45 protein-coding genes are annotated in these 51,505 nt (G+C 71.1%); 25 read left to right on the forward strand and 20 right to left on the reverse strand.

Annotated features, from left to right (window positions below; translation table 11 throughout):
• The first annotated feature begins 227 nt into the window (after positions 1-227).
• The 4 genes from AC1ROY_RS32920 to AC1ROY_RS32935 all read left to right on the forward strand — a co-directional run bounded on the left by AC1ROY_RS32920 (position 228) and on the right by AC1ROY_RS32935 (position 3,820).
• Positions 228-638: a Ros/MucR family transcriptional regulator gene (locus tag AC1ROY_RS32920; protein WP_493153186.1), complete on the forward strand. Its 411-nt coding sequence runs from the start codon at positions 228-230 to the stop codon at positions 636-638.
• Positions 639-1,039: 401 nt separating this feature from the next.
• The gene (locus tag AC1ROY_RS32925; RefSeq protein WP_493153187.1) at positions 1,040-1,876 is read left to right on the forward strand and encodes an NHL repeat-containing protein; all 837 of its coding nucleotides are present in this window, start codon (positions 1,040-1,042) and stop codon (positions 1,874-1,876) included.
• 103 nt (positions 1,877-1,979) lie between these two features.
• Entirely contained in the window at positions 1,980-2,987 is a 1,008-nt protein-coding gene (locus AC1ROY_RS32930; protein ID WP_493153188.1) for an aspartate-semialdehyde dehydrogenase, read from the forward strand.
• A 59-nt stretch (positions 2,988-3,046) separates the two neighbouring features.
• Positions 3,047-3,820, forward strand: coding sequence for a creatininase family protein (locus tag AC1ROY_RS32935; protein ID WP_493153189.1), 774 nt, complete (start codon positions 3,047-3,049; stop codon positions 3,818-3,820).
• A gap of 6 nt (positions 3,821-3,826) precedes the next feature.
• Here the strand turns inward: AC1ROY_RS32935 and AC1ROY_RS32940 are convergent, their stop codons facing one another.
• Both AC1ROY_RS32940 and AC1ROY_RS32945 read right to left on the reverse strand, forming a co-directional pair.
• On the reverse strand, positions 3,827-5,047 hold the full coding sequence (locus tag AC1ROY_RS32940) for a cupin domain-containing protein (protein WP_493153190.1): 1,221 nt from the start codon (positions 5,045-5,047) through the stop codon (positions 3,827-3,829).
• 317 nt (positions 5,048-5,364) lie between these two features.
• Positions 5,365-7,977 (reverse strand): hybrid sensor histidine kinase/response regulator, encoded by a 2,613-nt coding sequence (locus AC1ROY_RS32945; protein WP_493153191.1) that lies wholly within the window; start codon positions 7,975-7,977, stop codon positions 5,365-5,367.
• Between AC1ROY_RS32945 and AC1ROY_RS32950 the strand changes: the two genes are divergently transcribed.
• Positions 7,976-8,761, forward strand: coding sequence for a substrate-binding periplasmic protein (locus AC1ROY_RS32950; RefSeq protein ID WP_493153227.1), 786 nt, complete (start codon positions 7,976-7,978; stop codon positions 8,759-8,761). The genes AC1ROY_RS32945 and AC1ROY_RS32950 overlap by 2 nt on opposite strands.
• Positions 8,762-8,908: 147 nt before the next feature.
• Here AC1ROY_RS32950 and AC1ROY_RS32955 read toward each other — a convergent pair whose 3' ends face one another.
• Entirely contained in the window at positions 8,909-9,832 is a 924-nt protein-coding gene (locus tag AC1ROY_RS32955; RefSeq protein ID WP_493153192.1) for a serine/threonine dehydratase, read from the reverse strand.
• Between the two features lie 85 nt (positions 9,833-9,917).
• Here AC1ROY_RS32955 and AC1ROY_RS32960 point away from each other — a divergent pair, with 85 nt between their 5' ends.
• From AC1ROY_RS32960 to AC1ROY_RS32985, 6 genes are all read left to right on the forward strand, one after another.
• Positions 9,918-10,364 carry an HPr kinase/phosphorylase gene (locus tag AC1ROY_RS32960; protein ID WP_493153193.1) on the forward strand — a complete coding sequence of 149 codons (447 nt, stop codon included), beginning with the start codon at positions 9,918-9,920 and terminating at the stop codon, positions 10,362-10,364.
• Positions 10,361-11,368, forward strand: a complete 1,008-nt coding sequence (gene rapZ / locus AC1ROY_RS32965; RefSeq protein ID WP_493153194.1) for an RNase adapter RapZ — start codon at positions 10,361-10,363, stop codon at positions 11,366-11,368. Before AC1ROY_RS32960 ends, rapZ begins: the two co-directional genes overlap by 4 nt.
• The gene (locus tag AC1ROY_RS32970) at positions 11,365-11,814 is read left to right on the forward strand and encodes a PTS sugar transporter subunit IIA (protein WP_493153195.1); all 450 of its coding nucleotides are present in this window, start codon (positions 11,365-11,367) and stop codon (positions 11,812-11,814) included. Before rapZ ends, AC1ROY_RS32970 begins: the two co-directional genes overlap by 4 nt.
• A 71-nt stretch (positions 11,815-11,885) precedes the next feature.
• On the forward strand, positions 11,886-12,179 hold the full coding sequence (locus AC1ROY_RS32975; protein ID WP_493153228.1) for an HPr family phosphocarrier protein: 294 nt from the start codon (positions 11,886-11,888) through the stop codon (positions 12,177-12,179).
• Positions 12,169-14,010 (forward strand): phosphoenolpyruvate--protein phosphotransferase, encoded by a 1,842-nt coding sequence (ptsP, locus tag AC1ROY_RS32980; protein WP_493153196.1) that lies wholly within the window; start codon positions 12,169-12,171, stop codon positions 14,008-14,010. Before AC1ROY_RS32975 ends, ptsP begins: the two co-directional genes overlap by 11 nt.
• A 75-nt stretch (positions 14,011-14,085) precedes the next feature.
• Positions 14,086-15,657 carry an ABC transporter substrate-binding protein gene (locus AC1ROY_RS32985; RefSeq protein ID WP_493153197.1) on the forward strand — a complete coding sequence of 524 codons (1,572 nt, stop codon included), beginning with the start codon at positions 14,086-14,088 and terminating at the stop codon, positions 15,655-15,657.
• Here the strand turns inward: AC1ROY_RS32985 and AC1ROY_RS32990 are convergent.
• Entirely contained in the window at positions 15,635-16,417 is a 783-nt protein-coding gene (locus AC1ROY_RS32990; protein ID WP_493153198.1) for an IclR family transcriptional regulator, read from the reverse strand. The two genes, AC1ROY_RS32985 and AC1ROY_RS32990, sit on opposite strands and share 23 nt — an antisense overlap.
• 127 nt (positions 16,418-16,544) lie before the next feature.
• Between AC1ROY_RS32990 and AC1ROY_RS32995 the strand changes: the two genes are divergently transcribed.
• Together AC1ROY_RS32995 and AC1ROY_RS33000 are read left to right on the forward strand one after the other, a co-directional pair.
• Positions 16,545-17,873, forward strand: coding sequence for a Rieske 2Fe-2S domain-containing protein (locus AC1ROY_RS32995; protein ID WP_493153199.1), 1,329 nt, complete (start codon positions 16,545-16,547; stop codon positions 17,871-17,873).
• 87 nt (positions 17,874-17,960) lie between these two features.
• Entirely contained in the window at positions 17,961-18,977 is a 1,017-nt protein-coding gene (locus AC1ROY_RS33000) for a Bug family tripartite tricarboxylate transporter substrate binding protein (RefSeq protein WP_493153200.1), read from the forward strand.
• Between the two features lie 2 nt (positions 18,978-18,979).
• Here AC1ROY_RS33000 and AC1ROY_RS33005 read toward each other — a convergent pair whose 3' ends face one another.
• The 11 genes from AC1ROY_RS33005 to AC1ROY_RS33055 all read right to left on the reverse strand — a co-directional run bounded on the left by AC1ROY_RS33005 (position 18,980) and on the right by AC1ROY_RS33055 (position 29,912).
• Positions 18,980-19,738: an SDR family NAD(P)-dependent oxidoreductase gene (locus AC1ROY_RS33005; RefSeq protein WP_493153201.1), complete on the reverse strand. Its 759-nt coding sequence runs from the start codon at positions 19,736-19,738 to the stop codon at positions 18,980-18,982.
• A gap of 68 nt (positions 19,739-19,806) precedes the next feature.
• Positions 19,807-20,934, reverse strand: coding sequence for a YbfB/YjiJ family MFS transporter (locus AC1ROY_RS33010; RefSeq protein ID WP_493153202.1), 1,128 nt, complete (start codon positions 20,932-20,934; stop codon positions 19,807-19,809).
• 126 nt (positions 20,935-21,060) lie between these two features.
• Positions 21,061-21,327: a hypothetical protein gene (locus AC1ROY_RS33015; RefSeq protein WP_493153203.1), complete on the reverse strand. Its 267-nt coding sequence runs from the start codon at positions 21,325-21,327 to the stop codon at positions 21,061-21,063.
• Between the two features lie 70 nt (positions 21,328-21,397).
• Positions 21,398-22,819: a sensor histidine kinase gene (locus AC1ROY_RS33020; RefSeq protein WP_493153204.1), complete on the reverse strand. Its 1,422-nt coding sequence runs from the start codon at positions 22,817-22,819 to the stop codon at positions 21,398-21,400.
• 58 nt (positions 22,820-22,877) lie between these two features.
• Entirely contained in the window at positions 22,878-23,558 is a 681-nt protein-coding gene (locus AC1ROY_RS33025) for a winged helix-turn-helix domain-containing protein (RefSeq protein WP_493153229.1), read from the reverse strand.
• A 38-nt stretch (positions 23,559-23,596) separates the two neighbouring features.
• The gene (locus AC1ROY_RS33030) at positions 23,597-24,673 is read right to left on the reverse strand and encodes a trypsin-like peptidase domain-containing protein (RefSeq protein ID WP_493153230.1); all 1,077 of its coding nucleotides are present in this window, start codon (positions 24,671-24,673) and stop codon (positions 23,597-23,599) included.
• A gap of 111 nt (positions 24,674-24,784) precedes the next feature.
• Positions 24,785-25,318 carry a transporter suffix domain-containing protein gene (locus tag AC1ROY_RS33035; protein WP_493153205.1) on the reverse strand — a complete coding sequence of 178 codons (534 nt, stop codon included), beginning with the start codon at positions 25,316-25,318 and terminating at the stop codon, positions 24,785-24,787.
• Between the two features lie 11 nt (positions 25,319-25,329).
• The gene (locus tag AC1ROY_RS33040; protein ID WP_493153206.1) at positions 25,330-26,355 is read right to left on the reverse strand and encodes a hypothetical protein; all 1,026 of its coding nucleotides are present in this window, start codon (positions 26,353-26,355) and stop codon (positions 25,330-25,332) included.
• Positions 26,345-27,445 (reverse strand): HlyD family secretion protein, encoded by a 1,101-nt coding sequence (locus AC1ROY_RS33045; RefSeq protein WP_493153207.1) that lies wholly within the window; start codon positions 27,443-27,445, stop codon positions 26,345-26,347. Before AC1ROY_RS33045 ends, AC1ROY_RS33040 begins: the two co-directional genes overlap by 11 nt.
• Positions 27,446-27,559: 114 nt before the next feature.
• Positions 27,560-28,735: an enolase C-terminal domain-like protein gene (locus tag AC1ROY_RS33050; protein WP_493153208.1), complete on the reverse strand. Its 1,176-nt coding sequence runs from the start codon at positions 28,733-28,735 to the stop codon at positions 27,560-27,562.
• A gap of 4 nt (positions 28,736-28,739) precedes the next feature.
• A complete protein-coding gene (locus AC1ROY_RS33055) occupies positions 28,740-29,912 on the reverse strand; it encodes a CaiB/BaiF CoA transferase family protein (RefSeq protein WP_493153209.1) in 1,173 nt (390 codons plus the stop codon).
• Positions 29,913-29,992: 80 nt separating this feature from the next.
• On the opposite strand from AC1ROY_RS33055, the gene AC1ROY_RS33060 reads away from it, so the two are divergent.
• On the forward strand, positions 29,993-30,772 hold the full coding sequence (locus tag AC1ROY_RS33060) for an enoyl-CoA hydratase (RefSeq protein ID WP_493153210.1): 780 nt from the start codon (positions 29,993-29,995) through the stop codon (positions 30,770-30,772).
• A gap of 58 nt (positions 30,773-30,830) precedes the next feature.
• Here AC1ROY_RS33060 and AC1ROY_RS33065 read toward each other — a convergent pair whose 3' ends face one another.
• The 3 genes from AC1ROY_RS33065 to AC1ROY_RS33075 all read right to left on the reverse strand — a co-directional run bounded on the left by AC1ROY_RS33065 (position 30,831) and on the right by AC1ROY_RS33075 (position 34,894).
• Entirely contained in the window at positions 30,831-33,248 is a 2,418-nt protein-coding gene (locus AC1ROY_RS33065) for a TonB-dependent siderophore receptor (RefSeq protein WP_493153211.1), read from the reverse strand.
• Positions 33,249-33,356: 108 nt separating this feature from the next.
• Complete coding sequence (locus tag AC1ROY_RS33070) at positions 33,357-34,346, reverse strand: FecR family protein (RefSeq protein ID WP_493153212.1); 990 nt, start codon at positions 34,344-34,346, stop codon at positions 33,357-33,359.
• A gap of 41 nt (positions 34,347-34,387) precedes the next feature.
• Complete coding sequence (locus AC1ROY_RS33075; RefSeq protein WP_493153213.1) at positions 34,388-34,894, reverse strand: RNA polymerase sigma factor; 507 nt, start codon at positions 34,892-34,894, stop codon at positions 34,388-34,390.
• Positions 34,895-35,095: 201 nt separating this feature from the next.
• On the opposite strand from AC1ROY_RS33075, the gene AC1ROY_RS33080 reads away from it, so the two are divergent.
• The gene (locus AC1ROY_RS33080; protein WP_493153214.1) at positions 35,096-36,064 is read left to right on the forward strand and encodes a Bug family tripartite tricarboxylate transporter substrate binding protein; all 969 of its coding nucleotides are present in this window, start codon (positions 35,096-35,098) and stop codon (positions 36,062-36,064) included.
• Between the two features lie 12 nt (positions 36,065-36,076).
• Here the strand turns inward: AC1ROY_RS33080 and AC1ROY_RS33085 are convergent, their stop codons facing one another.
• Positions 36,077-37,006, reverse strand: a complete 930-nt coding sequence (locus AC1ROY_RS33085; protein ID WP_493153215.1) for a LysR family transcriptional regulator — start codon at positions 37,004-37,006, stop codon at positions 36,077-36,079.
• Between the two features lie 99 nt (positions 37,007-37,105).
• Between AC1ROY_RS33085 and AC1ROY_RS33090 the strand changes: the two genes are divergently transcribed.
• Positions 37,106-37,729 carry a pyridoxamine 5'-phosphate oxidase family protein gene (locus AC1ROY_RS33090; RefSeq protein ID WP_493153216.1) on the forward strand — a complete coding sequence of 208 codons (624 nt, stop codon included), beginning with the start codon at positions 37,106-37,108 and terminating at the stop codon, positions 37,727-37,729.
• On the opposite strand, the gene AC1ROY_RS33095 is transcribed toward AC1ROY_RS33090, so the two are convergent.
• Positions 37,677-39,287 (reverse strand): ABC transporter substrate-binding protein, encoded by a 1,611-nt coding sequence (locus AC1ROY_RS33095; RefSeq protein WP_493153217.1) that lies wholly within the window; start codon positions 39,285-39,287, stop codon positions 37,677-37,679. The genes AC1ROY_RS33090 and AC1ROY_RS33095 overlap by 53 nt on opposite strands.
• A 124-nt stretch (positions 39,288-39,411) precedes the next feature.
• Here AC1ROY_RS33095 and AC1ROY_RS33100 point away from each other — a divergent pair, with 124 nt between their 5' ends.
• The 9 genes from AC1ROY_RS33100 to AC1ROY_RS33140 all read left to right on the forward strand — a co-directional run bounded on the left by AC1ROY_RS33100 (position 39,412) and on the right by AC1ROY_RS33140 (position 51,379).
• Complete coding sequence (locus tag AC1ROY_RS33100) at positions 39,412-40,533, forward strand: FAD-dependent oxidoreductase (RefSeq protein ID WP_493153218.1); 1,122 nt, start codon at positions 39,412-39,414, stop codon at positions 40,531-40,533.
• Complete coding sequence (locus AC1ROY_RS33105) at positions 40,530-42,134, forward strand: acyl-CoA dehydrogenase family protein (protein ID WP_493153219.1); 1,605 nt, start codon at positions 40,530-40,532, stop codon at positions 42,132-42,134. Before AC1ROY_RS33100 ends, AC1ROY_RS33105 begins: the two co-directional genes overlap by 4 nt.
• Positions 42,135-42,202: 68 nt before the next feature.
• Positions 42,203-43,747, forward strand: coding sequence for a phytoene desaturase family protein (crtI, locus tag AC1ROY_RS33110; protein WP_493153220.1), 1,545 nt, complete (start codon positions 42,203-42,205; stop codon positions 43,745-43,747).
• A complete protein-coding gene (locus AC1ROY_RS33115) occupies positions 43,744-45,324 on the forward strand; it encodes a phytoene desaturase family protein (RefSeq protein WP_493153221.1) in 1,581 nt (526 codons plus the stop codon). The genes crtI and AC1ROY_RS33115 overlap by 4 nt, the downstream gene beginning before the upstream one ends.
• Positions 45,321-46,064 carry a lysophospholipid acyltransferase family protein gene (locus tag AC1ROY_RS33120; RefSeq protein ID WP_493153222.1) on the forward strand — a complete coding sequence of 248 codons (744 nt, stop codon included), beginning with the start codon at positions 45,321-45,323 and terminating at the stop codon, positions 46,062-46,064. Before AC1ROY_RS33115 ends, AC1ROY_RS33120 begins: the two co-directional genes overlap by 4 nt.
• A 2-nt stretch (positions 46,065-46,066) precedes the next feature.
• Positions 46,067-47,140, forward strand: coding sequence for a glycosyltransferase family 2 protein (locus tag AC1ROY_RS33125; RefSeq protein WP_493153223.1), 1,074 nt, complete (start codon positions 46,067-46,069; stop codon positions 47,138-47,140).
• A complete protein-coding gene (locus AC1ROY_RS33130) occupies positions 47,137-48,762 on the forward strand; it encodes a squalene/phytoene synthase family protein (protein WP_493153224.1) in 1,626 nt (541 codons plus the stop codon). The genes AC1ROY_RS33125 and AC1ROY_RS33130 overlap by 4 nt, the downstream gene beginning before the upstream one ends.
• A gap of 32 nt (positions 48,763-48,794) precedes the next feature.
• Positions 48,795-50,060: a hydroxysqualene dehydroxylase gene (locus tag AC1ROY_RS33135; protein ID WP_493153225.1), complete on the forward strand. Its 1,266-nt coding sequence runs from the start codon at positions 48,795-48,797 to the stop codon at positions 50,058-50,060.
• Positions 50,057-51,379: an aldehyde dehydrogenase family protein gene (locus AC1ROY_RS33140; protein WP_493153226.1), complete on the forward strand. Its 1,323-nt coding sequence runs from the start codon at positions 50,057-50,059 to the stop codon at positions 51,377-51,379. Before AC1ROY_RS33135 ends, AC1ROY_RS33140 begins: the two co-directional genes overlap by 4 nt.
• The last annotated feature ends 126 nt before the right edge of the window (positions 51,380-51,505 follow it).

Here is a 51,505-nt window from a genome sequence, read left to right on the forward strand (position 1 = left end):
GTGGGGCCGAAGCCATGTGAGACGGAAGAGGAATGGCTGGCCGCAAATAGTGCGGGAGGCGGCCGAGGCCAGTAAAGAGGTCCGGCAGGGGCTGCGGCAGTGGTGGTGACAGCAAGGGGCAGCGGGCGCCTAATTCATCGTGAGGGCTATCCTGATTCTAGTGGATCCTACTTTAATATCCATGCTAGATATCTATATATATTCTCCCGATGCAATGGAGAATATTAATGTCCGAAAACACAAATGCTGACGATCTGCTGGGCGTCACTGCGGAGATCGTCTCGGCGCACGTGTCCAACAACCCAGTTTCCGTGAATGATCTGCCGGGGCTCATCACTGAGGTGCACCGTACCCTCGCCGGCCTCGGCTCTTCCGTCGCCCCCATCGCTGCTCCCGTCACCAAGGAGCCGGCTGTGCCGGTCAAGAAGTCCGTCAAGCCCGATTACGTGATCTGCCTGGAGGACGGGAAGAAGCTGAAGATGCTCAAGCGGCACCTGCAGACGTCCTATGGCCTGACGCCCGATCAGTACCGTGCGAAGTGGGGCTTGGCGTCAGACTACCCCATGGTCGCGCCGAATTACGCCAAGCGTCGTTCCGCGCTGGCCAAGGAAATTGGCCTCGGCCGAAAGGCGGCGTAGCGTCCCGCCGAGGATCTGAGCATCCGCTACCGCGGCAGGTACTGTTTCCGGCCCGGGCTGGTGAAATAATAGACCCCGCCGCGGGGCCCCACGCACGGGCTGGTGCGGGTGCGCGCCCGGGTCGTGGACGAGGCCGATCAATAGCGGACAAGGCGGCAATGTGGGCCGTCGAACTCCTCCTAACCGTTGGTTCAGCAGACCACGATTTGGCGCTCGCGGTGATCGGCATTTGAGTGGTGTGTCCGGTCAATGTCCGGTCAGCACGCCGGTACTAGCCGCCGATGGAATTATATATAATTGAAAAAGTTACTATCTTTTCGGATATGCATTCTCTGACCTGCTGATGTCGAATCATGCGCGGGACGGTGGCCGCCTTTCGCAACGCATGGCAAGCTCGTCACATGCTCCTCCACGTCACGCTCGGCGCGCGCCGCTACCGCATCCAACGCCCCTGGGGCGACGTGCCTGCCGGTCCCGGCCGCGTGACCGACGTGGCGGTGGACGCGGACGGCCGAATCTTCGTGCTGCTGCGGGCGGATCCCTACGACGGCGTGCCGGCCCCGACCGTCGCGGTGCTCGGCGCCGACGGCATGCGGCTGGACCTCTGGGGCGAGGGCGTGATGGACGGCCACATGCTCGCCACCGCGCCGGACGGCAGCGTCCATGTCGTGGACCGCGATGCGCACGAGATCACCCGCTTCGCCTCCGATGGGCTGAAGCTCGGCGCGCTGGGCACGCGCCACATGGCCGGCGAGCCCTTCAACAGCCCCTGCGACATCTGCTTCGCGCCCGACGGCAGCGCCTTCGTGGGCGACGGCTACGCCGCCTCGCGCGTGCATCGCTTCAAGCCCGACGGCACGCCCGACGGCGGCTGGGGCGAGCCGGGCCGCGGTCCCGGCCAGTTCTGCACGCCGCATGCCGTCTGGATGAACGTCGCCGGCGAGGTGGCGGTGTGCGACCGCGACAACAGCCGGGTCCAGATCTTTTCCGCCTCCGGTGCCTTCCTCCGCGAGATCACCGACGTCCACAAGCCGATGGACGTGATCTCGGACGCCGAGGGGAACTGGTGGGTGACGGACCAGGTGCCGCGCCTCTCCATCTTCTCCCGCGACGGCGCGCTGATGGGCCGGGCGCGGGCCGTGCTGAACGGCGCGCATGGGATCGCGCTGCATCCGGACGGCAGCGTGCTCCTGGCGGAGATCAATCCGTCACGGCTGACGCGGTTGGAGCCGATCTAGGCGCCACCTCACCTTCGCATGACCGGAACGCCCTGAAGGCATTGGCCTTCCCGCGCGCGCCGCGCTAAACGACGCCGTTTCTTAACTCGAAGGGATCCTGCACATGCGGGTCGGCGTGATCGGCGCCACGGGCGCGGTCGGTAAGGAAATTGTGGAAGTGCTCGCGAAGCGGCGCTTTCCGGTGACGGAGCTCAAGCTCTTCGCCTCCACGCGCAGTGCCGGCACGAAAACGAAAACGCCCTTCGGCGAGATCACCATCGAGGAATACAGCCTCGAGGCGGCCCGCCATCTCGACCTCGCGCTGCTCGCCGTCTCGGGCGACTTCGCCAAGGCCCATGCGCGCGCTCTGGCGGCCGAGGGCGTGGCCGTGGTCGACAACTCCTCCGCCTTCCGCCTGGAGGCCGACGTGCCGCTGGTGGTGCCGGAGGTGAACGCCGACGTGATCGGCGACCACCGCCTCATCGCCAATCCGAACTGCACCACGGCGATCCTGGTGGTCGCGCTCGAGCCGCTGCGGCAGGCTTTCGGCCTCAAGCGCGTCATCGTCTCGACCTACCAGGCCGCGAGCGGCGCGGGAGCCGAGGGCATGGCGGAGCTGGAGCGCGAGACGCGCCGCGTCCTCATCGAGGGCCAGCCGGCGCAGCATGAGGTGTTTTCCCACCCGCTGGCCTTCAACGTCATCCCGCAGATCGATACGTTCCAGCCGAACGCCTACACGCGCGAGGAGATGAAGGTCGCCTGGGAGAGCCGGAAGATCATGGGCATGCCCGATCTCCTGATCTCCTGCACGGCGGTCCGCATCCCGACCTACCGCGTCCATGCCGAGGCGGTGACGATCGAGACGGAGCGCTCCGTGACGCCGGAAGGGGCCCGCGCGGTGCTGGCCAAGGCCGCCGGCGTGAAGGTGATCGACGATCCCGCGAAGCAGCAGTACCCGATGCCGATCACGGCCACGGGGCAGGACGATGTCGAGGCCGGGCGCATCCGCGCGAACCCGGTCTTCGGCGAGTTCGGCCTGGACCTGTTCCTCTGCGGCGACCAGCTGCTCAAGGGCGCGGCCCTGAACGCGGTGCAGATCGCCGAGAAGATGAAGGTCGGCGTCCCGGCCTGAGCCGGGTTGCGTCGCTTCCGGAACGAGGCATGCTCCCGCCCATCAAAGGAGCATGCCTCATGGAAGTCCGTTGGGAACGTCATACCGGCCCTGAGCTGAAGGCCCTGGCCGAGCGGGGCGCGCTGCCCGTGCTGCCCATCGGCAGCCTGGAGCAGCACGGCCCGCATCTGCCCGTCTGGACCGACAGCTTCATCGCCCATGCGATGGCCGTGGCCGCCGCGAAGCTCGCCACCGACATCCCCGCCATCGTCCTGCCGCCGCTCTGGACGGGGCTCTCCGAGCACCACCTGCCCTTCGGCGGCACCATCACCATCGACCACGCGACCCTGCATGCCCTTCTGCGTTGCATCGCCCGCAGCCTGCAGGCCCAGGGATTTTCTCGACTCCTGATCGTCAACGGCCATGGCGGCAACGTCGATCCGCTGGCCGTCTCGGTGCGCGAGCTCGCGCATGAGTTCGGCATGGCGATCGTCACCACGACCTGGCCGAGCGTCGCGCCCGTCGAGATCGCGAAGACCCTGACCACCCAGCCCGGCGTCATGCACGCCTGCGAGGGCGAGACGGCGGTCTGGCTCGCGCTGGACGACGGTCAGGTGCGGAAGGGCAAGATCGACGAGGCCGCCGGCGGCAATGCCGGCACGCAGGTCCGCCCCGGCTATTCGCGCTTCTACAGCTTCGCCGAGCGCGCGCCCCGCACGGGCGTGAAGGGCGACCCGCGCGCGGCCACGGCGGAGAAGGGCCAGGCGATCCTCGACGCTGTCGCGAAGAACCTCGCCGAGGCGATGAAGGATCCCGTGCTCTGGACCAGGCCGGAGCAGGTCTGGAAGGTCTGAGCGGACTCACCCCACGACCGGCGTCTTCTCCTTGCGCAGGGCCTGCATCACCGTGTCGCTGAAGCCGGTATGGCCCTGCACGAGCTCCGGCGGCGTCAGGGCCAGCCACTGGTCCAGTGAGACGTCCGCGTAATAGCTGCTCTTGAACATCTCCAGGAAGCGCAGCGGGGTGTCGCCGGTGTTCTCGACATAGTGCCCCATGGCGAAGGGCACGTAGCCGACGTCGCCCGCCGAGAAGTCGAAGGTGCGCGACTGGCCGTGCGCGGCGAAGACGCCCATCCGTCCCTTGCCCTCGATCCAGTACTGCCACTCGTCGGTGTTCGGATGCCAGTGCAGCTCGCGCAGCCCGCCGGGCTCGATCTCGACCAGGGCGGCCGCGATCGACTGCGAGATCGGGAAGACGGAGCTGTCGGTGATCCAGACCTTGCCCCCACGCGAGGCGACCGGCGCCTGGGCGGTCATGTGGTGGCTGAAGACCTGCGGCACCTGCGTGGCGCCGGCGATCCGGTCGGCAGCGAGGGCGCCGGGGACGGGGATCGGGAAGATGTAGCGGCTGGACGGGTCCGGCAGCTGGCGGAAGTTCTCGGCGCCGACGCCGAAGTTCTTGGCGAGCACGTCCGGCGGGACATGCTTGAACCAGTCGCTCAGGAGGAAGGTGCTGTCCTCGTCGAACTCGCCGTCGTCGAAAACCAGCAGGAACTCGCAGCCGTCGGCGGCCAGGCCCTGGATGGAATGCGGGATGCCCGCCGGGAAGTACCAGAGGTCGCCGGGGCCGACATCGTCGACGAAGTTGCGGCCCTTCTCGTCCACCGCCGAGATTCGCGCGGTGCCGTAGAGCATGAAGGCCCATTCGGCCTGCTTGTGCCAATGCAGCTCCCGCACGCCGCCGGCATTCAGCCGCATGTTCACCCCGGCGATCGGCTTGGAGATGCCGAGCTCGCGGGCGGTCACCTGCCGCGTCCAGCCGCCCGTGTACTGCTTCATCGGCGCGTCGGAGAAGGAGAACCGCAGGTTCGGGATCGTTCCGCTGTCGGTGGAGGGCGGGTTCAGCAGGCTGGGATGCGCCGTGTCGAGCGCGATGTTGCGGGGGCCGGGATCGGTGCCGCCGAAGCCGGGCCCCCGGCTCGGCTGCGGAACATCGGCCGCCTGCGCCTGGGCGAGTGTGGCGGCGGCGGCGCCGCCGGCCGTCATGGCCAGCAGGGCATCGCGGCGGTTGAACATGGTCATGGGCTGCATCCTCCAGCTTTCCGGAGCGGCGTCCGGGTCATCGAGGCTGCGGGCGGGACAGGACATCCCGATCGGTCGCAACGTCGCTGCCCACCAGACTCCGCCTGTTCGGGGAGGGATGTCAGTCATACGCAGGTATGAGCCGCGTGAATTCCGTTCAGAAAATTGATCGGAATTCACGATTCAAAGGGCGGTATTTCGAAAGCGTAGAGGCTGAGACATATCGGCGGGGGATCCCTGCCCCTACCCATACGGGCGATAGTTCATGAATCGCTGCCGATGCCTGTATCCGAAGCAATTCGGCCCCTTGGGCGCCGTCAGGCCAGGGTCAGGCCCAGCCGCTCCAGCAGCGCCGCCCGCTGGACGGGCTTGCTGAGGTAGTCGTCCATCCCCGCCGCCCGGCACTGCGCCTCGAAGACCGGGCCCACGGCCGCCGTCAGGCCGATGATCCGCGTGCGGCGATTGGGATTGGCCGTCCCGCGGATCTGCCGCGTGGCCTCCAGCCCGTCCATGACCGGCATCTGCAGGTCCATCAGGATCACGTCGTAGACCTGCCCATGCGCCATGGTCACGGCGACCGAGCCATCGGGCGCCACGTCCACCTGGCAATTGGCGCGGCCCAGGATGGTCTTCATCACGAGCTGGTTGGTCGCATTGTCCTCGACCAGCAGGATCTTGCGGCGCGGCCCGTCCTCCACCGGCGGGGCGGCGGCGGGTGCCAGCGGCGCGGCGGGCGGCGCCACGGCCATGAGCAGCCCCTCACGCAGCCGCGCCGGCAGGATGGGTTTCAGCAGCATGGCATCCACCAGCCCGTCCTCGGGCTGCTCGCGCCCGAGCGCCGCGCCGGAGGAGCAGAGCAGGATCGGTGCGCGCGGCACTTCCGTCAGCGCGCGGATCTGCCGGGCCACGTCGATCCCGCGCACCTGCGCGAGCTGCCCGTCCAGCAGGACCACGCGCACCGGGCGTCCGGCGCCGGCGCTCTTCTGCAGCGTCGCGAGCGCCGTCGGCCCGTCGGGCGCCAGCAGCGCCTCCGCCCCCATGCCGGCGAGCTGCCGGGACATGATCTCGCGGTTGAGGGCGAGGTCGTCCACCACCAGCACGCGCAGGCCCGCGAGCGCCTCGGCCGGCGGCAGGTCGACGGGGCCCGGAACCTGGCCGAGCTGGGCGGTGAAGGTGAAGCGGCTGCCGCCGCCGCGCGGCCGCGTCGGGTCGCGCTGCGCCGCCTCCAGCCCGCCGCCCATCTCCTCGGCGAGGCGCACGCAGATGGCGAGGCCGAGGCCGGTGCCGCCGTACTTGCGCCGGATCGAGGCGTCAGCCTGGGTGAAGCGCTCGAAGAGGAGCGGGATCTGCGCGGGGTCGAGGCCGATGCCGGTGTCCATCACGTCGCAGCGCAGCCGCCAGCCGCGCCGCGGCCCGAGGCTCTCGGCCGAGAGCTCCAGCTCGATCCAGCCGCTGTCGGTGAACTTCACGGCATTGCCGATGAGGTTGAACAGCACCTGCCGGAACCGCCCGGGATCGCCGACCACAAGGCGCGGCAGCTCGGGCGGCATGGCGACCACCAGCTCCACGCCCTTGCTCGCCGCACGGGGGGCGAAGAGCTCGACGATGGTGCCGATCTCCTTCTCCAGGTCGAAGGGCACGCGCTCCAGCTCGACGGCGCCGGCCTCCAGCTTGGAGAAGTCCAGGATGTCGTTGAGCACCATCAGCAGGTGCTCGGCCGAGTTCTGGATGGTCTCGGCGTAGCGCCGCTGCAGCGTGTCGAGCTTGGTGTCGAGCAGGAGCCCGGTCATGCCGATCACGCCGTTCATCGGCGTGCGGATCTCGTGGCTCATGCTCGCGAGGAAGTCCTCCTTGGCGCGCGAGCCGGCGCGCGCCGCGGCCTCGGAGAGGGCGAGCTGGTTGCCCTGGGCCCGCAGCCGGTGCGCCTGCCGCACCATCAGCCAGAGCGCCAGCAGGATGAACAGCCCCGCGCCGCCCACGCCGAGACCCAGCAGCAGGCCGAGCGACTGGTTGCCCGCCAGCGCGTCGCTGCGGCTGCGCGCCACCTCGACCACGAAGAAGCCCTGCCGGGTGACGGCGAAGCTGGCCATCACGTCCACGCCGTCCTGGTCGATGCCGACGAAGGTGCCGCTCTCGCGCCGGGGCAGGAAGTTGCGGAAGGGCCAGGCGCCGGGATGGATCTGCCCGATCCCCGCCCGGCTGCCGTCGGAGCGCGCGAGCAGCGCGCCGTTGAAGGAGTGCAGGCGGATGCTGACGCCGAAGGCCTCGGCGTAGCGGCGCGAGATGGTGACGAGGTATTCCGGGTTCAGCAGCGCCACCACGGCGCCGTCGAACTCGCCGCGCCCGTTGCGGATGGCGCGGGCGAGCGGGATGGACCAGAGGCCGGTCTCGCTGATCGGCCGCGCATTCGGCGCGGCGATGAAGCGGCCGCTCTCCGGCGTGCCGAGCCGGAGCTGCTGGCCGCCGAAGCGCAGCACGCGGAACCATTCGCGATCGCCCAGGCTGAGGCCGGCCAGCCCCTCGGCGGTGGATTCCAGGATGGTGCCGCTCGCATCCGTCAGCACGATGCCGCGCAACTGCGAGATGTCGCGCAGCAGGTTGGATCGCTGACCGGTGAAGGCCTCCGCGTTGCCGTCGGTCGAGCGCTCGGCCAGGTCGAGCAGCACGAGGTCGACGGTCTGCATGGCGCGGGTGAGCTGGTCGGCCAGCGCCTCCGACACGGATTGCGTGAGCCGCTCGGCCGCGGCGATGGCCTCGACCCGGCCGCGGTACATGACAATCCCGTAGACCGCGAGCAGGCAGAAGATGACGAGTCCCGCCACGACCGCGTAAAGACGGCTGGGCCGAGGTGCGGCCTGGGTCGGCCCCGGCTCGGTGGTGGCGGGTGCGAAGGAGCGTCGGATGCTGTCGCGGATCGCTTTAAAGCGCATGGCTTTGGCTGTTATTGCAGGACTCGTCCCAATTTGCGAGGCATGGGCGCAAATTTCTCTCCCTCCCCGGTTGGACGCGATCCGGTCCCGCGGCGAATTGCGAGTCTGCATCTGGCCTGACTATTTTGCCATCTCCTATCGCAACTCGCGCAACAGCGAACTCGAAGGCATGGACATCGATCTCGCACGGGCATTGGCCGGGCGTCTATCGGTCCGCCTCGGCTTCGTCGAGACCAACTTCATGTCCTTCATGGACCGGATCGAGGCGGGGGATTGCGACATCGCCATGATGGCCGTCGGCATCACGCCGGCCCGGGCGCTGCGCGTCGCCTTCAGCCGGCCCTACCTGGCCAGCCCGATCTTCGCGGTGACCACGCGGGACAACACCCGCATCCGGAACTGGGCGGACATCGACACGCCGGGCACGGTGGTGGCGGTGGCGGCCGGGACGATCATGGAGCCGCTCATGGGCCGGACGCTGCGGCGGGCGGACATGCTGGTGGTGGCGCCGCCGCGCTCGCGCGAGGCGGAGATCCAGTCCGGCCGGGCGGACGTCTTCATGAGCGACTTCGCCTACACGCGGCGGATGCTGCTGATGCACGACTGGGCGCGGGTGATCGAGCCGCCGGACCGCTTTGGGGAGACACTCTATGGTTGGGCGCTGCCGCTGAACGATCCGGCCTGGCTGGGCGAGGTGAACAGCTTCCTGGGGGCCGTCCGGGCGGACGGGACGCTGGCGCGGGCCGCTGCGCGGCACGGGCTGACGCCGATCCTGATCCGCTGAAGGAGATTTTATTCCGCCCTCAAACGGCGGGCGGCGGCTCCGCCGCCTTGCCTTCGCCGCGCTGCCGGCGCACCCGGCCGGGAAGTTGAGTGGGCGGCGCCGGCCACCGTGCGGCCGGATGCTTCGTTGGCGCGAGCGGCCTGCCGATCAAGCGACCGAACCCGGGTCCGTATTCGCCCCACACACCAGCACGCCGACCTTCGCCCCCGCCGGCGGCACCCAGGCGCCGCTGAGCAGTGCTGCCAGCGCCGTCGCGCCGCCCGGCTCCGCCACGAGCCGTGCATTCTCCCAGAGTGCGCGCTGCGCCGCGCGGATCGCCTCGTCCGTCACCCGCACGGGCGTCAGCCGCCCTGCCGCATGCAGCTCCGCGGCGATCGGGAACATCAGCGTGCCGACCTGCCGCGCCCCCAGGCTGTCCGCCGCGAGCCCACCGACCGGCGACGGCACCGGGCGCCCTGCCGCCAATGCGTCGTGCAGGCAGGGGCAGCCCACCGGCTCGACGGCCACGAGCGTGACGCCGCTCGCCCGGTGCCAGGCCCCGATGCCGCCGATCAGCCCGCCGCCGCCCACCGCCACCAGCAGGTGCGTGAGCTCCGGCGCCTGCTCCTCCCATTCCAGCGCGACCGTGCCCTGGCCGGCCAGGACCTCGGGCTGGTCGTAGGCATGGACCACCAGGGCGCCAGTCTCGGCCGCGCGGACCTCGCTGGCCTGCCGGGCCTCGTCGTAGCTGGCGCCGCCCACCACCAGCTGCGCGCCGAAGCCGCGGATGCGCGCCCGCTTCGCCTCGGCGGAGATCTCCGGGACGAAGATCTCCGCCCTGATCCCCAGCGACTGCGCCGCCGCGGCCACCGCCACGCCGTGATTGCCGCCGGAGGCCGCGATCACGCCGGCCGGCCCCGCGCCCGCCGCCCGCATCCGGTTGAAGGCGCCGCGCGGCTTGAAGCTGCCGGCGAGCTGCAGCATCTCCAGCTTCAGCACGCCCCATCCCGGCATCGCCAGCAGCGGCGTCCGGCGGATGTCCCCAGCGATGCGGCGGGCGGCGGCGGCGATGGCCGATCGATCAAATTGCATGCATATTCCCCGTAACCTGACCGCCCTTTCGTGCCAGCCCCAATCCTGCCATAAAGTAACCTGTTGAAACATTCTGGCAGCCGGGATGCTCCTGCACGCAAGCTGTGCGGCTTTGGAAGGCGAGGCGGTGTTGATCCTCGCTCCTCCAGGCGGTGGCAAGTCCGACCTGCTGCTGCGTCTGCTCGGACGCGGTTGGGATCTGGTGGCGGATGACCAATTGGTTCTGAAGGCCGTCGACGGCCGCCTGCAGGCTTCGCCGCCCCCCGAACTCGCGGGGCGGATGGAGGTCTTTGGGCTGGGCCTCGTCGAGGGCCTCCAATGGCGGGCCGCGCCGTTGCGCGTTGCCGCCCGCCTTGTCGCGCGCGAGCAGGTCGCTCGCCTACCCGCGCCGCAGCAATGGGAAGCCCTGGGCGTCGCGCTGCCCCTGCTGGAGATGAACGGCGCCGCCGCCTCCGCGCCGGAAGTGCTGGCCTGCGCCATGGGCGCGCTCACGCAGAAACACACGCTCACCTGCGGAGCCTTCGCGGCGTGAGCGCGAAGGAGGCATCTTTCGGGGCCCGGCCCTTCGTGCTCGTCACGGGGCTCTCGGGCGCCGGCAAGGCCTCCATCCTCCGCGTGCTGGAGGATCTTGGCTTCGAGACGGTGGACAACCCGCCGCTCGCCATCCTCGACTCCCTCGTGCAGGACGGCGAGGGCCCGCTCGCCGCCGGCATCGACGCCCGCACACGCGGCTTCGACGCCGCCGAGGTGCTGGCCGCCCTCTCGCGGATGCGCGGCCGGGCGGGCCTCGCGACCACCCTGGTCTTCGCGACCGCCGAGGAGGACGTGCTGCTGCGCCGCTACACCGAGACGCGGCGGCGCCATCCGCTGGCGCCCGGCGGCCCGCTCGGCGCCCGCGTGCTGGACGGCATCCGCATGGAGGCGGCGCTGCTGATGCCGCTGCGCGACGCCGCCGACCTTGTGCTCGACACCTCCAACCTGCCTCTGCCCGAGCTGCGCCGGCTGATCGAAGCCCGCTTCCGGCCGGACGGCGCGCCCGGCCTCTCGCTGCACATCCAGTCCTTCGCCTTCCCCAAGGGCCTGCCGCGCGAGGCGGACCTGGTCTTCGACCTGCGCTTCCTGGCCAATCCGCACTACGTGCCGGCGCTGAAGCCGCTCACCGGACGGGACGCCGCCGTCGCCGAATACGTCGCGGCCGACCCGGATTTCGCGGGCTTCTGGTCGCGGCTGACCGGCTTCATCGAGCCGCTGCTGCCCCGCTACGTCGCCGAGGGGAAAAAATATCTCACCATTGCCGTGGGATGTACGGGCGGACGGCACCGATCCGTCTTCGTGGCGGAAAAGTTGGCAGCTCATCTCCGGCAGCAGGGCTGGCGTGCTGATCTGGCGCATCGGGAATTGGGCCAGACGCACGATATATCCGCCCCGATGATCGCCGCGGCCTCCCCAATGGCCGGCAGATCCGAACCCCAGACTGCACCCGAGAAGGCGGCCCCCAGCCCTTCCATGTCGATGCCTGTGAACTGCGAATCATGATCGGCCTCGTGCTCGTCACCCATGGCCGGCTGGCGCTCGAGATGCGCCACGCCATGGAGCATGTTGTCGGCCCCCAGCGTGCTGTCGCCACCGTGTGTATCGGCCCCAACGACGACATGGAGAACCGGCGCGCCGACATCCGCGCGCGCATCGCCGAGGTCGACCAGGGCGACGGCGTGGTGCTGCTGACCGACATCGCCGGCGGCACCCCCTCCAACCTGGCCTTCTCGCTCTGCGACCATAAGCACGTCGAAGTGATCGCCGGCGTGAACCTGCCGCTGCTCGTGAAGCTCGCGAAGATCCGCGGCTCCGAGCCGCTGGCCGAGGCGGTGGACCACGCCGCCAAGGCCGGCCGCAAGTACATCACCGCGGCCAGTGATCTTCCGAATGGCGTGAACGGCACCCCCGTGCCATCGTCGAAACCCCCCGGAGGCGGAAACGCATGATGAACGAATGGCCCACGGAGACCGAAGCCGCCCCGCATCCCGCCTCCGCGGTGGAAGCGCCGCCGGTCGAGATGGGTTGTGGCTGCGAGGGTGGCATGGTGCTGAAGCGCTCCATCAAGATCGTGAACAGCCGCGGCCTGCACGCGCGCGCCGCCGCCAAGCTGGTCGCGCTGGCCGAGCGCTACTCCGCCTGCCTCAGCCTCAGCCGCGCCGGTCAGACCGTGCCGGCCTGCTCCATCATGGGGCTGATGATGCTGGGCGCCGGCCAGGGCAGCGAAGTGGTGCTGGAGGCCGAGGGCTGGGACGCGCGCGAAGCGCTGGATGCGGTGGCCGGGCTCATCGAAGCCGGCTTCCATGAAGACTGAGGGTCCGAGCAAGACCGACCTCCGGCCCGCGGATGCCGCGCGCCGCAATCCTCGCACCCACCGCGCCGCTGAGCAGCGGCTCAACGGCATCCCCGTCTCGCCCGGCATCGTCATCGGGCAGATCTACGACACGACCGAGTCGCCGGCCGAGGTGCCGCGCCGCAGCATCGTCGAGGACAAGGTCGAGACCGAGCGCACCCGGCTCACGGATGCCGCCGCCTTCTCCCGCAAGCAGGTCGCCAAGCTCAAGACGCGGCTCTCCGTGCTGCCCGAGGAGGCGCAGGAGGAGCTCGAGCCGCTGCTCGATGCCTATATCCTCATGCTCGGCAATTCGCGGCTGCTGCGGGGCGCCCGCAAGCGGATCGGCGAGGAGCTGCTCTCCGCCGAGACCGCCGTGCAGGACGAGGCGGAAGCCATCGCCGCCCTCATCCTCGCCGCGAAGGACGACGACAAGGCCGGGCTGAACCGCCGCGCCGGCGAGGTGCGCGAGATCGCCCGCCGCCTCGTGCGCAACCTGACGGCCACGCCCTTCCGCAGCCTCAAGGACGTGCCGGCCGGCGCCATCCTCGTCTCCGACGAGCTCACGCCGGCCGATGCCGCGCTGCTCGAGCCCGGCCGCGTCGCCGCCGTCGCGACCGAGGAGGGCGGGGCCGACGGCCACACCGCCATCATGCTGCGTGCCCTCGGCATTCCAGCGGTGCTGGGCTGCCACGGGCTGACCGCCGCCGCGCGCCGCGGCGACGCGGCCATCCTGGACGGCGGCGCGGGCCGTGTGACGCTGCATCCCGGCGCGGAGGCCCTGGCCGCCGCCAAGGAGGGCCTCGCCGCCCAGGCCAAGGAGCGCGCGCGGCTGGGCAAGCTGCGCAGGCTGCCGGCCGAGACGACCGACGGCCAGCAGGTTGAGCTGCAGGCGAACCTGGAGATTCCGGCCGAGCTGCCGCTCATCGCGAATGCCGGCGCCCAGGGCATCGGCCTGCTGCGCACCGAGTTCCTCTTCATGAACCGGGAGGATCTTCCGGACGAGGACGCGCAGGTCGAGGCCTATCGAATGATCGTGGAGGCGATGGGCCAGGACCCCGTGACCATCCGCGTGCTCGACTGGGGCGGCGAGAAGGACATGGCGGCGCTGGCCCAGGGCGTGCCGGTGCCGACCGGCCCCAACCCCGCGCTCGGCCTGCGCGGCATCCGGCTGCTGCTGAAGAAGCCGGAGCTGCTGGAAGAGCAGTTCGCCGCCATCCTGCGCGTCTCCAGCCTCGGCAATGTGCGCATCCTGCTGCCCATGGTGACCGTGCCCAAGGAGGTCGCCCAGGCGCGCGAGATCTACGAGCGCGTGGCGCGTCGCCTGCGCCGCCGCGGCGAGACCCTGCCGGAGAAGCTGCCGCCGCTGGGCGCCATGATCGAGACGCCGGGCGCCGCGCTGGCCGCCGACGCGATCGCGCTGGAGGCGGATTTCTTCGCCATCGGCACCAACGACCTCGCCATGTACACGCTGGCCGTGGACCGCGCCGAGATCGACGTGGCGCATCTCTACGACCCGCTGCACCCGGCGGTGCTGCGGCTGATGCAGTTCGCCACCGAGGCGGCGCTGCGGCTGCGCATGCCGGTCAGCGTCTGCGGCGAGATGGCGGGCAACCCGAAGCTCGTGCCGCTGCTGCTGGGGCTCGGGCTGCGCAGCCTTTCGATGAATGCGAGCTCCATCCCGCGGGTGAAGCAGGCGGTGCGCAGCCTCGACATCGACGACTGCGCGCGCTTCGCGCGGCGCGTGATGGAGCAGAGCGACCCGTCGCGGATCGCGCAGCTCGTGGAGAGATTCGGCCAGAAGGCCGATTAGGGCTGCGGCACAAGCCGCACTGCATTGGGGCATGTTTCTTGCTTGTCATCGGCTGCCACAGCAGCGAGGCACGCGATGTACCGACGTCAATGGCTCGCGGGATCCGCCGCCGGCCTGCTGGCCGCCCCGGCCCTGGTTCGTGCCCAGGCCGCGACCACGCTGAGGTTCATTCCTTATGCGGACCTCGCGCTGCTCGATCCCGCGACCTCCGCCTTCGTCACGCGCAACCACGTGATGATGGTCTTCGACACGCTCTACGGGGTGGACGAGAACGGCACGCCGCAGCCGCAGATGGTGGAAGGCCATCGGGTGGAGGAGGACGGCCTGCGCTGGACGCTGAAGCTCCGCGACGGGCTGATGTTCCACGACGGCACCCCCGTGCGGGCGCGCGACGTGGTGGCGAGCATCCGGCGCTGGTCGGTGCGCGACGCCTTCGGCCAGGCGCTGATGGCGGCGACCGACGAGCTGTCCGCCCCTGACGACAGGACGGTGGTGTTCCGCCTGAAGCGCCGGTTCAACCTGCTGCCCAACGCGCTCGCGCATCCGACCAACAACGTGGCCGCCATCATGCCGGAGCGCCTGGCGCAGACGCCCGCCACCACCCAGCTTTCGGAGATCACCGGCAGCGGACCGTTCCGCTACGTCTCCGCCGAGCGCGTGGCCGGCTCGCGCAACGTCTATGCGAAGTTCGAGGGCTACAGGCCGCGCAACCAGGGCACGCCCTCCTTCACCGCCGGCCCGCGCGTGGCCTATTTCGACCGCGTGGAATGGCAGACCACGCCCGATCCCTCGACCCAGGTGGCGGCCCTGCGCAACGGCGAGGTGGACTGGGTGGAGCAGCCCCAGATGGACCTGGTGGCGAGCCTCCGGCGCAGCCGCGGCATCACGCTGCAGGTGGCGGAGACCAAGGGGCTGGTGGCCTTTCTCCGCTTCAACCACCTGTTCCCGCCCTTCGACAACCCGGCCATCCGCCGCGCCGTGCTGAAGGCCGTGAACCAGACCGAGTTCATGCAGGCCGTGGTCGGCGACAACACCACCTTCGACAAGTGCGGCGTGTTCGGCGCGCATTCCGACATGACGAACGACGCCGGCATGGAGGTGCTTTCCGGCCGGAACGACTTCGACGCCATCCGGCGGGAGCTGGCGGCGGCTGGCTACAGGGGCGAGAAGGTGGTCTACCTCTCCGTCACCGACGTGCCGCGCATCAATGCGATCGCGGAGATGGGCGCCGACATGCTGCGCAAGATCGGCATGAACGTGGACCAGATCGCCACCGATTGGGGCACGGTGGTGCAGCGCACCGTCAGCCGCCAGCCGACCGATCGCGGCGGGTGGAGCATGTACGCCTCCTTCACCGGGGGCATCGATGCCGGCAGCCCCGGCAACAACAACCTGCTCCGGGCCAATGGCCCGAATGCCTCCAACGGCTGGCCGACATCGGCGAAGCTGGAGGCGCTGCGCGACCAGTGGCTGGCCGCCGACGACCTGGCCACCCGCCAGTCGCTGGCCCGGCAGATCCAGCTCCAGGCCTGGGAGGACGTGCCCTTCCTGCCGCTCGGTTCCTACGACCAGCCGACGGCCTTCAAGTCCAATCTCGCCCACATGCTGAAAGGGCTGATCCTGTTTACCGAGGTGCGCCGGAGCTGACGAACGGGGGCGCCGGGGGATCCGCGCCGGCGGCCGTCTGCATGTCGCGGAACGCGGCCAGGATGTCGTCCCGCATCTCCGCCATCAGCGCGGTTTCCCCGATGACGCCGACGGCCATCGGCGGATGGTCGAGCACGGGCGCCAGCCGCGTCGCGACCACGCTGCATCCCGGGACAAGGGGCGACCGCAGCATGAGCCAGCCCTGCCGCCGCATGGCCTGCACGCGCTCCCACAGCTCGGCGCGCGTGATCCGCTGGCCCGGCTCCGCCCTGGAGTTGCCGCGCCGCCAGATGCGGTCGAGCTCCGCATCCTCCTCCGCCGCGAGCAGCGCGATGCCGATTGCCGAAAGCGCCAGCGGGGACATCGCGCCCGAGCGCATGCGGAGCGCCATGTGGATGGCCGCCGTCTCGCGGCCGCGCAGGGCGAAGACGTAGCGCACCTGCGCCTCCTGCCGCATGCCCAGCACCACCGTCTGGCCGGTCTGCCGGTGCAGCAGGCTGAGGGCGCCGATCAGCGCGCCGTCGCCGAACAGCGCCTCCTGGAGCCAGGCGCCGAGATCGAGCACGCGCATCGTCGGCCGATAGGTGCGCGTCAGCGGATCGTGGCTGAGGTAGCCGAGCCCGGCGAGGCTCGCGGCCAGGATGGAGGTGCTGGATTGCGGGGCGCCGAGCCAGCGGGCCAGCTCCATCACCGTGGCGGGGCGGTGATACAGCGCGAAGTATTCCAGGAGCTCGAGGGTGCGCGTCGAGGACTTGACCATCCTGGTCTCCGCCATGGTGGGCCACGCAATATCACATACGTGATGGGCTGCGCGGCTTTTGCCGATGCTAGCGTTGCCCCGTGCCCGCCCGGAACACGGAGACGGGGGACCCGGAGATGGGGATTGCATGCTGTCCGCCGAGAACAACGAGCTGCTGACGCGCGTGGGCCCCGGCACCGGCATGGGCCGGCTGATGCGGGAGTACTGGATCCCCGCCTGCCGTTCCTTCGAGCTGGAGGCCGGCGCGCCGCCGATCCGCCTGATGCTGCTCGGCGAGAAGCTGATCGCCTTCCGCGACGGCAACGGCCGCGTCGGGCTCATGGACCATCGCTGCCCGCATCGCGGCGCCTCGCTCTTCTTCGGCCGGGTCGAGGAGGACGGCGTGCGCTGCATCTATCACGGCTGGCGCTTCGGCCCCGAGGGCGGCTGCCGCGAGATGCCCAACGTGCCGCCCCACCAGGACTTCAGCGCCAAGGTGCGCAGCGGCGCGTACCGCACGGCCGAGCGCAACGGTCTCGTCTGGGCCTATATGGGCAGCCGCGTCGAGCCGCCGCCGCTGCCCGCCATCGAGGCCGCGAGCCTGGCGCCCGAACAGGTGACGGTCCGCTGCGCGCAGCGCGAGTGCAACTGGCTGCAGGCGCTGGAGGGCGACATCGACACCTCGCATTTCGGCTTCCTGCACCTGGGCTCGGTCGAGGCGGAGGAGGTCGACCCGCACGACATGCACGTGCACAACCTGCTGGACCGCGCGCCCGAGTACAACGTGCAGGCGACGCCCTGGGGCACGATGTACTGCGCCCACCGTCCCGCGGATCCGGGCTTCACCTACTACCGCTTCGCCCATTTCGCCTTCCCCTTCTGGACGCTCTTCCCCGACGGCACCTTCAGCGACCACATCGCGGCGCAGGCCTGGGTGCCGGTGGACGACACCCACACCATGGTCTTCACCTTCAACTATGTCGGCCGGACCTCCGCCCTGCGGACGAACCGCCAGGGCGAGCTGCTGCCGGGCCTCGAGGACAACAACGCCTTCCTGCCCAACGGCACGGGCTGGCGCGAGCGCTGGCGCCGCGTCGCCGGCCGGGCCAACGACTACAACATCGACCGGTCGCTGCAGCGCGACGGCAGCTATTCCGGCATCAGCAGCGTGCCCGTGCAGGACCAGGCGATCATCGAGAGCATGGGCGAGATCGTGGACCGCAGCCGCGAGCACCTCGCCCCCAGCGACCGCATGGTCATCCAGACGCGCCGCCGGATGCTCGATGCCGTGCGGAGCCTGCAGCGCGACGGCGCGACGCCCCCCGCGGTCGATGATCCCGAGGTGTGCCGGGCCGCCCGCGGCGGCGCCTTCGTGACGGACAGCGGGCAGGACTGGCTCGACGCCTATGCCGAGCAGTGCCGCGCCGCCGTGAGCCCGGACGGCTTCCTCCAGCCGAGGGACCTTCGCGCCGCCTGACCCTGCCTTCCACCAGAACAACAAAGGTCAAGACCACACGCCGGTCGAAAGCACGGCCTTCCCAGGACGCTTCTCAGAAGGCTGCCCATGTCCCCAGATTCAGAAGACGAGACGATCCCCCTGCGGGCGGCCCACCGCCAGGCCTTCGGCCGCAGGAGCCTGCTGGCCGCGCCGGCCCTGCTCGCGGCTCCGGCCGCGCGCGCGCAGGCCTTTCCCGCCCGTCCGGTCCGCCTCGCGGTGAACAGCACGCCCGGCGGCTCGCTGGACATCCTGACGCGCACGCTGGCCGCCGGGATGTCGGAGGAGCTCGGCCAGCCGGTCGTGGTGGAGAACCGGCCCGGCGCCGGCGGCAACATCATGATGGACTACGTGGCGAAGGCCGTGCCGGACGGCCACGTGCTCGGCTCCGGCAACGTCACGCAATGGCTGGTGAACCCGCTCCTCTACCGGAACCTGCCCTTCGACGTCCGGACGGATTTCAGCTTCCTCGGCATCGGCTGGGACATGGTGAACGTGCTGGTGGTGCCCGCGCAGCACGTGCCCGCGCGCACCATCCCGGAGTTCGTCGCCTGGGCGAAGGCGAGGCAGCTGGGCGTCTTCGGCCTCAGCCCCGGCGTGGGCTCCAGCGCGCATATGCTGGGCGCCCTTTTCGCCAAGCGGCAGGGCTTCCAGTACACGCACCTGCCCTTCCGCGGCTTCGCGGAATCCGGGCCGGCCTTCCTGCGCGGCGACGTGCAGTTCGGCATCGACAACCTCGCGAGCTGGATGCCGCTGATCCGCACCGGCGAGGCGTTCGCCATGGCCGTGACCTCGAACGCGCGATGGCCGGCCCTGCCCGATATCCCGACCATGCGCGAGATCGGCTTGCCGGAATTCGAGGTGATGGTGGGCGGCGGCATCGTCGCGCCGGGTCAGACGCCGGCGGCCGTGGTGGAGCTCCTGACGGCGGCCGTCTCGGCGGCCTCGAAGCGCGACGCGATGAAGCGTCAATGCGAGACGCTCGGCGCCTTCCCGCCGGGCGCGGGCACGATGCGGCAGCGGCTGGAGCGCGAGGCCGGCTTCTGGGCGGAGCTGGTGCAGGTCTCGGGCGCGCGCCTGGAGTAGCCTCAGCCCACCAGCCCGCCATTCACGTGGATCACCTGGCCCGTCACGTAGTCCGCGGCGGGCGAGGCGAGGAAGGCCACCATCGCCGCCACGTCGTCCGGCGTGCCGAGGCGGCCGAGCGGGATATTGGCCACCACCTGCCGCCACTGCTCCTCGCTGTAGGCGGCATGCGCGCCGGGATCCTTGCGCGTGAAGCCCGGCGCGACGGCGTTCACCGTGATGCCCTGCGGTCCCGCCTCGATGGAGAGCGCGCGCACCAGCGCCTCGACGCCGGCCTTGGCCGCGGCGCTCGCCGGGAAGGTGGTGACGCCCATGCGGAAGACGTGGGCGACAAAGGAGGAGATGGCGATGATGCGCGGCGATGACCGCCCCGCCAGCGCCGGCAGCGCCGCGCGGGAGAGCCGCGTGAAGCCCCAGAGGATGGTGTCGATGCTGCGGGCGAAGAGCGCGTCGTCCGATTGCGCCAGCGGCGTCTTGTCCGCGAATCCCGCATTGGCGACGACCACGTCCAGCCCGCCGAAGGCCCGCTGCGCCCGCGCGACCAGCTCGGCCGGGACGTTCGGCGCGCCGATGTCGCCGAGGATGACCTCCGCCGCGGCGCCCTTGGCACGGACCTCCTCAGCGACGCGCTCGGCGCCCTCGGCGTTCTTGCGCGTGTGGATCAGCAGGGAGGTGCCGGGCGCGGCCATGGCGCGGCAGCAGGCGGCGCCGATGCCCGAGGCAGCGCCGGTGACAAGGATGACGCGGGTAGCTTCGGGCATGGGCGCACTCCGTTCGGATTCGGGCGCCAGCCTGCACAGGCCTCGGCGCGCGGGCAATCCGGGCCCCTTCAGGCCCGATGCGGCGCCAGCGTCGCGGCCAGGCCCAGCGCGGAGAAGAGCAGCCCGCCGAGGAAGACCGCATGGTGGCTCTCGCCCGTCGCGCCGAAGACCGCGGCGAAGCCGAAGCCCGAGCCCGCCTGCGCCACCGCGAAGCCCACGGTCGCCCGCACCCAGAGCGCGCCGGTCGCGGGCCCGGCCACCTCGCGCGCCCAGGCCAGGGTCACGGCCGAGATGCCGACCGCGGCGAAGCCCCCGGCCAGCGCCGAGAGCAGCAGCGCCGGCCACCAGGGCAGCAGTGCCAGCGCCAGCGCCGCCACCTGGACGCCAAGCCAGATGCGCGCCGCCGGCGGCCCGCCGATCCGGTCCGCCGCGCGCCCGCCCAGCACCGTGCCGGCCATCCCGCCCAGTCCGAAGATCAGCCAGATGCCGCTGCCCGCCGTCACCCCCAGGCCGAAGCCGCGCGCGGCGAAATCCGCGAGGTAGATCATGTGCGGCACCAGCCCGGCGCCCGAGAGCGCGTAGGCCAGCAGCAGGAAGGGCATGAGGGGCGGCCGTCCGCCTTCCGTCCGGCCGCCGGGATCGGCCGGGAAGCGCGGCTGCGCGAAGATCCAGAGCGCCGCGACCAGGGCCGCGAGCCCGAGCCAGGCCGTGCTCGGCCCCACCAGCAGAAGCGCCGGCACCGCGAGCGCGCCGGCTGCGATGCCCACCGCCACGCCGCCCACGACGATTCCCGAGGCCGTGCCGCGCAGCGAGGGCGGCGCGGCGCGCTGCGCTGCCGGCCCCGCCAGCGACATCAGCACCCCCGCCGCCACGCCGGCCAGGAAGCGCCAGGGCAGCAGCCACGTCACGCCGCCCGGGATCGCGCAAAGCAGCAGCGACACCACCAGCCCCGCCATGCCCGAGCCCAGCGCCAGCCGCGTGCCGAGGCGCCGGCCCACCGCCTGCGCGGCCAGCGCTCCCACCAGGTATCCCGCGAGGTTGGCCGCGCCCAGCGCGCCCGCCTCGGCGCCGCTGACCCAGCCGGCCGTCACCAGCGCGGGGAAGAGCGGCACGAAGGCGAAGCGGGCGAGCCCGTTGCCCGCGCAGGTCGTTGCCGCTCCGGCGAAGGCGGGAGTCAGGGAGTTTCGGGCGGACATTCCGGCCAGCCTGCGCCAGCTCCGGAGGCTTGGGGAGTCGGCAGCCCGCCGAACTTCTCAGGATCGCCGGCCGAGCGGAGAATCCGGCCGCACAGCGGCCGGCGCTTGGGGCGGGGAAACCCCTCCCTACCCCCCGCGCGGCTCCGCCTGCGCGGCGCGGATGGCGCGGCGCAGCTTGGCGATGCCGGTGCGGTAGTGGCCGATGGCGCAGAGGTGCCGGCCCTCCTCGCCCAGCCCGCGGGGCAGCTCGGCCGTGGCGTGTGGTGTGTCGGCGAGGCGCGTGGCCAGGGTCTGGCAATATTCGGCGCTCTCCGTCGTCATCCGGAGCGGCCGGTCGGACTGGATGGGGAGGACGCCGATCGTGGACACCGGCAGGGCAAGCAGCCAACGCATGGGAGTGTGAATGCGCCGCGCGGCGTCACCCCCCGATGGGCCGGCCGTGAAGCCTTGTTCATATGGGATTTCAGGGCTTTGGTAGGCAGATCACGACGCGCAGCCCAGGCGGATCGGCGCCCGGGATCGCGTCCACCAGAAGCACCTCGCCGGCATGGAGCTGCGCCACCGCGCGCACCAGCGAGAGACCAAGGCCGGAGCCCGGCATATGGCGCGAGGCATCGGCGCGGAAGAAGCGGTCCAGCGCATGCTCGCGGTCCTGGGGGGACAGGCCCGGGCCCGAATCGCTCACCGAGATCTCGATCTGCGTCTCCGTCTCCCGCGCCACCAGCCGGATCACCCCGCCCGGCGGCGTGAACTTGATGGCGTTGTCCAGCAGGTTGGCCACGGCCTGGAGCAGCAGGTCGCGGTCGCCGACCAGGGGCAGGTGCTCGGGCAGGGAGGTCTCCAGCCGCTGCTCGCGCGCCTCGGCCATGGCCTCGTAGAACTCGGCCGCGTCGCGCAGCACCTCGGGCAGGTCGAGCGGCGCGAAGGCGGCGCGGCGGGCGCCGGCCTCCGCCTCGGCGATGCGCAGCAGGGCCTGGAAGACGCGAGTGATGTTGTCGAGGTCGGCGATGCCCTCCTCCATCGCGGCGCGGAGCTCGGCCTCGCCGGCGGCGGTGGTGAGGCTCTCCTCCATCTTGGCGCGGGCGCGGGCGATGGGCGTGCGCAGGTCATGCGCGATGGCGTCGGACACGCCGCGCAGCCCGGTCATCAGCGCGGCGATGCGGTCCAGCATGTCGTTCATGGTGGCGCCGAGCCGGTCGAACTCGTCGCCCTGGCCGGAGAGCGGTACGCGGTGCGTGAGGTCGCCGCCCGCGATGCCGAGCGCCGTCGCCACCGCCGGCCGCATGCGCGCCTGCAGGGCGCGCCGGATCAGCGCGGCGCCGATGCCCGCGAAGATCAGCACCGCGCCCAGCGACCAGGCGACGCCCTCGGTCAGCAGCAGGCGGAGCTGCACGCGCTCGCTCTCGTCGCGGCCGACCAGCAGGCGCAGCCCCGGCAGGTCGCGGCGGTGCACCCGCGCCTCGGCCACGGCGCCGTCGTGCTGGATCCGGGTGCGGAACCAGGCGCCGTCCTCACCGATGGCGGTCGGCCAGTCGCGGAGATTGCCGGCGAGGCGGCGGTTCTCGCTGTCCACCAGCAGGTAGATGGCCTCGTTCTGGGCATCGAGGGCCAGGCGCTCCTCGATCGCCTCGACCAGACCCGTCGTCCCCTGCTCGCGGTAGCGCTCGACCAGGGTGCTGGCGTCGGTGCGGATGGAGGCGATGGTCTGCCGGTCCAGCGCGCCCGCCGTCGCCCACCAGAGCACGGCCACGAGAAAGCCCGCCGCGACCGAGAAGATCGCGACGAAGAGCAGGGCGAAGCGGAAGCCGGCCGATTGCAGCAGACGGGGCGCGGCGGGCCGTGCGGCCGGAGGCCGGGACACGTCGCTCACGTCCTCGCCCGCCATCGGCCGCTCCGAAGCCCGCGACCGGATTCCCGAAAAGAGGCGATCCGGCCCGGTCGAATCACACCTCGGCCCGGATCATGTAGCCGGCATTGCGCACCGTGTGGATCAGCGGCTTGTCGAAGCCCTTGTCCAGCTTCTGGCGCAGGCGGCTCACATGCACGTCGATGACGTTGGTCTGGGGGTCGAAGTGGTAGTCCCAGACCTTCTCGAGCAGCATGGTGCGCGTCACCACCTGGCCGGCATGGCGCATCAGGTGCTCCAGCAGGCGGAACTCGCGGGGCTGCACGTCGATCTTGCGGCCGCCGCGCGTCACCGTGCGGGAGAGCAGGTCGAGCTCCAGGTCGGAGACCTTCAGCTTGGTCACCGGCGCCTCCGAGGAGGGGCGGCGGCCCAGCGCTTCGACGCGGGCCAGCAGCTCGGCGAAGGCGAAGGGCTTCACCAGGTAGTCGTCGCCGCCGGCCTTGAGGCCCTTCACCCGCTCGTCCACGGCCGAGAGGGCCGAGAGGAAGAGCACCGGGGTCCGGTTGCCCTGCTGCCGCAGCGTCTCGACGAGGCGGACGCCATCGACGCCGCCGGGGAGCATCCGGTCCAGCACCAGCATGTCGAAGGATTCGGAGGCCGCCAGGAAGAGCCCGTCACGCCCGTTGGGCGCGTGCTCGACCGTGTGGCCGGCCTCCTGCAAGCCCTTCTTCACGAAGCGGGCGACCTCGACGTCGTCCTCCACCAGAAGGATGCGCATCATGTCACTTGGTCCTCACGTTGGACCGGCCGAAGCTTTCATCCAGGCCCGGGAGGCCGGCGTCCCACCTGGAGGCTGACATCCTGCGTGCGTCCATCCCGCAGAACCGTCAAGCGGACGGTCTGTCCGGGGGGGATGGCGGCGATGTTGCGGACCAGGCTGCGCGAGGTCTCGGTGCGCTCGCCGTTGATCGCGATCACCACGTCGCCCGCGCGCAAACCGCCGCGGCCCGCGGGTCCCACGCGCTCGACGCCCGCGATGAGCACCGCGCGGCGACCCGATCGCGGGTCCTCCGCGACGAGGTCCTGGACCTGAACGCCAAGCCATCCGCGCTCCACCTTTCCGTCGCGCCGTAATGTTTCGATCACGGGACGAGCGAGGTCGGAGGGGGTGGCGAAGCCGATGCCGGCATTCGCGCCGGAGGGCGAGTAGATCGCCGTGTTGATGCCGATGACCTCGCCGGCGAGGTTGAAGAGGGGGCCGCCGGAGTTGCCGGGATTGATGGCCGCGTCGGTCTGCAGGAAGTCGTCGAAGGGGCCGGCGCCGATGTCGCGGCCGCGGGCCGAGAGAATGCCCGAGGTCACGCTGCCGCCCAGGCCGAAGGGGTTGCCGGCGGCCAGGACCCATTGGCCGACCCGCATGGCGGCGCTGTTGCCCCAGGATACCGCGACCAGCGGCGTGCGGCTTTCCACGCGCAGCAGGGCGAGATCGGCCAGCTCGTCGCTGCCGACGACCCGGGCCTGGAGCTCCTGCCCGCCCTGGATGGAGATGGTCACGCGCTGCGCGTTGCCGACCACGTGGTTGTTGGTGACGACATAGCCGGTGGGATCGATGACGAAGCCCGACCCGGCGCCCTGAACGCGCTCGCGGCGGCCCCGGAAGTAGCGCTCGAAGGGCGTGCCGCGGAATTCGGCGGGGGGCTGGACGGTCTGCTCGCCGGAGACGGCGATGTTGACCACGGCGGGCAGCACGCGCTCGGCGACGTCGGCGAAGTCGAAGGCGGCACCGCGCTGGGCGATGGCGGAGGTGCCGCAGCCGGCCAGGACGGGGGGAAGCATCAGCCCGCCCAGCAGGGCGCGACGGCGGCTGACATGGGGGGAAGACAACGGCGCCATCGCGATCAAGCGAATCCCTCGGTTTTCGGCCCGATTCGGGCTGGTTTCCTTATGATCTGCGCAGTTGGAGCCGAGATGCAAGGGACAAGGCCGAGTACGCCCCTCCGGCTGTCAGCTCGCGGTGTTGTCTGTTGTGTCGACGACGGTGGCGGTACGGATGAAGAGGGCTCGGACCTTTCCCCAGAAGTTGCCTCCGAGCACGAAGAAGCTTCCCACGAACATGAGGTCGCCGAGGAGCTGGGCCTGCCAGAGCTTGGGCCGCAGGGTCGGCCACAGGGTATCCAGGTAGGGCTCCAGCCAGGCGGTGAGGATCGGCAGGCAGAACATCACCAGCCCGATATTGTAGCGCAGCGGGCCGACCATCGCGTCCGGCGCCAGCTTCGCGACGCGGCCGAACACCATCCCCTTCAGCTCCCGGAAGCCGGACTTGCCGAGGATGCCTATGACGGCGAGGAGCATCAGCTTGTTGGCGACGAAGATGGTCCCCGTGAGCCCGGCGATCTGGCTGGCGGACACGCCGAGCGCCGCCGCCAGCGGGATCGCCAGCCAGATGAGGAAGGCGATCGCGAAGAGCGCGATGCCCAGCTTGAGGCGCCATCCCGCCGCCGGGGGCGGGGCGTCGGCGACAGGGTCGGGGCTGGCCATGGCGGTGTCTCCTAGGCGGTTCGGGTGCGGGCCGGTCGCGGCCAGAGCAGGAGGCAGGCCCAGAGCGCGCCGGCCGATCCGGCGACCACCTGGGCGATGCGGGTCGCGAAGCTGTCGGGCGTCTCGCCCGGCAGCGGCGAGACGCCGAGGCCGAGGAGGATCAGGAAGATCACCAGCGCGCCGGCCTGCAGCCGACCGGCCTCGGGGCCCGCGGCGGCGCCCTGGCCGAACCAGAGGCCGGCCAGGAGTACGGTGAGGAAGAGGACCGGCAGCACAGGCCGCAGCTCGATCACCGCGAAGGCCAGGGAGGCCGCGACCCCGCCGATGACATTCACCAGCACCAGGCCGAGCGCCGAGCGGCCGCTCCGCGCGAGGTCGAGCTGGCCGAGCACGGCGGCCACGGTGATGGGCAGCACGGTGGCGGTGTTCAGCCGCGGATCGACGAGGCAAAGCACGACCGCGCCGGCGAGGATGGCCGCGCTCGCGACCGGCCGCCGCCAGCCGGGATCGGCCACGGCCGGCGGCGCTGCCGGGGCCGCGCTGCCCGGATCCGGGAACAGCGCATGCAGCGCCCAGGAGAGCAGCGCGCCCGCCACGACCCCGCCCGTGATCGCAAGGATGAGGGCGCGGTCGAGGTCGCTGTGGAGCATCTGGGTCATCGGCACGATCACGCCGATGGTTAGCATCAGCCCCGGCAGCGGCCCGCCCTTGCCGCGCGCCTGCGCCGCGAAGCAGCCGAGGTAGAAGAGCCAGAGCAGCGGCACGAAGACGCCGGGATTGCCGCCCGCGACTCCCGTCAGCAGCGAGAGCGCCTGGCCCGCTGCGACGATGACCGCGGCGGTGACGACGGCCTGCGCGGCGCCGAGCGGGGCGCGGCTCGCCGCCAGGAACTGCACGGCGAAGACCGGCGCCAGGAAGGGCAGCAGCGAGCCGAGCCAGACCGCGCCCGTCATTCCCAGGGCGGCGGCGAGGCCGATGCGCAGCGCCTGCCGGCGGGCGGCCTCCGCCTCGTCCGGGAGGGCGGCGCTAGCCGACATAGCTCAGCACCGCGACGAGCCGGATCCAGAAAGCGCCGAGCGCGTTCATCACGGGATTGTCGCCGGTGTAGACGACGACATGCGCCTGCGAGCCATGGCGGACGCCGCGCGGCCGTTCCCCCGCGAAGACCAGCCGCACCGGGAAGCGCTGCGCCTCGCGCACCCAGCCGGTGTCGTTGCGCACCGTCGGCAGGCCGGTACCGGGCGCGTCCCCCGAGGAGACGCCCCAGCCGACGCTTTCGAGACGCATGGGGAAGACGCGGCCGGGGAAGGTGTCGAGGACGACCTCGGCCGCGTTGCCGGCGCGCAGGTGCTCCAGGCTGTTCTCCTTGAACTCGGCGGCTAGCCAGATGGTGCCGGCATCCAGGAAGGTCAGCGCCGCCTGGCCGGCGGCGACATATTGCCCCGGCGCGAGCTGGAGGTTCGTCACCACGCCGTCGGCCGGGGCGACGACCGCAGTGCGGGCCAGGTCGAGGCGGGCGCGCTCCAGCGTGGCCAGGGCCTCGCGCATCTGCGGGTTGTCGCTGCCGGCGGAGCCGAGCTCGCGCCGGGCGCGCTCCAGCTCGGCCTCGGCCGCCGTCACCGCCGCCTCACTGCGGTCGAGCCCTGCGCGGGCCTCGTCGTAGCGGGCCTGCGGATAGACGCCGCGCTGGACGAGCTGCATCACCCGGCCGGCCTGCTGGCGGATGTTGTCGCGGTTGGCGCGGGCATCGACCACGCGGGCCTGGGCGGCGTCGATGGAGGAGACGCTGGCGCCCACGGATTGGCCCACGCCGAGCAGCCGCGCCTCGGCCTGCTCGACGGCGAGCTGGTAGGGCCGCGGATCCACCCGGAAGAGAAGCTGGCCGGCCGTGACGACGGAGTTGTCCACGACGCCGACCTCGGCGACGCGGCCCGGCACTTCGGTGGCCATGGCGATGATGTAGGCCTGCACCCGCGCCTGCGCCGTCGATGGCGTGCGGCGCTCCATCGCGATCGTCACCCCGAAGAAGAGCACCAGCGCCAGCAGCACCAGAAAGGCCATGCCGCGTGCGGAGAGGCGGCGCGAACGCGGCGGCCTGACCTCCTGGACGTCTGACCTTTCCGGCATGCGTCCCGCTCCCTGCCATCTGCGTGGCCGTTCAGGAGGTCGCCTTCAGGGGCTCCCCGCCCCCATCCTTACCGGGATGGGAAGCGGGAAGCACGAACAAAGCGGTGGAGCGGATCAGAGGTCCTTGAGCACCGCCCAGAGCTCGTTCTTCGCCTCGAAGCCCACGCCGGGCACGTCAGGCATCTTCACGCGGCTGTCCACGACGGGCACCCCCGACGCGAACCCGCCGAAGGGCGCGAAGACCTCCGGGTAGCTCTCGTTGCCGCCCAGCCCGAGCCCGACCGCGATGTTGAGCGCGAACTGGTGCCCGCCATGCGGCACGCAGCGCCGCGAGCTCCAGCCATGCTCGCGCAGCATCTGCAGCGTGCGGAGGTATTCCACGAGCCCGTAGGAGAGCGCCGGGTCCATCTGCAGGATGTCGCGGTCCGGCCGCAGCCCGCCGTGGCGGATGAGGTTCCGGGCATCGAGCATGGAGAACAGGTTCTCGCCGGTGGCGATGGGCGGGACGTACTGCTCGGCCAGGGTCGCATGGGTGCTGTAGTCCAGCGGGTCCAGCGGCTCCTCGTACCAGCGCAGGCCGAAGCCCTGGATCGCGGCGGCGTAGCTGAGGGCGGCGTGCAGGCCGAAGCGACCGTTCACATCCACGCAGAGCCGCGAGCCGTCGCCGTCCAGCAGCTTCAGCACCGCCTCGATGCGGCCGATGTCGAGGAGCAGGGCCTCGCGCACGGGCATGCCGGGCGAGCCGCCGATCTTCATCTTCACGGTCGAATAGCCCATGCCGAGGTAGCGCTTCATCTCCTCGACCAGGCCGTCGATGTCCTTGCCCGGGTGGTAGTAGCCGCCGGCGGCATAGACCCAGGCGGATTCGTCATACTTCCCGCCATTGTAGCGGTTGGCGAGCAGCTTCCAGAGCGGCAGGCCCGCCAGCTTCGCCGCCGCGTCCCACAGCGCCATGTCGAGCACGCCGACGGCGACGGAGCGCTCGCCATGACCGCCGGGCTTCTCGTTCTTCATCATCGCCGTCCAGGCGGGGATGGGGTCGAAGCCGCCATCCGCATGGCCGGGCAGCTCGCCGGCCTCCTCCAGCCGGGGGACGAAGCGCTCGGCCAGCAGGCCGGGCTGGGCGTAGCGGCCGTTGCTGTTGAAGCCGTAGCCGATGGCCTTGCGGCCGTCGCCGGATTCCACGGTGACGGCGACCACGCTCGCCGTCATCTTCGAGAAGTCGATATAGGCGTTGGCGATCTGGCTGCTGATCGGCACCACGCCCTGGCGGATGGAGGTGATCTTCATCGCGTCAGATGGCCTTCGCCGCGCGCAGGGAGGCGATCTCGTCGGCGGAGAAGCCGAACTCGGCGAGCACCTCGTCCGTGTGCTGGCCGCGGTCCGGCGTGGGCTTCTTCGCGAATTCCACCCCGGCGATCTGCATCGGCGCGCGCACCACGTTGATCGGGCCGAGACGCGGGTGCTGCAGGGCCACCTCCATGCCGAGGGCCTTCACCTGCTCGTCGGCGAAGACCTGGTCCATCGAATAGACGGGACCGCAGGGCACGCCCTCCTTGTTGAACTTCTCGACCCAGTAGGCCGAGGTGTTGGTCTCGGTGACCTTCTCCAGCAGCGCGTTGACCTTCTTGCGGTTCTGGCTGCGCAGCTTGTCGGTGGCGATCTCGGGGTCCTTCGCCTCCTCCTGGAGGCCGAGCACCTTCACGATGCGTTCCCACATCACCTGCCCGCCGCCGGCGATGTTCATCACGCCGTCGGAGGTCTTGAACAGGCCGGTCGGGATGGTGGTGGGGTGGTCGTTGCCGGCCTGCTTCGGCACGTCGTGCTTCATGGTCCAGCGGGTGGCCTGGAAGTCCATCATGGCGATCATCGCCTCGAGCAGGCTGACATGGACCCATCGGCCCTTGCCGGTCTGCTCGCGCTCCAGCAGCGCGACCATGATGCCGAGGGCGCAGTAGAGGCCGGCGGTGAGGTCGGCGACGGGGATGCCGGCGCGCACCGGGCCCTGGCCGGGCAGGCCGGTCACGGACATCAGCCCGCCCATGCCCTGCGCGATCTGGTCGAAGCCCGGCCGCTTGGCATAGGGCCCGTCCTGCCCGAAGCCGGAGATGGAGCCGAGGATGATGCGCGGGTTCACCGCGGCCAGCGCCTCGTAGTCGATGCCGAGCCGGGTCTTCACGTCGGGGCGGAAATTCTCGACCACCACGTCGGCCTTCTCGACCAGCTTCTTCAGCACCGCCAGCCCTTCGGCCGACTTCAGGTTCAGCGTCATGGCGCGCTTGTTGCGGTGGACGTGCTGGAAGTCCGGCCCGTCGCGGTCGCCGCCGAGGCCCTTGCCGGTGTCCATCTCGTCCGTCGCCTCGATCTTGATGACATTGGCGCCCCAGTCGGCGAGCTGGCGCACGCAGGTCGGGCCGGACCGGACGCGGGTGAGGTCGAGGACGGTGAAGCGGGACAAGGGCATCATGGCGGGCGTTCTCCTGAATGCGCCGCATCTTCCACTGCCGGGCCATCCCTGCAACCCTACCTGAGAATGGAGGAACCGACATGTCCGACGAACTGCTGATCGAGAAGCGCGACGGGATCGTCTTCGTGACGCTCAACCGCCCGCAGGCGCGCAACGCGATGACCTTCCCGATGTATGAGGGGCTCTACAAGCTCGCGACCGAGGCGAACACGGACGATGCCATCAAGGTGATCGTCATCACCGGGGCCGGCGAGAAGGCCTTCGCGGCCGGGACGGACATCAGCCAGTTCAGCAACTTCAAGACGGCGGCCGACGCCCTCGCCTACGAGGAGAAGATCGACCGGATCATGACGGCGCTGGAGAACTGCCAGAAGCCGACCATCGCAGCCATCGCCGGCGCGGCCACGGGCGGGGGCGCGGCCATCGCCAGCGTGTGCGACCTGCGCATCGGCGCGGCCAATGCGCGCTTCGGCTTCCCGATCGCCAAGACGCTGGGTAACTGCCTCTCCATGGCCAACTACGCGCGGCTCGCCGTCATGATGGGGCCGACGCGGGTGATGGACCTCGTCTACACCGCGCGGCTGCTGGGCGCGGAGGAGATGAAGGCCGTGGGCCTGCTCAGCGAGATCCTGCCGGACCATGCGGCGCTCCAGGCCCGGGCGGAGGAGCTGGCACGGACCATCATGACCCACGCGCCGCTGACCATGCGCGCGACCAAGGAGGCGATGCGCCGGCTCCGCGCGCCGCTGCGCGAGATCCACGGGGACGACCTCGTGGAGATGTGCTTCACCAGCAAGGACTTCGCCGAGGGCGTGGAGAGCTTTCTGGCGCGCCGCCCGGCGAAGTGGACGGGGACCTGAAGCGGGATGAGCGCGGGTGCGCAGGCGCCGTAGGTCTGAATCCCGCGCTCGAACAGAATCAGAAGTCGAAGGTCGCGGACATCAGGAACGTCCGCGGCGCCCCGCGCGCCAGCCCGAAGCTGGACGAGGCCGCCGCCCAGTAGTTCTCGCCGAAGAGGTTCTCGATGCCCGCACGCAGCGTGACCGGATGGCCGCCCGCGCGCTCGAAGCGGTAGCGCGCGTTGAGGTCCACGCGCGTCCAGCCCGGGATGCTCTGCGAGTTGTCCGCGCTCGCATATTGCGCGGAGGTGTGGATCACCCGGCCGCCGAGGGTGAGGCCCGGCACGAAGGGCGTGTCCCACTCGGCGCCCATGTTGAGCTGCGTGCCGGGGATGCCGATCGCGGTCTTGCCGTCATTCGTGCCGCCTGCGGTGCGCGTCTGCTCGCCGCGCATGAAGGTCACGCCGCCGAGGAGGCGGACGCCGGCTGCGACCTCGCCGTAGAGGCTGAGCTCCACGCCCTGGTTGCGGACCTCGCCGTCCACCGCATAGCGGTTGGTGCGCGTATCCAGCAGGCCACTCGGCTGCTCGATCTGGAACAGCGCGATGGTCGCCAGCGCCCGGCCGAAATCGTATTTCGCGCCGACCTCGTATTGCCGCGAGCGGATCGGCGCGAAGACCTCGCCGTAGTTCAGCGAGCCGACCGGCGCGGCCGGGCCCTGGCTCAGCCCCTCGATGTAGTTCGCGTAGACCGAGAGCCCGCGCCACGGCCGCACCACCAGCCCGACCGCCGGTGTCAGCGCCGATTCGTCGTAGCGGGCGGTCCGCTGGCCGTTCGTGGCGTTGTAGCTCGTCTGCAGCACGTTCTGGTGACGCCCGCCGAGGATGAGCTGCACCCGGTCCTCGAGGAAATAGACGTTGTCGGCGAGGGCCACGCTGGTCAACGTCGCCTCGCCCGTGCGCGGCGCCGTGGAGGCGCGGCCTGCGAGGCTCGGCATGGCGACGGAGCGCGGGCTGTAGAGGTTGGAGGTGAAGGTCGAGATGATGGGCGCCAGGTTGCCCGTCTCGTACCAGAGCCGCGTGGCGCTCAGCACCACCTCGTGGCGGACCGGCCCGGTGTGGAAGCGCGTCCGCACGCCCGCCTCGCCCGTGTAGGAGGTGGTGTAGTTCGGCTGGTAGTAGTTGTTCGCGTCGAGGTCGCCGGCCGCGTTCTTGATGTAGAGGAAGTTGTAGAGGCCGAGGAAGCTGTTCCGCCGCGCGCCGAAGGCGCCGTAGGCCGTGATGTTGTCGGTGACGTCGTATTCCGCGCGCAGCATGCCGAAGGTGTCGTCGCTGTGCGAGTTGTACCAGTCCTGCCCGAGATTGGCGGAGGCGCTGGGCGCGCGCGGAATCTGGAAGCCCGCCCGCGCGTAGATGGGCCGGGCCGGGTTGTCCGACTCGTTGCGCTGGTAGGCGATGTCGGCCGAGACCCGCAGCCGCTCGCCGCGGTAGTCGAGGCCGAGCGCCACCTCGCCCAGCCGGTTCGCCTGGCCCGAGACGGGCGTGTCGCCGCCGCTGTAGGCGCCGTTGAAGCGCACGCCCCATTCGCGGTTCGCGCCGTAGCGGCGGGCCACATCCACATGCGCGCCGAACTGGCTGTTGGAGATATAGCCCAGCGTCAGCCGGGTGATCGGCTCCTCCGGCGCGCGCTTGGTGACGAGGTTGATGGTGCCGCCGATGCTGCCCTGCGGCGGCATGCCGGAGAGCAGCGCGCTCGGTCCCCGCAGGATCTCCACCCGCTCCACCCAGGACACGCCGGACATCTGGAAGGGCACCAGCCCGTAGAGCCCGTTGATGGCGATGTCGGAGTTCGCCAGCGGGAAGCCGCGGATGAAGAACTGGTTGGAGTAGCTGCCGTCCGCCCAGGTGCTGCGCACGGAGGGGTCGTTCCGCGCAACGTCGGCCACGCTGCGCGACTGCTGGTTCTCGATGGTCTGGGAGGTGTAGCTCGTCTGGCTGAAGGGCGAATCCATGACGCTGCGGTTGCCCAGGATGCCGAGCTGCCCACCGGTCGCGACCTGGCCGCCGGCGAAGGGGCGCATCAGCCGGCCCAGCTGGCCGAGCGAGCGATCGCCCTCGACGAGGAGCTCGGGGATCTGCACCGCCCCGTCCGCCGCGCCGGAGACGCTGGCCGGGACGATGGTGATGGTGTCGGCGGCGCTGAAGCGGAAGGCGTAGCCGGTGCCGCCCAGCATGGTCGCCAGCGCCTGCTGCGCGCTCATTGAGCCGGCGACGGGGCGGCCCATGACCGTCCGGGGCACCGCCTCGGTGAAGACAACGGAGAGGCCGGTGACGCGGCCGATCTCGTTCAGCGCGTCGGGCACGGGCCGGGCGGGGATGTCGAAACTGAAGAGGCGGGCCTCCTGGGCCTGCGCGACGGTCGCGGGAAGCGCTGCCGGCGCCAGGAAGGTGCTCGCCAACAGCGCGGCCCAACGCCGCTTCGCCCACTGCCTTCTCATCCGCACAACCCCTTGCCACGTCGCACATGCCGGGCGCCGGTCGGCGCCCTCATGTCCTTCACGGGCCAGCGGGCGTTCCCCTCACCGGGGGCGGGAAATTTTTTCGTGTCAGGGCGTGATGACCACGAGGTGGCCGCCCAGTCGGCGCATCCGAAAGCCGAGGCTGGCCCGGAGCGAGGCCAGGGCAGCATCCGTATCGGCCAGGGGGAAGCTGCCGCTCACCTCGCGGGCGCCGAGCGCGCGATCGAGGACCAGGATGCGGCCGGGGCGGTAGCGGCCGACCTCCTCCAGCACCTCGGAGAGCGGCATGCGGTAGAAGGCGAAGCGGCCGCCGCGCCAGGAGAGGTCCTGGTCCAGGTTGGCGGGCTCCGCGGGCTGCAGTCCGCCCCGCCCGAAGCGCAGGCGCTGCCCAGGCTCGAGCACGGCGCGCGCGCCGCTGGCCGTGACCGCGACGCTGCCTTCGGCCAGGGTGACGACCGCCTCCTCGTCCAGGACGCGGACGTCGAACTTCGTGCCGAGGACGCGGACCTCGCCGCCGGCGGCCTCGACGACGAAGGGCACGGCGGAGGGCCGGACCTCGAAATACGCCACCCCTCGCAGGAGCCGCACCCGGCGCTCCCCAGTCGTATAGGCGGAGGCCAGGGCGCTGTCGGCGTCGAGCAGGGCCGTGGAGCCGTCGGGCAGGTCGACCTGGCGCCGCTCGCCGCGCGCGGTGACATGGTCGGTGGCGATGTCCTGGAGCAGGTTCGGCCGCTCCAGCCAGGTCCCGGCGCCGAGCAGGAGCAGCAGAGTCACGCCCGCGCCCGCCGCGCGCCGGATGGCCTTCCGTCGCCGAGCGGTCTTCGCCGCGTCCATGGCCGCCAGGTAAAAGTCCAGCCGGCCCGCCTGCTCCTCGGCGACGCGCCGGCCGGGCGTCGCCGCGGCGGACCAGGCGGCCTCGATCTCGTCATAGGCGCGCGCGTGCTCCGGGCTCGCCGCGCGCCAGCCCTCGAACTCGCGACGCTGGGCAGCCGTGGCCGGGCCGCGCAGGCGGGTGAACCAGGCCGCCGCCTCGGCCCGGATCGCCGCCTCGGGGTCGGGGATGGGGCTGTCGGACATGGTCGCGCGCTCCTCTCCCTGGGTTCGACGTTCGAGCAGGGCTAATCCTCACCCGCGATGCTGCGCCGGCAGGCCTCGACCGCGCGGGCCATGTGCTTCTCCACCCCGCTGACGGAGATGCCGAAGACCCCAGCGATCTCCCCATAGCCGCGCCCGTGGATCCTGTGCAGGAGGAAGATGTCGCGCGTGCGCTCGGGCAGGCGGCGGATGGCCTCGTCCACCCGGTCGAGCCGGTCGCGCGCCTCGAGCAGCGCCTCGGGCGTGGGGGCGACGGCTGGCGCGTGCTGCTCAGGCGTCAGCCCCGCGACATGGGCGGCGCGGACCCGCTCCGCCCGGAGATGGTCGATGGCCGCGTTGCGGGCGCTGCGGTTGAGGTAGGCGGCCGGGTTGCCGGTGGCCTCCGCGGTCCGCTCCCAGAGTCGGAGGAAGATGTCCTGGACGAGGTCGGCGGCGGTCGCCGGGCAGCCGGTCCGGCGGCTCAGGCGCCCGAGCAGCCGGCCCCGCTCGGCCGTGAAGAGACGGACGAAGTCAGCCGCGCGCGACGACATGGAGCCGCGGGGCAGAAGGGTGCGGCGCGGGGCGATGGGCCATGCTGCGAGGCGTGCTCCTGTCCCGCGAACTGGGGAGACGCCGTTTGCGGTCCCTGAATCCGGCTAATGAGAATCATTATCAATGTCAACAACGGGCATCGTGGACGCGATGCGCCGCCGCGCGTTAGCCTTCGCGAAATACCAACGAGGAACATGTCCATGGCCCATCGCCGCAGCCTGCTGCTCGGCGCGCTCGCCGCGCCGTCTCTCGCCCAAGCCCAGGGCACCTACCCCACGCGGAGCGTCTCCTTCCTCATTCCCTTCGCGCCCGGCGGCGGCACGGACATCATCGCCCGCGCCCTGCAGCCGACCCTGCAGGAGGAGCTCAACGGCCAGGCCATTGCCATGGAGAACCGGCCCGGCGCCTCGGGCACGCTGGCCGTGGCGCAGCTCGCCCGCGCGCGGCCGGACGGCTACACCATGCTGATGACGACAGTGAGCGCCTCGGCCGTGGTGCCGCCGCTGCTGAACCCGCCGCCCTACGACATCTACCGCGACCAGACGGCCGTGGTGCTGGCCGGCACGGTGCCGCTGGTGGGCGTGGTGCCGCTCTCCTCGCCCGCGCAGGATTTCGACGGATTCCTGGCCCATGCCCGCGCCAATCCGGGCGCGCTGAACTATTCCTCCTCCGGCGTCGCGACGCAGCAGCACCTGACGGCCGAGCTGCTCTCCGCCCAGGCGGGACTGCGCATGACGCATGTGCCCTTCCGCGGCACCGGCCAGGCGGTGACGGAGATCCTGGCCGGCCGCATCGACATTGCCTTCGACACCCTGCCCACCTACCTGCCGCACATCCGCGCGGGCCGCGTGCGCGCCGTCGCCGTGACCATGCCGGAGCGGGTGGAATGGCTCCCCGACGTGCCCACCGTCGCCGAGCGCGGCTTCCCCGGCTTCGACGCCAATGTCTGGTACATGGTCATGGGCCCGCCCGGCCTGCCACGGGAGATCGCCGCGCGCTGGGTCGCGGGGGTGAACAAGGCGCTGAGCGACCCCGCCGTCCGCGCCAAGGTGCGCGATGCCGGCTTCATCCCCGGCGGCGGCAGCCAGGAGGATGCGGCCAACCTCCTGCGCCGCGACGCCGAGCGCTATGCGGAGGTCATGCGGACGGCGGGCATCAAGCTCGATTAGCGGCGGATCGCCTCACGCCCCTTCGTCCCGGGGCGTGAACCGGCCTTCCGACGAGAAGTCCCAGTCGGCGGTCTCGGCCGCGAGGTCGATGAAGGCGCGCAGCTTGGCCGAGACCAGCCGCGCCGCCGGGCGGACGATCTGGATGGGCCGCGCCGGCGGCTCGAATCCAGCCAGCACGATGCGCAGCCGGCCCGCGCGGACCGCCTCCATCGCCTGGTAGCCGAGCACGCGCGCGAGCCCGCCGTCGCGCTCGGCCACGGATATCGCGGCGTCGGCGCTATTGGTGAAGAGGCGCGGGGCAAGGGCGACGCGCTCCTCCACGCCCTCCCGTTCGAAGCGCCACTCCTCCGGCCCGTCGAAGCCGGCGAAACGGATGATCTCGTGTCGCACGAGGTCCGCCGGCTCGCGCGGCGTCCCGGCCCGATCCAGATAGGCCGGCGAACCCACCAGCACGCGCCGCGTCCGACCCAGCACCCGCGCGACCAGCCCGGAATCCGGCAGCTGCCCAATGCGGACGGCGAGGTCCACGCCCTCCTCCACCAGGTTGATCCAGCGATCGGAGAGCAGAAGCTGGCCCTGTACCTCGGGATAGCGCCGCAGGTACTCGGCCATCAGCGGCGCCACGTGCAGATGCCCGAAGGTCGCCGGGGCGGTGACGGTGAGGCGGCCGACGGGGCCCAGCCGGTCGGATTGCGCGAAATCCTCGGCCTCCTGCATCTCGGCCAGGATGCGACGGGCGCGGTCGAGGTAGCGGGCGCCGGCGTCGGTCAGCGTGACGGAGCGCGTGGTGCGCTGGAGCAGCCGTAGGCCCAGATGCTCCTCGAGCGCCGCCACCTGCCGCGTGACGGCGGAGGGGGCGAGACCGAGATGCCGCGCGGCCGGGGCGAATCCCTGGCGGTCGGCGACGGCGACGAAGGCCGACATGGCGGCGAAGCGGTCCATGGGATCATTGCAGATCGCGCAATGATGAAGTGTCAATCTTCCTGATTATCCTCAGACGCCGAAGGTATCAGATAGGGGCCGTTCGAAGGAGACATTCCCATGTCCGACGTCATGTTCTCGCCCAGCGTGAAGGCGGTGCAGGTCCGCCGCGGCTCACGCGCGCGCTTCGAGGCCCATGGCGAATGGCCCGGCCACATCACGCCCGAGCTCGCGGAATTCGTTGCAGCCCAGACCAGCTTCTTCCTCTCCACCGCCAGTGTGGACGGGCAGCCCTATATCCAGCACCGCGGCGGCCCGCCGGGCTTCCTGAAGGTGATCGACGACGAGACGCTCGGCTTCGCGGATTTCCGCGGGAACCGGCAGTTCATCACCCTCGGCAACCTCGCCGAGAACCCGAAGGCCTTCATCTTCCTGATCGACTACGCGCAGCGCCGCCGCATCAAGCTCTGGGGCGAGGCGCGGGTGGTGGAGGACGATCCGGCGCTGCTCGAATCGCTGCGGCCGGCCGACTACAAGGCGATCCCGGAGCAGGCGATCCTGTTCAAGCTGCGCGCCTGGGACGTGAACTGCCAGCAGCATATTCCGCAGCGCTTCGAGGCCAAGGACGTGGCGGCCGCGCTGGCCGTGCGCGACCGGCGCATCGCGGCGCTGGAGGAGGAGGTCGCCCGTCTTACGCTAGCTGGATCGGCGTCAGGTCCTGCATCCAGCTCTGCGCCTGGGTGAAGTTCCGGACGCGTCGCGCCAGCCCGCGCGGATTGGTGTCGTGCACCACCCAGAGCCACATGGCCTCGTTGACCATGTGCGTGTGCAGCTGCGCCAGCACGCGGTTCTGTGCCACGGGCTCGAAGGTCTGGCGCGCCTGCACGCAGAGCGCATCGGCCTCGGCATTCTGGTAGTTGCCCCAGTTGAAGCCGCCGTTCACGCGCCCCGCGCCATAAGCCGGCCCGAGCAGCCCGATATCCGGATCCCAGAAGGCCCAGGAGTTGTTGATGCCGTGCATCCCGCGGTTCTCCGGCGCCTCGGCCCCGGAGCGGCGGCGGGTGCGCAGCGCATCCCAGTCCATCACCTCGAATTCCAGCTCGATGCCGACATCCCGGAAATTCTGCTGGATGAGCTCGTTCATCGGCATGGGCTGCATCTGGCCGGAGCCCGAGGGCGCGACGATGAATTTCGTCCGTACCGGGTTGGCCCGGCTGAACCCGGCTTCAGCGAGCAGGCGCTTCGCGCGGTCCGGATCGAAGCCGATCTGGAAGGTCGGGCTGCCGAACCAGGGATGGCCCTCGGTGATCATGCCCTTCGCCGGCAGCGCCAGCCCGCCCAGCATCTGCACCATCCCCGCTCGGTCCACCGCGAGGTTCGCCGCCTGCCGGATGCGCAGGTCGCGGAAGGGCGAGCCCTCCACGAAGGAGAGGTGGTGGCACCAGATATGCGGATAGGCGTTGGTCACCACCTGGTGGCCGGCGGCGCGGATGCGCGGCACGGCGTCGGGCGGCGGCGCCTCGACGAAATCCACCTGTCCCGAGAGCAGCGCGGCCACGCGGGTCAGCGCGTCCGGCATGGGGATCAGCGCCATGCGCTCGTGCTTGGGGATGCGCGCGCTGTCCCAGTAGTTCGTGTTGCGCACGCATTCCAGCCGCTCGCGCGGCACGAAGCGCTCGACCATGTAGGGGCCGGTGCCGGAGGGACGCTGCGCGAAGCGGTCCCAGTTGCGGCCGACCTCCTCCCAGCGCGCCGGCGAGGAGTAGAAGACGTTGGCCATCTGGTAGGGGAAGATGGCGTCGATCGTTTTCGTCGTGATCTCGATCGTCATCGGATCACGGACGCGCCAGGAAGCGACGTTGCCGACGTAAAGGCTGCCCTGCGCGGCCTGCGGCGCGTGGAACTGCGGCGCGTCGCGATCCAGCAGCTTGCCGAGGTTCCAGGCCACGGCCTCGGCGGTGAACATCGAGCCGTCGTGGAAGCGCACGCCGGAGCGCAGCCGGAAGGTCCAGACCTTCTTCGTCTCCTCGTCCACCGACCAGGATTCGGCGAGGCTCGGCCGCAGCACGGCCGCGCGGTCGGAGCGCGAGAGGTCCCAGGCGATCAGCGGGTCGTAGATGGTGATGCCGGTGAAGCGGTTGCCCTCGGCGCCCTGGTTGGGCTGGCCCATGGTGAAGGGCACGTCCGCCGCCGTCATGGCGACGCGCAACGTGCTCGCCGCCGCGGGCTGCGCCTGGGCGGGGGAGAGGGCGGGCGCGGCTGCCAGGGCAGCTCCGCCCGCGAGAAGGTCGCGGCGATGCATGTCGACTCCAGAGCTCGGCTTGTGCCGGCGGTCTTCCCTGTGGCGGGCAAGCTGGCATGCCGCGGGGCCGGCATGCAATCGCGGCGCGCTTCCATGGGGACGGAGGCTCGGGCAGGATGGGGGGATGGAAACGCGTCCGACTGCCCTCGTCCTCGGGGCCGGAATCATGGGGCTTTGCGCGGCCTGGGGGCTGCTGCGCGAGGGATTTTCCGTGCGGATAGTCGACCAGGCGCCGCCGCCCAATCCGCGCGGGTCGTCGGTGGACCACCACCGGCTGATCCGCCACGCCTATGGCGCGCAGGCCGGCTACATGCGGATGGTGGACGCTGCCTATGCCGCCTGGGACGAGCTCTGGGCCGATCTCGGCGAGGTGCTGCACGTGCCGACCGGCGTGCTGGCGACCGGCGAGGCCAGCGGGGAATGGCTGCGGGACAGCCGCGCCGCCCTGCGCGCCGATGGCCGGGCCGTCACGGACCTGTCCGCGGCCGAGGTGGTGGCGCGCTTTCCCTATGTCTCCGGCGAAGGCCTCGCCAGCGCCTTCTGGTGCCCGGAGGGCGGGGTGCTGCTGGCCGAGCGGATCGTGGCCGCGCTGGCGGCGCATGTCGTCGCTGAGGGCGCGGTGATCGAGACGGCGCGGGCCGTCCGCGTCGATGCTATCAGCGCATTGCTGGTCCTGGAGGATGGCGGGACGCGGAGCGCGGACGTGCTGGTGGTTGCCGCCGGCCCGTGGATTCCGCGGCTGCTCCCCGCGCTCGGCCAGCGCGTCACCGCCTCGCGGCAGGTGCTGGTGCGCTTGGCCCCGCCGCCGGAGCTGGCCGAGGGCTGGGCCCGCGCGCCCATGATCCTGGACCTCGACGGGGGCTTTTATCTGGTCCCGCCGGTCGCCGGCACGCCGCTGAAGATCGGCGACCACAGCTTCTCGCTGACAGGCGACCCGGACGATCCCGACCGCGCGGCCGATCCGCGCGAGGCGGAGCGCATCCTGGAGCTGGCACGCCGGCGCATCCCGGGGCTGGACCGCTTCACGCAACTCGGCGCGGCGACCTGCTTCTACGACGTTGAGCCGGAGGAACGCTTCGTGGTCGAAAAAATCTCGCGGCGGGCCTGGGTGATGTCGGGCTTCTCCGGCCATGGCTTCAAGTTCGGCGCGGTGCTGGGGCGGCGGCTCGCGGAGGCCATCGCGAGGCCCGAGCTGGAGGGTTTCATTCCCAGCTGGGCCGCGGGCGACGAGGCGGTGCCGGCATGACGACCCAGACCGAGGACATCCTCTTCGCGCTGACCCGGCTGCACGCGATGCCCGAGACGGGCCTCGGCGAGGGCGACATCGCGGCGCTGCTGGAGGAGATGCAGAAGTTCGCGATGGAGGTGGTCGAGCCCGGCCGCCTCGAGGCCGACCGCATCGGCGCGCGCTTCGAGAACGGCGTCGTCACCTGCCCGCCCGGCTTCCGCGCCGCCTATGCGGCCTGGATCGAGGGTGGTTGGCAGGGGCTCGCCGCCGCCGAGGCGCATGGCGGGCAGGGGCTGCCCTTCGCGCTCTGGGCCGCGCTGAAGGAGATCCTGACCACGGCCGACATGGCCTTTTCGCTGTGCCCCACACTGACCGCCGGCGCGATCGAGCTGCTGGAGCGCTACGCCACGCCGGAGCAAGCGGAGAAGTGGCTGCCCGAGCTGGTGAGCGGCCGGTGGAACGGCACCATGTGCCTGACGGAATCTCAAGCGGGCAGCGACCTTGCCGCCGTGCGCACCAAGGCCGAGCCGCTGGGCGATGGCCGCTACGCGCTCACAGGCCAAAAAATCTTCATCACCTATGGCGCGCATGACCTCTGCGCGAACAGCCTGCATCTGGTGCTGGCGCGGCTGCCGGACGCGCCGGCCGGCTCGCGCGGCATCAGCCTCTTCGCCACGACCACGCTGCGGCCGGACGGCACGCCCAACGCGCTGCGCTGCGGCGGCATCGAGCGCAAGCTCGGCATCCACGCCTCGCCCACCTGCATCATGCTCTTCGAGGGCGCCGAGGCGGAGCTGATCGGCGAGATCCATCGCGGCCTGCCGGCCATGTTCGCCATGATGAACAACGCCCGGCTGCAGATCGGCATCGAGGGCGTCGCCGCCGGTGCCCGCGCGCTGCATCTCGCCGAGACCTATGCGGCCGGGCGCGTCCAGGGCGGCCGCGCCATCGCACGGCACCCGGACGTGGCGCGCATGCTGGCCGAGATCCGCGCGACCACGCTGGCCGGCCGGTTCCTCGCGCTGGAGGCCGCCGTCGCCGCCGACCATGCGAAGCTGGGTGATGCGGCGGCCGAGGCGCGACTCGCGCTGCTCACGCCCATCGTGAAGGCCTGGTGCACCGAGCGGGGCGTGCAGAACGCCAGCCTCGGCGTGCAGATCCACGGCGGCATGGGCTTTGTCGAGGACACCGGCGCGGCCCAGGTGCTGCGCGACAGCCGCATCGCGCCGATCTACGAGGGCACCAACGGCATCCAGGCGCTCGACCTCGTCACGCGTAAGCTGCCGCGCGACCAGGGCGCCGTGCTGCGCGGCATCCTGGCCGAGGCGCGTGCCACCGACAGCCGGCTGGCCCCCGCACTGGACGCGCTGGAATCCGCCACGAGCTGGATCCTGTCCGCCTCGGCTGAGGAGGCCGCGGCCTCCGCCACCGCCTATCTGGAGGCCTGCGGCTGGGTGCTCGGCGGCGCCCTGCTGGCCCGCGCGGCAAAGCTCGATGATCGTTACGCTGGTATCGCCGATTTCTATCGCGCACGCCTGCTGCCGCGGGCACAGGCGCATTGCTTGGAGGTCCTGGGGGCGGCCGAGCTGCTCGCGCTTCTGCCGGCCGATGCGGCTTAGCATCCGCTCGGCCTCTTGCGCGTTCAGGGCGACACCGCATTTGTCATGAACCCCGGACAGGACCCCGCATGAACGCGCCGCTGCCTGCCCCATCCCTGCGCCGTCTTCGCCCGCACGTCGCCGTGATCGGCGCGGGGCCTGGGGGTCTCGCGGCTGCCATGCAGCTTGCAGCCTCCGGCGCCCGGGTGACGCTCTTCGAGAAGGACAGCGTGGTCGGCGGCCGCACGCGCACGCTGACATCGCCGGAAGGTTACCGCTTCGACCTCGGCCCGACCTTCTTCCTCTACCCGCGCATCCTGAAGGAGATTTTTTCGAGCTGCGGCGCCGACCTCGATCGGGAGGTGGAGCTCATCCGCCTCGATCCGCAGTACCGCCTGATCTTCGAAGGCCAGCCCGACGCCGTGCTGGAAGCGACCTCGGATCTTCCGCGGATGGAAGCGGCCATCGGGGCTCTCGCGCCCGGCGACGTCGCGGGCCTGCGTCGCTTCATGGCCGACAACCGCCGGAAGCTCGAGGTCTTCCGGCCCTTCCTCGAGCGCCCCTTTCTCCGGCGGCGCGACATGATGACGCCGGGCGTGATGAAGAGCCTGCCGCAGCTGCGCCCGCACCGGCAGGTGGACCAGGAGCTGCGCCGCTACTTTGCCGACCCGCGTGTGCGGCTGGCCTTCGGCTTCCAGACGAAATACCTGGGCATGTCGCCGTTCAAGTGCCCGTCGCTCTTCACCATCCTGAGCTTTCTGGAATACGAGCACGGCGTGTACCACCCGCGCGGCGGCTGCGGCGCCGTGAGCGACGCCATGGCGCGCGTGGCAGAACGGCTCGGCGTGGAGATCAGGTTGAACACGCCGATCGATCGCATCGCCTTCGCGGGACGCCGCGCCATGGGCGTCGAGGCCGGCGGCGAGCACATTGCCGCCGACGCCGTCGTCCTCAACGCCGACTTCGCGCATGCGGTGCCGAAGCTGGTGCCCGACCACATCCGCAAGGACTGGTCGGACCGGAAGATCGCGAAGGCGCGCTACTCCTGCTCCACCTTCATGCTCTATCTCGGCGTCGAAGGGGCGTTTCCGCAGCTCGCGCACCATAACGTCCTGCTGGCCGAGGAATATCAGCGCAACATCCGGCAGATCCAATCGGGCGAGCTGCCGGATGTGCCGAGCGTCTATGTCCAGAATCCCTGCGTCACCGATCCGGGCATGGCGCCGCCGGGCCACTCCGCGCTCTACGTGCTGATTCCGGTGCCGAACCTGCGGCACGGCTGCGACTGGAGCGTCGAGGCGCCGCGCTATCGAAGGCTGGCGCTGGAGCGGCTGAAGACGCTGGGCCTTGGAGACATCGAGCCGCGCATCCGCTACGAGCGCATCGTCAGCCCGCAATCCTGGCAGGACGAGTTTTCCGTGGGCTATGGCGCGACCTTCAACCTCAGCCACGACCTCATGCAGATGCTCAGCTTCCGGCCGCGCAACCGGTTCAACGACACGCAAGGCCTGTACCTGGTGGGCGGCGGCACGCATCCCGGCTCTGGCCTGCCGGTGATCTACGAGGGCGCGCGCATCACCGCGAAGCTCGTGCAGGAGGAGCTGGCGCTGACGCCGAATCCGGTGATGGCGTGAGCGCGCATGTGGTGGTCGTGGGCGCGGGGCTGGGCGGCCTCGCCGCCGCCTGCGTGGCCGCTGCGCGCGGCTATCGCGTGACGCTGCTGGATAAGAATCCCTGGCTTGGCGGCAAGGCCGCGCAACTTTTTCTCGACGCGCCGGACGGTTCGGGACGGTTCCGCTTCGACATGGGGCCGACCATCCTCACGGTTCCACGCGTGCTGCGCCGCATCTATGCCGAGGCGGGGCGCGACCAGGCGAAGGAGCTGCCGCTGATCCGCCTCGACCCGCAATGGCGCTGCTTCTTCGAGGACGGCACGCGCATCGACCTGATCGAGAATGTCGATGCCATGGCGCGCAGCATGGACGAGTTCGTGCCCGGCTCCGGCGTCGGCGATGGGTATCGAAAATTCCAGCGCATCTCGAAGCACCTGCACGGCGTGTCGGAAAAATTCTTCTTCTGGAAGTCGGTCGAGGGCATCGGCGACACGCTCGACATGAAGCAGAACTTCTCCCCGAACACGCTGAAGGATGTGCTGGCGCTGCGCATGGGCCAGACCGTCGCGAAGGTCATCCGCGGCCATGTGCCGGACGAACGGCTGGCGCAGATGCTGGACCACTACTGCCAGTATGTCGGCAGCAACCCCTATCTCGCGCCCGCGGTCCTGGCGTCGATCGGCGACATGCAGGCGAGTGAGGGCGTGTGGTACCCGGTCGGCGGCACGCGCGCGGTGGCAGAGGGGCTGGCGAAGCTGGCCGGCGAGCTGGGCGTGGAGCTGCGTCCAAACAGCGATGTCGCGATGTTCGGCATCGAGAACGGCGCGATATCCTCCGTCACGCTCGCCACCGGCGAGCGCATCATGTGCGATGCGGTGATCTCCAACATGGATGCGATCCGCACCTACAAGGAGCTGGTCGGCGGTCCCACGGGCGAGGCCTATGCGAGGAAGGGCTACGAGCCGGCCTGCTCCGGCGTCGTGCTCTATCTCGGCCTGAACCGGCGCTACGAGCATCTCGCACATCACGACTTCGTCTTCTCGCGCGACGCCGAGGAGGAGTTCGACGCCATCTACAAGCGCGGCGAGCCGGCACCGGATCCGACGGCCTATCTGGCAGCGACGGCAGCCACCGATCCGACCAGCGCGCCGGAGGGCGGCGAGGCGCTCTACGTGCTGGTGCACACGCCGCACCTGCGCCCGCACCATGATTGGGAAGAGCTCTTCCCCGGCTACCGCCAAAAAATTCTCGACAAGCTGAAGCGCACCGCGGGCCTCGAGGACATCGAGAGCCGCATCGTCGTGGAGCGCCGCCTCACGCCCGTGGATATCCACGAGCGCTACCGCGTGCTCGACGGCGCGATCTACGGTCTCGCCTCGCACGGCGCCTTCACCGGGGCCTTCAAGCCGGGCAACCGCAGCCGCGCGGTGAAGGGGCTCTACCTCGCCGGCGGCGCCGCGCATCCCGGCCCCGGCATGCCCATGGTGATGATGAGCGGCTGGATCGCAGCCGACAGCCTGGACCGCGACCTCGGCGGACGCGGCATGGGCCCCGAGGCGGAGCTGGCGGGGCGGCGCGAGGCCGAGCTCCTCGGGTGACTGACACCGTCGCCCTTCGCTCGGAGCGCGCGCTGCGCTTCTTCGACTGGGCCTTCCGGCGTCACTTTTCCGGCAGCTTTTGCGCGCTGCGCCTGGCGCGCTGGGGCGAGCCTCACGCCCCGGCAGGAAGGCCGCTCATCATCCTCGCGAACCATCCGGGCTGGTGGGACGGCGTGCTGCTGATGCTGCTGTCGCGCCGCCTCTTCCCGGACCGTCCGAGCTTCGTGCCGATGGACGCCGCTGCGCTGCAAAGATACGGCTTCATGCGCCGGCTCGGCGTCTTCGGTGTGGAGCAGAATTCGGCGCGTGGTGCGCTGCAGTTCCTGGAGACGGCGAAGGAGGTGCTGGCCGATGACAGCCACATCCTCTGGATGAACGCCCCCGGCCGCTTCGCCGATCCGCGCGAGCGGCCGGTCCCGCTGGCGCCTGGCGTCGCGCGCCTGTCCCGCATCGCGCCCAGCGCGATGATCCTGCCGCTCGCCATCGAATATACGCATTGGACGGAGAAGCGCGGCGAGGCTCTGGTGGGCTTCGGTCCGCCCATCGAGGCGGTGGACGAGGAGGGCATCCGCATCGCGATGACCGAGACCATGGACCGCCTCGCGCAGGATGCCATCAGCCGCGACCCCGCGCGCTTCCGCGTGTTGGTCGAGGGCGGGCGCGGCATGGGCGGGGTCTACGGACTCTGGCAGCGCCTGCGCTTCGCGCCGGAGCACGATCCGCGCGCGCGGCGGGGCTAGGCATGGAGCCCGCGCACATCGCCCTGGCGCTCGCGCTGCTGCCGGCCATCTTCGGGCTCATCAACCTGGTCCGCCTGCCCGTCGCGCGCGGCACGCCGCCCACGGGGACGCGCGTCTCCATCCTCATCCCGGCACGCAACGAAGCGCAGAACATCGGCGCCTGCGTCGAGGCGGCGCTCGCCTCCACTGGCTGCGAGGTCGAGGTGCTGGTCATGGACGACGGCAGCACCGACACGACTGCCGCCATCGTCGCCGGATACCCCGGCGTCCGGCTGTTCCAGGCGCCGCCGCTGCCGCCGGGCTGGACCGGCAAGGTCCATGCCTGCGCGTGCCTTGCCGAGGCCGCGACCGGGACGCATCTCCTCTTCATCGACGCCGATGTCCGGCTCGCGCCGCGGACCGCCGCCGCCATGGCCGCGCGTGGAACGCCGATGGTGAGCGGCGTCCCACGCCAGCGCATCGGGGGGCTCGGCGAGGCGCTGACCGTGCCCTTCATCAATTTTCTGTTGCTTTGCTACCTTCCCTTCGGCGGCCGTGTCGCGACACGCCAGCCGGGTCTCGCCGCCGCCTGCGGGCAGCTTCTCCTGGTCGAGCGCGCCGCCTATGACCGGGCCGGCGGCCACGCTGCCATCCGTTCCGTGCTGCACGATGCCCTCGCCCTGGCCCGCCGCTTCCGGCAATCCGGCGCCGACACTGAGATCGTGGATGGGGCCCGTCTGGCCGCCTGCCGCATGTACGGAAGCTTTCCGGAGGCCTGGGCGGGCTTCCTCAAGAACGCGCGCGAGGGCATGGCCACCCCCCTCGGCCTGCCTGTCTGGACCGTGCTGCTGGCTGGCGCCCATCTCTGGCCCTGGGCGCTGCTGCCCTCGCCGGAGGCGGTCGCCACGATCCTGCTCACCTTCGCCCTCCGCGCCGCCGTCACCTGGCGCAGCCGCGAGCCCTGGTGGACCGTGCCGCTGCACCCCCTCACCGTCCTGGTCGCCCTGGCCCTGCAATGGACCGCCCTGGTGCGGGGGCTGCTCGGCTATCCGGCGGGCTGGAAAGGGCGCGCATATCCCGGCACAAGACCGGCATGAACGACCTGGCTGCCCCGGAGACCCCCAACCGGGACCACGACACGGAGAATTTCCCCACGGCCTCGCTGATCCTGGCGAAGCCCGTGCGGGCCAAGGTCATGGCCTTCTACCGCTTCGTCCGCATGGCCGACGACATCGCCGACAGCCCGAGCCTGGTGCCCGCCGAGAAGCTGGCCCGACTCGACGCCATGGAGGCCGCACTGGACGATCCGGGGACCGCCCTGTCCGTCGCCGCGAACATGCAGCGCCAGCAGGTCGGCATGGAGGAGGCGCGGCGCATGCTTTCCGCCTTCCGGCAGGATTCGGAGCAGCACCGCTACGCCGAGTGGACCGACCTCGAGGATTACTGCACCCGCAGCGCCGATCCCGTGGGCCGCATGCTGCTGCGCCTGCACGGCACGGATTCCGCCGAGGCGAAGCACGCGGCGGACGGGCTCTGCACCGCCCTGCAGATCCTGAACCACCTGCAGGATCTTGTGCCCGATCGCGACAGCCTGGACCGCGTCTACCTCCCGCAATCCTGGCTGGCCCTGGCCGGCGGCGAGGCAGCCTTTTTCGAGCCCGGCAACACCCGCCGCCGGGAAATCCTCGACGCCGCGCTGGACCGGGTGGAGGATCAGCTCGACCGTGCCGCCGCCCTGCCGCGCCTGGTGGAATCGCGGCGCCTGAGGATGCAGTCCGCCATGACCATCGGCCTTGCCCGCAGGCTCCTGGCGAAGCTGCGGACAGCGGACCCGGTGCTGGGCCGGGTCGCCCTCGGCAAGGCCGACGTCGCACGCGAGGCGCTGGCCGCGCCCTTTCCGACCGCTTCCGACGCCGAGGTCGTCGCCGATCGCGTGCGCCGCGCCGGCTCCTCCTTCGCGCGCGGCATGGCGACACTGAAGGGCGACCGCCGCCGCGCCCTCTGGGGCGTTTACGCCTTCTGCCGCGTGGTGGACGACATCGCCGACGGCCGCATGCCCGAGGTGGAGAAGCGACGTCTCCTTGCTGGCTGGCGCCGGAAGCTGACCACGCCGGACTGCGCCCTCTCGCGCGAGCTCGCCTGGGCGCGCGGGGCCTTCGACATTCCCTATGCCGAATGCGACGCCATGATCGCCGGCATGGAGACCGACGCCGGCGACCGCGTGCGCCTGCCCGACGAGGCCGCGCTCGACCTCTACTGCCGCCGCGTCGCGGGCAGCGTGGGCGCGATGAGCGTGCGCATCTTCGGCGATCCCAAGGCCGAGGCCTGGGGCCTGGCGCTCGGCCACACCTTCCAGCTCACCAACATCCTGCGCGACGTGGACGAGGATGCCGTGCGCGACCGCGTCTATGTGCCGCTCAGCGTGCTGAAGATGGCCGGCATCCCGGATGGGACTGCGCAATCCATCGTGGAGCACGCGGCCTTTGCCGGCATCTGCAAGGAGATCGCCGGCCGTGCCGCCGGCGGCTATCTCCAGGCCGAGGCGATGCTGCCGCGCCATGACGTCGAGGCGCTGCGCCCGGCGCGCGTGATGATGTGGGGCTATCGGCGCATCCTGGACCACATGCTGGCGCGCGGCTGGTCGCTGCCGCGCGTGCGCGCGAGGCTGACGAAGGGCGAAAAGCTGCGCATGGCGGTCTTCGCCGTCACGGGGCGATGACGGCTCCGTCCGATCGTGACGCGAAGCGGCACGTGAATCGGCCGGGCGATGATCCTGATCGCGGCGCAGAACGGCCGGGCATCGGTGTCGTCCATGTGGTGGGCGCCGGCATGGCCGGGCTCGCCGCGGCGCATGCGCTGGCGACGCAGGGCCGCATGGTCACCCTGCACGAATCCACGCCCGGCGCCGGCGGCCGGGCCCGCGCGCTGCCCGACGGCACGGACAACGGCACCCACGCGTTGATCGGCGCCAACACCGCCGCGCTCGGCTTCCTCGACGCCATCGGCGCGCGGCAGTTCTGGCTGGAGCCCGAGCCGGATGGGCTGCCCGTGCTCGACCTCGCCGACGGCTCCGCGCGGCGCGTAGCGCTTTCGCCCTTCGGCTGGTGGCGCGCGGACCGCCGCCCCGCCGGCGTGACCTTTGGAGCGGTGCTCGCCATGGCCGGCATGGCGCTGCCCGGCGAGGACCGCACCATCGCGGAATCGATGCGCGCGCACCCTGCCTTCCTGCGCGGCTTCGTGGATCCGCTCGTGATCGCGGCGCTGAACACGCCCTCCGCCGAGGCCTCGTCGCAGCGTCTAGGCCAGGTGCTGCGCCGCCTGGGCGCACCGGGCGCGACGCGGCTGCTGGTTGCGCGGCGCGGCCTGGGGCCGGACCTGGTGGAGCCGGCGCTGGCGGCGCTCGCCGTGGCCGGCGCCGCCTATCGCCCGGGCCATCGTCTGCGCGGCCTCGCTCAGGAGGACGGCCGCGCCACTGCGCTGGTCTTCCAGGACCACGAGACCCCGCTTGCGCCCGCGGACCGCGTGATCCTGGCGCTCCCGCCCTGGGAAGCGCAGCGCCTGCTGCCCGACCTGCCGGTGCCCGAGGCGCACGCGCCGATCGTGAACCTTCACTTCGCGCGGGAATCGCCAGGCCCTGAGCGCTTCCTCGGTCTGCTGGGCGCGCTGTGCCAATGGGTGCTGATCCGGCCGGCCGGCATCGCCGTCACCGTGAGTGCCGGCGATGCCGAGGCGGATCAGGAAGTACAGGAACTGGCCCCCCGCGCCTGGGCGGAAATCCTCCTGGCCGTGCGCGCCTTCGGTGTCGCCGGCGACTGGCCCGAGGCCCCGCCGCCCTGCCGCGTCGTGAAGGAGCGCCGCGCCACGCCGCGCCATCGCGTGGGTCATGTCCCGATTCCGCCGCGCCTGCCGCTCGCCAACCTTGCCCTGGCCGGCGACTGGACCTGGCCTGACCTGCCGGCGACCATCGACGCCGCCATTCGTTCCGGCCTCGCCGCCGCGCGCGCCCTGCCCGGATGACGCCGGCGGACGCCCTGGCCCGCCTCCGCACTGCCGAGGCCGAGGATGGGGCGCCCGACCTCGCACAGCGCCGCGTGTTGCTCGCCGCGCTGCGCCGATCGGTGGTGTCCCGCGCCGACGCCATCGCGGACGCGGCCAGCGCTGATTTCGGCCTGCGCGACCGGACCGACACGCTGCTGGCCGACGTCCTGCTCGTTGCCGAGGCCGCAGCCTATTCGCGCCGCTGGCTGCGCGACTGGGCGCGCCGGAGGCCCGCGCCGGTGCCGCTGCCCTTCCGGCCCGCACGCGCCTGGACGGAATGCGTGCCGAAGGGCGTCGTCGGCATCATGGCGCCGTGGAACTATCCGCTGCAGCTCGCGCTGCTGCCGGCGATCGACGCCATTGCCGCGGGAAACCGTGTCGTGCTGAAGCCCTCCGAGGCCGCGCCGCGCATCGCCGCGCTGATCGAGGAGATCGCCGCCGAGGCCTGGGGGCCGCGTATCGCCGCCGTGGTGCAGGGCGGACCCGATGTCGCGCGCGACTTCGCTGCGCAGCCCTGGGACCACCTGGTCTTCACCGGCGGCACGGAGACCGGCCGCAAGGTGATGCAGGCGGCCGCGGAGCACCTCACGCCGCTGACCCTGGAGCTCGGCGGCAAGTGTCCGGCGCTGATTCTTCCCGGCGCCGATCTCGCCCGCGCCGCGCGCGACATCCTCACCGCGAAGGCCGTCAATGCCGGGCAGACCTGCGTCGCGCCCGACACGGTGCTCCTGATCGGTCACACCGCGGCGGATTTCGGGCGAGTGGCCCAGGCCAGCGGCATTGCGGAAACGGGCACCGTCATCATCAACGCCGCGCAGCAGGCCCGGCTCGACCATATCGGCGCCGGCGTTACCATCGCCTGGATGGGGCCCGGCCCAGACGCACTCGGCCTCGCTTTCTCGCGCGGTGGCCTCGCAGGGGAAGAGATCTTCGGTCCCATCCTGGCCATGGAGGAATGCGCGGGGCTGGACGCGGCCCTCGCCTGGATCCGCGCCCGTCCGCATCCGCTGGCCATCTACGCCTTCGGCGCCACGCGCGCCGAGGAGGCGGCCATTGCCGTCGCCACGAAGTCCGGCGCGCTGCTGATCGGCCGGGCCCTGGACTACGCGGCCTTTCCTGGCCTGCCCTTCGGCGGCATCGGCGCCTCCGGCTTCGGGCGCCGCAACGGAGAGGCTGGCTTCCGCGAGTTCAGCAACCTCCGCGCCCGCGTGCGGCATGGCGGGTGGAGCCTGTCCCGCCTCCTCGACCGTCCGCGGGCCGCGACGGCGCGGCGTCTTGCGCGGTGGCTGTTGAGGTAGCGTTTAGTTTTCTTTGAAGGCTCTGTTGAAGGAGTCTCGGATGGGCTGTGCGAGGTAGTTCCAGAAGGTTCTCTGTCCGAGGCTGATATGGGCTTCGACGGGCATGCCTGGTGTGAGGGTGACGCC

The sequence above is a fragment of the Roseococcus sp. GW821-FHT12F05 genome, assembly GCF_058806835.1.

Coding starts and splice junctions, on each gene's coding strand:
- AC1ROY_RS32920 (WP_493153186.1), top strand. CDS start 228: ATGTCCGAAAACACAAATGCTGACGATCTGCTGGGCGTCACTGCGGAG.
- AC1ROY_RS32925 (WP_493153187.1), top strand. CDS start 1,040: ATGCTCCTCCACGTCACGCTCGGCGCGCGCCGCTACCGCATCCAACGC.
- AC1ROY_RS32930 (WP_493153188.1), top strand. CDS start 1,980: ATGCGGGTCGGCGTGATCGGCGCCACGGGCGCGGTCGGTAAGGAAATT.
- AC1ROY_RS32935 (WP_493153189.1), top strand. CDS start 3,047: ATGGAAGTCCGTTGGGAACGTCATACCGGCCCTGAGCTGAAGGCCCTG.
- AC1ROY_RS32940 (WP_493153190.1), bottom strand. CDS start 5,047: ATGACCATGTTCAACCGCCGCGATGCCCTGCTGGCCATGACGGCCGGC.
- AC1ROY_RS32950 (WP_493153227.1), top strand. CDS start 7,976: ATGGCTTTGGCTGTTATTGCAGGACTCGTCCCAATTTGCGAGGCATGG.
- AC1ROY_RS32945 (WP_493153191.1), bottom strand. CDS start 7,977: ATGCGCTTTAAAGCGATCCGCGACAGCATCCGACGCTCCTTCGCACCC.
- AC1ROY_RS32955 (WP_493153192.1), bottom strand. CDS start 9,832: ATGCAATTTGATCGATCGGCCATCGCCGCCGCCGCCCGCCGCATCGCT.
- AC1ROY_RS32960 (WP_493153193.1), top strand. CDS start 9,918: ATGCTCCTGCACGCAAGCTGTGCGGCTTTGGAAGGCGAGGCGGTGTTG.
- AC1ROY_RS32970 (WP_493153195.1), top strand. CDS start 11,365: ATGATCGGCCTCGTGCTCGTCACCCATGGCCGGCTGGCGCTCGAGATG.
- AC1ROY_RS32975 (WP_493153228.1), top strand. CDS start 11,886: ATGGGTTGTGGCTGCGAGGGTGGCATGGTGCTGAAGCGCTCCATCAAG.
- ptsP (WP_493153196.1), top strand. CDS start 12,169: ATGAAGACTGAGGGTCCGAGCAAGACCGACCTCCGGCCCGCGGATGCC.
- AC1ROY_RS32985 (WP_493153197.1), top strand. CDS start 14,086: ATGTACCGACGTCAATGGCTCGCGGGATCCGCCGCCGGCCTGCTGGCC.
- AC1ROY_RS32990 (WP_493153198.1), bottom strand. CDS start 16,417: ATGGTCAAGTCCTCGACGCGCACCCTCGAGCTCCTGGAATACTTCGCG.
- AC1ROY_RS32995 (WP_493153199.1), top strand. CDS start 16,545: ATGCTGTCCGCCGAGAACAACGAGCTGCTGACGCGCGTGGGCCCCGGC.
- AC1ROY_RS33000 (WP_493153200.1), top strand. CDS start 17,961: ATGTCCCCAGATTCAGAAGACGAGACGATCCCCCTGCGGGCGGCCCAC.
- AC1ROY_RS33005 (WP_493153201.1), bottom strand. CDS start 19,738: ATGCCCGAAGCTACCCGCGTCATCCTTGTCACCGGCGCTGCCTCGGGC.
- AC1ROY_RS33010 (WP_493153202.1), bottom strand. CDS start 20,934: ATGTCCGCCCGAAACTCCCTGACTCCCGCCTTCGCCGGAGCGGCAACG.
- AC1ROY_RS33015 (WP_493153203.1), bottom strand. CDS start 21,327: ATGCGTTGGCTGCTTGCCCTGCCGGTGTCCACGATCGGCGTCCTCCCC.
- AC1ROY_RS33020 (WP_493153204.1), bottom strand. CDS start 22,819: ATGGCGGGCGAGGACGTGAGCGACGTGTCCCGGCCTCCGGCCGCACGG.
- AC1ROY_RS33025 (WP_493153229.1), bottom strand. CDS start 23,558: ATGCGCATCCTTCTGGTGGAGGACGACGTCGAGGTCGCCCGCTTCGTG.
- AC1ROY_RS33030 (WP_493153230.1), bottom strand. CDS start 24,673: ATGGCGCCGTTGTCTTCCCCCCATGTCAGCCGCCGTCGCGCCCTGCTG.
- AC1ROY_RS33035 (WP_493153205.1), bottom strand. CDS start 25,318: ATGGCCAGCCCCGACCCTGTCGCCGACGCCCCGCCCCCGGCGGCGGGA.
- AC1ROY_RS33040 (WP_493153206.1), bottom strand. CDS start 26,355: ATGTCGGCTAGCGCCGCCCTCCCGGACGAGGCGGAGGCCGCCCGCCGG.
- AC1ROY_RS33045 (WP_493153207.1), bottom strand. CDS start 27,445: ATGCCGGAAAGGTCAGACGTCCAGGAGGTCAGGCCGCCGCGTTCGCGC.
- AC1ROY_RS33050 (WP_493153208.1), bottom strand. CDS start 28,735: ATGAAGATCACCTCCATCCGCCAGGGCGTGGTGCCGATCAGCAGCCAG.
- AC1ROY_RS33055 (WP_493153209.1), bottom strand. CDS start 29,912: ATGATGCCCTTGTCCCGCTTCACCGTCCTCGACCTCACCCGCGTCCGG.
- AC1ROY_RS33060 (WP_493153210.1), top strand. CDS start 29,993: ATGTCCGACGAACTGCTGATCGAGAAGCGCGACGGGATCGTCTTCGTG.
- AC1ROY_RS33065 (WP_493153211.1), bottom strand. CDS start 33,248: ATGAGAAGGCAGTGGGCGAAGCGGCGTTGGGCCGCGCTGTTGGCGAGC.
- AC1ROY_RS33070 (WP_493153212.1), bottom strand. CDS start 34,346: ATGTCCGACAGCCCCATCCCCGACCCCGAGGCGGCGATCCGGGCCGAG.
- AC1ROY_RS33075 (WP_493153213.1), bottom strand. CDS start 34,894: ATGTCGTCGCGCGCGGCTGACTTCGTCCGTCTCTTCACGGCCGAGCGG.
- AC1ROY_RS33080 (WP_493153214.1), top strand. CDS start 35,096: ATGGCCCATCGCCGCAGCCTGCTGCTCGGCGCGCTCGCCGCGCCGTCT.
- AC1ROY_RS33085 (WP_493153215.1), bottom strand. CDS start 37,006: ATGGACCGCTTCGCCGCCATGTCGGCCTTCGTCGCCGTCGCCGACCGC.
- AC1ROY_RS33090 (WP_493153216.1), top strand. CDS start 37,106: ATGTCCGACGTCATGTTCTCGCCCAGCGTGAAGGCGGTGCAGGTCCGC.
- AC1ROY_RS33095 (WP_493153217.1), bottom strand. CDS start 39,287: ATGCATCGCCGCGACCTTCTCGCGGGCGGAGCTGCCCTGGCAGCCGCG.
- AC1ROY_RS33100 (WP_493153218.1), top strand. CDS start 39,412: ATGGAAACGCGTCCGACTGCCCTCGTCCTCGGGGCCGGAATCATGGGG.
- AC1ROY_RS33105 (WP_493153219.1), top strand. CDS start 40,530: ATGACGACCCAGACCGAGGACATCCTCTTCGCGCTGACCCGGCTGCAC.
- crtI (WP_493153220.1), top strand. CDS start 42,203: ATGAACGCGCCGCTGCCTGCCCCATCCCTGCGCCGTCTTCGCCCGCAC.
- AC1ROY_RS33125 (WP_493153223.1), top strand. CDS start 46,067: ATGGAGCCCGCGCACATCGCCCTGGCGCTCGCGCTGCTGCCGGCCATC.
- AC1ROY_RS33130 (WP_493153224.1), top strand. CDS start 47,137: ATGAACGACCTGGCTGCCCCGGAGACCCCCAACCGGGACCACGACACG.
- AC1ROY_RS33140 (WP_493153226.1), top strand. CDS start 50,057: ATGACGCCGGCGGACGCCCTGGCCCGCCTCCGCACTGCCGAGGCCGAG.